Origin of the sequence: Salinarimonas sp. NSM, assembly GCF_052380005.1 — a bacterium.
Taxonomy (GTDB): Bacteria; Pseudomonadota; Alphaproteobacteria; order Rhizobiales; family Beijerinckiaceae; genus Salinarimonas.
In genome coordinates this window covers 1-54,399 of the sequence record NZ_JBQTCJ010000001.1, presented here as the reverse complement: position 1 = coordinate 54,399, position 54,399 = coordinate 1, and the positions used below count along the sequence as shown (strand labels likewise).

Sequence of the window (54,399 nt, the reverse complement as noted above, 5' to 3'; positions counted from 1 at the left end):
CGTCGGGCGGGCACGACGATCACGAGGGCGTCGCTCACGGGAGGCACGACCAGGATCTCGAGCCGGCTCACGCGGCGGCGCACGCGCACGACGACCAAGCGCACGGCGACCATGGGCACGGCCACGCGCCGCACGAGAGCCCGCTCGTCATGACGATCCCGCTCGGCATCCTGGCGGTCGGCGCGCTCGCGGCGGGCTTCCTGTTCAAGGAGAGCTTCGTCGGCCACGATTGGCACCATTTCTGGGAAGGCGCGATCTACACCCGCGAGGGCAACACCATCATGGAGGACTTCCACAACGTCCCCGCCTGGGTCGTGTGGTCGCCCTTCTTCGCCATGGCGATCGGCTTCGTGCTGGCCTTCTGGATGTACATCCGCGACAAGGCCGTGCCGGTGCGCCTCGCCGCCCGCCATCCGGTGCTCTACCGCTTCCTCCTGAACAAGTGGTACGTGGACGAGCTCTACGACATGCTGTTCGTGCGCCCGGCCAAGCGCCTCGGCCGCTTCCTGTGGCGCACCGGCGACGGCAAGGTGATCGACGGCCTCGGCCCCGACGGCGTCTCCGCCCGCGTGCTCGATGCGACCTCCTGGGTCGTGCGGCTGCAGACCGGGTACATCTACCACTACGCGTTCGTCATGATGATCGGCGTCGCCGCGCTGGTCACCTGGTACCTCGTCACGGGAGCCCGCTGATGTTCGGCTTCGGCATACTCTTCGGGCTCCTCGTCATCCCGCTCGTCGGCGCGGCCTTCATCCTGGTCCAGCGCGGCGAGGACGAGGCGACGCTGTCCAACGTGCGCTGGGCCGCCTTGGCGACGACGGTCGTCACCTTCCTGCTCGCGCTCGTCGCCTGGGCGCGCTTCGACACCGCCCTGCCGGGCTTCCAGCTCGTCGAGACGCATGCCTGGATCTCGCCGGAGATCGCCTTCAAGCTCGGCGTCGACGGCTTCTCGATGCCGTTCGTCCTGCTGACCGCCTTCCTGATGCCGTTCTGCATCCTCGCGTCGTTCGAGACGATCACGAAGCGGGTGAAGGAATACATGGTCGCCTTCCTGGTGCTCGAGACGCTGATGATCGGCGTCTTCGTGGCCCTCGACCTGTTCCTGTTCTACATCTTCTTCGAGGCGGTCCTGATCCCGATGTTCCTCATCATCGGCATCTGGGGCGGAAAGCGGCGCATCTACGCCTCGTTCAAGTTCTTCCTCTACACGCTGCTCGGCTCGGTGCTGATGCTCATCGCGATGATCGCGATGTACTGGACGGCGGGCACGTCGGACATCGAGCGCCTGCTCGCCTTCGGCTTCGACCCGTCGCTGCAATGGTGGCTATGGCTCGCCTTCTTCGCCTCCTTCGCGGTGAAGATGCCGATGTGGCCGGTCCACACCTGGCTGCCGGACGCCCACGTCGAGGCGCCGACCGCGGGCTCGGTGATCCTGGCGGGCATCCTCTTGAAGATGGGCGGCTACGGCTTCGTGCGCTTCTCGCTGCCGATGTTCCCGGACGCGTCCGTGGAGTTCGCGCCGCTCGTGTTCACGCTCTCCGTCGTCGCGATCGTCTACACCTCCCTCGTCGCGCTGATGCAGGAGGACATGAAGAAGCTCATCGCCTACTCCTCCGTGGCGCACATGGGCTTCGTCACGATGGGCCTGTTCACGATGACCCCGCAGGGCATCGAGGGCGCCATGTTCCAGATGGTCTCGCACGGGCTGATCTCCGGCGCGCTGTTCCTGTGCGTGGGCGTGATCTACGACCGCATGCACACCCGCGAGATCGCCGCCTTCGGCGGGCTGACGAGCCGCATGCCGCTCTACGCCATCGTCTTCCTGACGCTGACCATGGCGAACGTGGGCCTGCCCGGCACGTCGGGCTTCGTCGGCGAGTTCCTGACCATGATGGGCGCCTTCCAGGCGAATTTCTGGGTCGCGTTCTTCGCCGCCTTCGGCGTCATCCTCTCGGCCGCCTACGCGCTGTGGCTCTACTGGCGGGTGATGAACGGCCCGCTCGAGAAGCCCGCGCTCGCCGCCCTGCCGGACCTGACGCGACGCGAGATCGTGCTGCTCGCCCCGCTCGTCCTGCTCGTCATCTATTACGGCGTCCAGCCGCAGCCGATCCTCGACGCCTTCGCGGCGCCGACGGAAGCGGTGCTGCGAGCTGCCGCGCCCGCGCTCGAGGGGGCGGCCACCGCCCTCGCCGGCGCGCAGTGAGGACCTGACATGCTGCCCGAATCGGCCGTCCCGCTCCCCGTCTTCCCCGTTCCCGCGCTCGGCCCGGCCCTGCCGGAGATCGTTCTGGCGGCGGGCGCGCTGGTGCTCGTGCTCATCGGCGCGATCCGTGGCGAGCGCTCGACGGCGCTCGTTTCGGCGTGCGCCATCGGCCTCATGCTGGTGGCGATGGCGCTCGTCTTCCTCGCGCCGGCCGAGACGCAGGTGACCTTCTTCGGCGCCTTCGTCTCCGACGCCTTCGCGCGCTTCTTCAAGGTGCTCGTGCTGATCGGCTCGATCACGGCGCTGATGATGTCGCACGACCATTTCAGGCGGCTGGGCATCGACCGGTTCGAGTACCCGATCCTGATCGTGCTCGCCACGATCGGCATGATGGTGATGGTCTCCGCGGGGGACCTGATCGCGCTCTACATGGGCCTCGAGCTGCAGTCGCTGGCCGCCTACGTCATCGCCTCGCTCCACCGCGACGACGGGCGCTCCACCGAGGCCGGCCTCAAGTACTTCGTGCTCGGCGCGCTCTCGTCGGGCCTGCTGCTCTACGGCGCCTCGCTGGTCTACGGCTTCACGGGCACCGTCTCCTTCGAGGGCATCCAGCTCGCGCTCGCCGGGGGCGCCTCGACGGGCGCCATCTTCGGCCTCGTCTTCGTCGCCGCCGGTGTCGCCTTCAAGATCTCGGCCGTGCCGTTCCACATGTGGACGCCGGACGTCTACGAGGGCGCGCCCACGCCGGTGACCGCCTTCTTCGCCTCCGCGCCGAAGATGGCGGCGATGGCGCTCGCCGTGCGCCTGTTCATGGACGCCTTCCCGACGATCGTCGACGAGTGGCGCCAGATCGTCATCTTCATCTCGCTCGCCTCGGTGATCCTCGGCTCCTTCGCCGCGATCGGGCAGACGAACCTCAAGCGCCTGATGGCGTATTCCTCCATCGGCAACGTCGGATTCGCGCTGGTCGGCCTCGCCGCCGGGACGGAGGCCGGCGTGCAGGGCGTGCTCATCTACATGGCGATCTACCTCGTGCTGACGCTCGGCGGCTTCGCCTGCATCCTCGGCATGCGCCGCGGCGGCGTCGTGCTCGAGGACATCTCCGACCTCGCCGGCGTCTACAAGAACCACCCCGGCCTGGCCTTCTGCCTCGCGGCCGTGGTGCTCTCGCTCGCGGGCATCCCCCCGCTCGCCGGCTTCTTCGCCAAGCTCTACGTCTTCCTCGCCGCGGTGGAGGCGGGCCTCGCGGTCCTCGCCGTTATCGCCGTGGTGGCGAGCGTGCCGGGCGCGTACTACTACCTGCGCATCGTCAAGGTCATGTATTTCGACGAGCCGGTGGCGCCCTACGACCCGATGCCGGCGCCGCTCGGCGGGGTCATGGTCGTGTCGAGCGTGTTCAACCTGATCTTCTGGCTGGTGCCGGCGCCGCTCTTCGCGGCGGCGCTGATCGCCGCGCAATCGTTGTCCTGAGCGGGTGGAGCTCTCGCCGCACGCCCGCGCGCTCGGATACGCCCTCGACGCGCGCGCCGTTACGGGGTCGACCAACGACGACGCCGCCGCCGCGCTGCGCGCCGGCGCATCGGGGCCGCTGTGGATCGTCGCCGCGCGCCAGGAGGCGGGCCGCGGGCGCCTCGGGCGGAGCTGGGCGTCGCCGGAGGGAAACCTGTACGCCTCCCTGGCTCTCGTCGCGCCCTGCCCGATGCGCGAGGCGCCGCAGCTCGGCTACCTGGCGGGGCTCGCGCTCCTGGACGCCGTGCGCGCCGTCGCGCCGGAGGAGGTCGCCGGCCGCTTCGCCCTGAAGTGGCCCAACGACCTTCTTCTCGACGGCGGCAAGCTCGCTGGTATCCTGCTCGACGGGATGGCGCGCGCCGACGGGCGGGCCGGCCTGGTGATGGGTTTCGGCGTCAACGTCGCTTCCGCGCCCGCGGATGCGCCCTATCCCGTGGCGCGCCTCGCGGACGTCGCCCCGGGGATCGGGCGCGAGCGGCTGTTCCTGGCGCTGTCGGACGCGCTGGCGGAGCGGCTCGCGGCGTTCGCGGGCGCGGACCCGAGCGTGCGCCTCGCGCGTATACGGGAGGCGTGGCTGGCGCAGGCCGCGGGCCGCGAGGGCGGCGCCCGCGTCCGTGTCGCCGATGGATTTCTGCGGGGGAGGGTGGCCGGGCTCGACGGCCAGGGCCGCCTCCTCCTCGAGACCGAGGCCGGCATCGAGACGATCGATGCCGGCGACATGACGATCATCTCCCGTGACGACCGCGAATGACGGGGTTCGCACCCACACGAAGGACGAAGGTGAAACGGACACATGGCTGAGGACAAGAACGAGCTCGTCTTCCTGCCGCTGGGCGGGCTGGGCGAGATCGGCATGAATGCGGCGCTCTACGGCTTCGGGCCGCGGGGCGACCAGCGATTCGTCATGGTGGATTGCGGGCTGAGCTTCGCGGGCGAGGAGGCGCCGGGCGTCGATCTCGTCCTGCCGGACATCGGCTGGATCGAGCAGCGCAGGAAGCAGCTCGCCGCGATCTTCATCACCCACGCGCACGAGGACCACATCGGCGCGCTCATCGACCTGTGGCCGCGGCTGAAGGTGCCGGTCTACATGACGCGATTCGCCGCGAACCTGCTCGAGGCGCGCCGCCTGGGCGAGCCGGGCGCGCCGAAGATCGACATCCGGGTCGTGGAGCCGCGCCGGCGCACGGAGGCCGGCCCGTTCTCGATCGAGTACATCCCGGTGGCGCACTCGATCCCGGAATCGCACGCGCTGGCCATCCGCTCGCCGGCGGGACTCGTCGTGCATACCGGCGACTGGAAGATCGACATGACGCCGACCGCCGGCGACATCACCGACGAGGCCGACTTCCGCAAGCTCGGGGACGAGGGCGTCATCGCCGCGATCTCGGATTCCACCAACGTGATGCGCGAGGGCGTGAGCCCCAGCGAGCAGGCGGTGGCCGAGGGGCTCGCCGAGGTGATCAAGGCCTCGCCCTACCGCGTGGCGGTGACCACCTTCGCCTCGAACGTGGCGCGCCTGCGCGCCGTGGCGATCGCGGCGGAGGAATGCGGCCGCGAGGTCGTGCTGGTGGGCCGCGCGATGGAGCGCGTCGCCAACGTGGCGCGCGAGCTCGGCTACCTCGACGGGGTCAAGCCCTTCCGCTCGGCGGACGCCTACGACCGGCTCCCGCGCGACAAGGTGGTCGTGCTGCTCACCGGCTCGCAGGGCGAGCCGCGCGCGGCGCTCGCGCGCATCGCCCGGGACGACCATCCGGCGATCGCGCTCGCCCCCGGCGACCGGGTCGTGTTCTCCTCGCGCCAGATCCCCGGCAACGAGAAGGCGATCGGCGCGATCATGAACCAGCTCGCCACGGCGGGAATCGGCATCGTCACCGATGCCGACGGGCTCGTCCACGTCTCCGGGCACCCGCGCCGCGGCGAGATGCGCATGATGTACGAGTGGCTGCGTCCCGCCTGCGTCGTGCCCGCCCACGGCGAGGCGGTCCACATCGCCGAGCACGCCCGCTTCGCCCGCGCCTGCGGCGTGCCGCACGCCGTCGTCGCCAAGGACGGTGCGATGGTCCGCCTCGCGCCGGGCAAGCCGGAGGTGGTCGACCACGTCAAGGTCGGGCGGCTCTACAAGGACGGCGACATCGTCGTCGCAGAGGACGACCGCGCGCTACCCGAACGGCGCAAGCTCGCGGCCTCGGGCATCGTCACCGTGGCGATCGCCATCGACGCCCGCGGCGAGATACAGGGCGATCCGGCGGTCGACGTGATGGGCCTGCCGCTGCTCACCAAGGCCGGCGAGGAGATCATCGACATCGTCGCCGACGCCATCGGGCGCACGCTCGACGGCCTGCCGCGGGGCAAGCGCCGCGACAGCGATTTCGTCGAGACGGCGGTCGCCCGCGCGGTGCGCTCCGCGGTGAATGGGCAATGGGGCAAAAAGCCCGCGTGCCACGTCCTCGTCGTCGAGGTATGACGAGGGCGACACCAGGACGGGAGGGACGGGCGCGATGATCGGTCGGCTGAACCACGTGGCGATCGCGGTGCGCGACATCGCCGAGGCGAGCGCCGTCTACCGCGACACGCTCGGCGCGGAGGTCTCCGCGCCGGTCGCGCAGCGGGAGCACGGAGTGACGACCGTGTTCATCACGCTGCCCAACACCAAGATCGAGCTGCTCGAGCCGCTGGGCGCGGACAGCCCGATCGCGAAGTTCCTGGAGCGCAACGCCGACGGCGGCATCCACCACGTCTGCTACGAGGTGGAGGACATCATCGCCGCCCGCGACAAGCTGATCGCGGACGGTGCGCGGGTGCTCGGCGGCGGCGAGCCGAAGATCGGCGCGCACGGCAAGCCGGTGCTGTTCCTCCACCCCAAGGACTTCTGCGGCACCCTCGTCGAGCTGGAGCAGGCCTGAGACCATGCGCTCGCCCGTCGACACCGTGAAGCTGCTGGCGACCTCGCTGCCCGCCGCCGTGACCGTGATCGTGGCGCTGATCGCGCTCTCGGTCGCGCTCGGCATGGTCCTGTTCGGGACCGGCATCGCCGGCGCGCTGGCGTTCTACTTCGTCGTGTGGTGGATCATGCTGTTCGCGGTCCTTCCCTTCGGCGTGCGCAGCCAGCACGAGACGACCGAGATGATCCCCGGCACCGAGCCCGGCGCCCCCGTGGCGCCGGCGCTGGTCGAGAAGGCGATCTGGACGACATTGGTCGCCGGCGTGGTCTTCCTTATCGCGCTGGCGCTCCTGCCCTTCGCGGGGCTCGCCTGATCGGGCCCGCCCCGCCTCGCCTCACAGGATGAACCGGCTCAGGTCCGCGTTCTTCGCCAGGTCCGCCACCCGGGAGCGGACGTAGTCCCCGTCGATCGTCACCGTCTCGCCGCCCTTCTCGGATGCGGAGAACGAGATCTCGTCGAGCGTGCGCTCGATCACCGTCTGGAGGCGGCGCGCGCCGATGTTCTCGACGTTGGAGTTCACCTCCACAGCGATGCGCGCGAGCGCGTCGATGCCGTCCTCGGTGAAGGCGAGGGTGACGCCCTCCGTCGCCAGCAGGGCCACCGACTGCTTGATCAGGCTCGCCTCGGTCTCGGTGAGGATGCGGCGGAAGTCGTCGACGTCGAGCGGGGAGAGCTCGACGCGGATGGGCAGGCGCCCCTGCAGCTCCGGCAGCAGGTCGGAGGGCTTGGAGACGTGGAAGGCGCCCGACGCGATGAACAGGATGTGGTCGGTCTTCACCGGGCCGTGCTTGGTCGCCACCGTGGTGCCCTCGATGAGCGGGAGCAGGTCGCGCTGCACGCCCTCGCGCGACACGTCGGCGCCCGAGCGCCCTTCGCGGGCGCAGACCTTGTCGATCTCGTCCAGGAAGACGATGCCGGCGTTCTCCACCTCGCGGATGGCGTCGGCGACGAGCGCCTCCTGGTCGAGGAGCTTGTCGCTCTCCTCGGCGATGAGCGGCTCGTAGGCGTCCTTCACGGTGAGGCGACGCGGCTTGGTGCGCCCGCCGAAGGCCTTGCCGAACATGTCGCCGAGCGAGATCGCGCCGACCGAGGCGCCCGGCATGCCCGGCAGCTCCAGCATCGGCACGCCGCCTCCGCCCGCCTGCATCTCGAGCTCGATCTCCTTGTCGTCGAGGAGGCCCTCGCGCAGCTTCTTGCGGAAGGAATCCCGCGTCGCCTGGCCCGAGCCGGGGCCGACGAGGGCGTCGAGGACCCGGTCCTCCGCCGCCATCTCCGCCTTGGCCTTGACCGAGCGCCGGCGCTCCTCCTTGACGAGGCCGATGCCGATCTCGACGAGGTCGCGCACGATCTGCTCGACGTCGCGGCCGACGTAACCCACCTCGGTGAACTTCGTCGCCTCGACCTTGAGGAAGGGCGCCTTGGCGAGCTTGGCGAGCCGGCGGGCGATCTCGGTCTTGCCGCAGCCGGTGGGGCCGATCATCAGGATGTTCTTGGGCATCACCTCGTCCCGGATGGAGCCGGTGAGCTGCTGGCGGCGCCAGCGGTTGCGCAGCGCGATGGCGACCGCGCGCTTGGCGTCCGTCTGCCCGACGATGTAACGATCGAGCTCGGAGACGATCTCGCGGGGGGAGAAGGTGGTCATGCCGGATCCTGTGATGATCGGTGCGCGGTGAGGAGGGGAACGCGATGGCTGCGAGACTGTGGCTGATCGCCGGGGCGAACGGGGTGGGGAAGACGACCTACGCCTTCCGGCACATTCGGGCGGTGTCGGGCTCGACGGCGTTCGTCAATCTCGACGAGATCGCCCGCGGCCTGTCGCCGCTCGACGTCGAGGCCGGACGCGTCGCCGCCTCGCGCGTGGCGCTCGCGCGCATCGCCGAGTTCATGGCCGCGCGGCGCACGTTCTCGCTCGAGACGACGCTCGCCGGGCGCACGCACCTGCGCACGATCGACGCCGCGCGTGGCGTCGGAATGGAGGTCGCGATCCTCTATTTCGCGGTGGCGCGCGTCGAGACGAGCCTCGAGCGAATCGCCCGGCGCGTCCGCCAGGGCGGCCACGACGTGCCGGAGGCCGACGCCCGCCGGAGGTTCGTGCGCTCGCTCGCGAGCTTCGAGGCCTATGCGGCGCGCGCCGACCAGTGGAGCGTGTTCGACGCGAACGGCCAGCCGACCATCGTCGCCGAGGGGCGGGCCGGCTGCATCGCCATGCGCGCCGACACGTCCGGCCTCCCGCCCGCGCTCGCGGCGACGCTCGACGCCATGCCCGCCTGCGCCGAGGCGTAGGAGCTGCGCTATCGCCGGCGCGCCCGCCATCAGACGGCGCTCTCCAGGCTCTCGATGACGAGGTTGCCGTTGGTGTAGACGCAGATGTCCGCCGCGATCTGCAGCGAGCGGCGCACGACGGTCTCCGCGTCGAGATCGGTGTCCATCAGCGCGCGGGCGGCGGCGAGCGCGTAGTTGCCGCCGGATCCGATCGCCATCACGCCCGCCTCGGGCTCGAGCACGTCGCCGGCGCCCGAGAGCAGCAGGCCGACGTCCTTGTCGGCGACGAGCATCATCGCCTCGAGCCGGCGCAGGTAGCGGTCCGTGCGCCAGTCCTTGGTCAGCTCGACGCAGGCGCGCACGAGCTGCCCGGGATATTGCTCGAGCTTGGCCTCCAGCCGCTCGAACAGCGTGAACGCGTCGGCGGTGGCGCCGGCGAAGCCGCCGATCACCGCCCCCTTGGCGAGCGTGCGCACCTTGCGGGCGTTGCCCTTCACGATCGTCTGCCCGAGGCTCACCTGCCCGTCCCCGCCGACGACGAGCCTGCCGTCCTTGCGGACCATGAGGATCGTCGTGGCGTGCATGCGCGGGGCGGCGGAATCGTCGTTGGACACTGCGGGCGCTCCGGTTCGTGCGATCGGCGTTGGCTGCTGACTTAAGCAGCGCGAGGACGATTTCCAACCGGGCGCCGCCCTTCCTCCCCGCAGAGGAGGAGTCCGCGCGAAGCGCGGGCGGTGGGGCCGTTCGCCTGTCTTTCGAGCCGGCCCGCCGCCCTCCCCACCCTCCGGCCTCCGGCCGTCGTCCTCCCCTGCGGGGAGGAAGCGGGCGTCATCGGCGGCTGGCCATCCGGCCCGCCGCTTGCTAGAACGCGCGCCCGACCATCACACGGGACGAACCGCCATGCGCGCCGCGCGCGTCGACCGCCGCACCTCCGAGACCGACGTCTCGCTCTCGCTCGCCCTCGACGGGACGGGCGCCGCGAGCATCGCGACGGGAGTCGGTTTCCTCGACCACATGCTCGATCTCCTGGCGCGCCACGCGCTGTTCGACCTCGATGTGACCGCGAAGGGCGACACGCACGTCGACGATCACCATACGGTGGAGGACGTCGGCATCGCGCTCGGCCAGGCGTTCCGCGAGGCGCTGGGCGAGAAGCGCGGCATTTCACGCTATGCGACCGTGCATCTGCCCATGGACGAGACGCTGAGCCGGGTGTCGGTGGACATCTCCGGGCGGCCGTTCCTCGTCTTCCGCACCGCGTTCCCGACGCAGAAGATCGGGACGTTCGACACCGAGCTCGTGCGCGAGTGGTTCCAGGCCTTCGCGACCAACGCCGGCGTGACGCTGCACGTCGAGACGCTCTACGGCGACAACAGCCACCACGTCGCCGAGAGCTGCTTCAAGGGCCTCGCCCGGGCGCTGCGCGCGGCGGTGGCGATCGATCCGCGCGAGGCGGACCGCATCCCCTCGACCAAGGGAGCGCTTTGAGCATGCGCACCTACACGGTCCACCTGCCGCGCGACGCGGCGCCCGGCGATGCGGCCGCCTTCGAGCGCGCGGTCCTGGTGCGTGACGGGTTCAACTGGGCGGCGTTCTTCTTCTCGGTCCTGTGGATGCTCTGGCACCGCCTCTGGCTCGCCGCGCTCGCGACCCTCGTCGCCGTCGTGGCGCTCTCGGTCGCGCTGGACGCCCTGGAGGTCGGGGAGGGCGCGGCGGCGCTGGCGAGCCTGCTGCTCGCGGTGCTGATCGGGCTCGAGGCGTCGAGCCTGCGGCGCTGGACCTACGCCCGCCGCGGCATGCCGATGGTCGACGTCGTCGCTGCGCCGTCCTACGACGAGGCGGACGCGCTCGCCTGCGCGCGGCTCGTGGGAATGCACGGGGAGGGCGAGACGGCCTCGCCCCCGGCCGAAATCCCGCCTGCTCCGCACGAGCCCGCTCGGCCGATCGCCGAGCAGCCCGCGCGGCCGAGCGCCGAGATCGTCCCCTTCGGCCTGCGGCCGGAGGGAACGCAATGAGCGTCGCCATCGTCGACTACGGCTCGGGAAACCTGCACTCCGCCCACAAGGCCTTCGAGCGCGCCGCCCGCGAGGCGGGGCTCGCCATGGCGGTGCGCGTCACCAGCGACCCCGCCGTCGTGCGCGACGCCGAGCGCGTCGTGCTGCCGGGGGTGGGCGCCTTCGCCGATTGCCGGCGCGGGCTCGACGCGGTGCCCGGCATGTTGGAGGCTCTCACCGAGGCGGTGATGGGCCGCGGCCGCCCCTTCCTCGGCATCTGCGTGGGGATGCAGCTGCTCGCCTCGCGCGGCCTCGAGCACGAGACGACGCCGGGGCTCGGCTGGATCCCCGGCGACGTGCGCGCCATCCGCCCGGCGGACCCGGCGCTGAAGATCCCGCACATGGGCTGGAACGTGCTCGACGCGCGCCGCGCCCATCCGCTGCTCGACGGCATCCCCACCGGCGAGAGCGGGCTGCACGCCTACTTCGTGCATTCCTACGCCCTCGACGCCGAGGCCCCCGGCGACGTGGTCGCCACGACCGACTACGGCGGCCCCCTCACCGCCATCGTCGGGCGCGACACCATCGTCGGCACGCAGTTCCACCCCGAGAAGAGCCAGCGGCTCGGGCTCGCCCTCATCGCCAACTTCCTGAGGTGGCGCCCGTGATCCTCTATCCCGCCATCGACCTCAAGGAAGGCCGCTGCGTGCGCCTGATCCAGGGCGACATGGAGCAGGCGACCGTCTTCAACGACGATCCCGCCGCGCAGGCGCGCGCCTTCGCCGCCCAGGGCTTCCCCTGGCTGCACGTGGTCGACCTCGACGGCGCCTTCGCCGGCAAGCCGATGAACGCCGAGGCGGTCGACGGCATCCTCGCGGGCGTGACCATCCCCGTGCAGCTCGGCGGCGGCGTGCGCGACATGCGCACCGTCGAGGGCTGGCTCGCCAAGGGCGTGGCGCGCATCGTCATCGGCACCGCCGCCGTGCGCGACCCGGCCTTCGTGCGCGAGGCGGCGCGGCTCCATCCGGGGAAGATCGCGGTGGGCATCGACGCCAAGGACGGCTACGTCGCCGTCGAGGGCTGGGCGCAGAGCTCGACGCTCACCGCCGAGGAACTCGGCCGGCGCTTCGAGGACGCGGGCGTCGCCGCCATCGTCTACACCGACATCGCCCGCGACGGCATCCTCAAGGGCCTCAACATCGAGATGACGCTCGCGCTCGCGCGGGCGGTGACGATCCCGGTCATCGCGTCCGGCGGCCTCGCCTCGATCGACGACGTCGCGCGCCTGCTCCAGCCCGACTGCGCGGCGCTCGGCGGCGCCATCACCGGCCGCGCGCTCTACGACGGGCGGATCGACCCCGCAGAGGCGCTCGCGATGATCGCGGCGGCCGATGCCGCCGAGGCGAACGCGGGGAAGGCGGAGACCGGGAAGGCCGCCGCCCCGTGATCCTCGCATCCGCCTTCGCCGCGCTGCGTCTCGTCGTCTCGCCGGGCCTGCGCGGCATCCTGCTGCGCTCGATCGGGCTGACGATCCTGCTTCTGGCCGTCGCGTGGGCGGCAGCGACGCGGGGCGTCGACTGGCTGCTCGCGCAGGAGACCTTCACCGACGCCTATCCGTGGGTCGACACGATCGGCGTGGTGCTGGCGGGCGCGGGGCTGCTGGTGGGCGCGCTCTACCTGATCCCCGCCGTCTCCGCCCTCGTCGCCTCGATCTTCGCCGACGAGGCGGCGGCGATCGTGGAGCGCACGGACTTCCCGGCCGATCCGCCGGGAAAGGAGATGCCGCTCCTGCCGTCGATCGGCTACGGCCTGCGCTTCTTCGCCCTGACGCTCGCGGTCAACGTCGCGGCGCTCGCGCTGCTGCTCGTGCCGGTGGTCAACGTCGCCGCCTTCTTCCTGGCCAACGCCTACCTGCTCTCGCGCGAGTATTTCGAGCTCGCCGCGAACCGCCATCACCCGCGGGCGGAGGCGGTAGCGTTGCGCAAGCGCCACGCGGGGCGGGTCTTCCTCGCGGGCGCGGTGATCGCGGGCTTCCTGCTGATCCCGATCGTGAACCTCGCGACGCCGCTCTTCGGCGTGGCGCTGATGACGCACCTGCACAAGCGGATCGTCGGGATCGAGGCGCGTCGCCCGGGCGGCGCGCTCACGCGCTGACGCTCACTCGTCCTCGCCGAAGCGGGCCGCGAGCAGCGTCGCGAGCGCGTCGAGCACGCCCTCGGCCTGCGGGCCCGTCGCCGTGACGTGGACGGAGGTGCCCTGCGCGGCGGCCAGCGTGAGCAGCCCCATGATCGAGCGCCCGCCCACCGTCTCGCCGCAGCGGGTGACGGTCACCTCCGCCTGGTAGCGCTCGACCGTCTGGACGAACTTGGCGGAGGCGCGGGCATGCAGGCCCTTGCGGTTGACGATCGAAAGCTCGCGGGCGAGCGCGCCCTCCGGCACCGGCGGCGGCTCCGGGCAGGGCTCTTCGAGAGCGTCGCGCGCGATCGAGGGCTCGGCCTTCATGTCACTTCCCCGCGAGCACGTGGGAGGCCACGTTGATGTACTTGCGCCCCGCCTCCTGGGCGTGCAGCACGGCGTCGGCCAGGGGCTCGAGATCGCGCACGCTCGCGAGCTTGATCAGCATGGGCAGGTTGATGCCCGCAACGACCTCGACCATGCGCCCGTTCATGCACGAGAGCGCGAGGTTCGAGGGCGTGCCGCCGAACATGTCGGTGAGGACGACGACGCCCGCGCCCGTCTCGACCCGGCGCACGGCGTCGAGGATGTCGCCGCGACGGGCTTCCATGTCGTCCTCGGGGCCGATCGTGATCGTCTCGATCTGCTCCTGCGGGCCGACCACGTGCTCCAGCGCCGCGCGGAACTCCGTCGCCAGCTGGCCGTGGGTGACGAGCACCATTCCGATCATGTGGACCTGCATCCGTCGCTCGGCTGAGCGGAGCCGCTATCTTGTGCACTGCGAAGCCGAACGCAAGAGCATCGAGCCAATCCGTCGGCAGTTCAAGGCGGTGCCCCGACAGATAAGCCTCTCACGGCGTCGAGCGCAATCGTGGCGATCCCGTCGCCCGCCGTCGAGACGAGCCGCGGCAACCTGACGCGGAGGATCTCGGCCTCCAGAGCCTCCGGAACGGGCAGGCGCGGGGGGGACTCGGGAACCAGGTCGACGACGAGGCGCACGACGGCGGCCGGCGCGTGCGGCCGCTCCAGGATGCCGACGCCGCGCCGCTCGACGAGCCCGGCGATCGCCGGATGCGGGCGCGCCACGAGCCGGCCGTGGGCCGCCACGAGCCGGATGCGGTCGTCCCCGACGAGCCGCGCATGCAGCCCACGCGCCCGCGCGGCCTCCACGAGATCGAGCGCGAGCCGCGACTTCCCCGCCCCCGACGCGCCCCGGATCAGCACGCCCGCCTCGCCGACGACGACGCAGGAGGCGTGGATGGTGTCGGTGGTGGGGAGGCTCACGAAGCGTCCCCCGCCAGCTGCGCCGTCGCCGCCTCCCCAAAGGGGAGGACGACCGCCGAAGGCCTAGGGTGGGGAGGGCGGCGGGCCGGCTCGATCGTGCTCCGAACGGCCCCACCGCCCGCGCTTCGCGCGGACTCCTCCCCTCCGGGGAGGATGCGAGGTCGCGAACGGCCGATGCAGCCCGCGGACGGCGGCATCAGCCACGCTCCCGCACGGCGGGGAGCGTCACCACGAAGCGGGCGCCGAGCCGACGTGGCTCGCCGTCCTCGTCCACCGCACCGAGCCGGTTCTCGGCGCGGATGGTGCCGCGGTGGGCCTGGACGATCTGGCGCGAGATCGAGAGGCCGAGCCCCGAGTTCTGGCCGAAGCCCTGCTCCGGGCGGTCGGTGTAGAAGCGCTCGAAGATCCGCTCCAGCGCGTGCTCGGGGATGCCCGGACCCTCGTCCTCGACGACGAGGCGCATCACCTCGCCGTCGCGCTCGAGCAGGACGCGCACGGCGGCGCCGGGGGGCGAGAAGGAGCGGGCGTTGTCGAGGAGGTTGCGCACGACCTGGCCGAGGCGGCTGTCGTGGCCGATGACGACGAAGGTGCGCTCGGCGCGCTCGGCGGTCTCGCGCCCACCCTCGCGCAAGGCGTCCCGCCCGCTCTCGCGCGCCGAGTCGCGTGTCCCGTCCCGGGGCCCGTCGCCCTTTCGTGGCGGCCGGCGGATCTGCAGGTCGATCGGCGCGTCCTCCGGGCGGCGGACGTCGTTGGCGATGGAGACGACCGCGCCGAGGAGCCGCGCCATGTCGACCGGCCCGGCCTCCGAGCGGGCGAGCTCCGCGTCGAGGCGCGAGGCGTCGGAGATGTCCGAGATCAGCCGGTCGAGGCGGCGCACGTCGTGCTGGATGATGTCGAGGAGCCGTCGGCGGCTGTCGTCCGAGCGCGCCAGCGGCAGCGTCTCGACGGCGCTGCGCAGCGAGGTGAGCGGGTTCTTGAGCTCGTGCGCCACGTCCGCGGCGAAGCTCTCGATCGCCTCGATGCGGTCGTAGAGCGCCTCGGTCATCTCGCGCAGCGCGCCCGAGAGATGGCCGATCTCGTCGGAGCGGCCGGTGAAGTCGGGGATCTCCTGGCGGGACTTGATGCCCCGGCGCACCCGCTCGGCCGCCTCGGCGAGGCGCGACACCGGCCCGGCGATGGCGTTGGCGAGGATCAGCGAGAGCACGATCATCACGCCCGCGGCCACCATGAAGACCTGGAGCAGCGCGAAGCGCTCGGAGGCGATGATGGCGTCGATGTCGCCGCCCTGGGTCGAGAGCAGCAGCACGCCGCGCACGGCGCGCTGGCGCTGGATCGGCACCGCGACGGAGACGATGGTCTCGCCGGCGGGGTTGAGCCGCACGACGCTGGCGCGCTCGCCGCGCAGGGCCTGGCGCACCTCGGGGAAGGTGCGCCCGTCGGTGGGGCCGATCGTCTCGAGCGAGGGCGCGCGCGTCGGCGCGAAGAAGTCGCGCAGCGCCCCGAAGGCGCGCTCCAGCGGGCCCGGCGGGCTCGTCTCGATCGGCGGCAGGTCGAGGCGCAGGATGTCGCCGCGCGAGTACAGCGCGCGGGTGTCGAGCAGGAGCGACGCCTCGCGGTCGTAGACCCGCGCGCGGGTGCGCGTCGGCGTCACCAGCCGGCGCAGCAGCGGCGCGACCTGCTCGGGGCTGATCGAGAACTCGAGCGGCGAGAACAGCTCGTCGGTGAGGACCGAGCTCTCCCCGGTCTGCATCTGGAGGAGGCGGTCCGGGTCGATCAGGATCGTGTCGGAATCGACCGTCGCCGAGGCGGCGATGGCGCCGGCGATGATCTCGCCCTGGGTGAGCAGGCTCTGCACCCGGGCCTCGATCAGTCCCTCGCGGAACTGGTTGAGGTAGAGGAAGCCGAAGAAGAGCGCGACGAGGCCCGCGAGGTTGAGCACCACGATGCGGCGCACGAGGCTCGACGAGGCGCGCCCGGCCATCGCCCGCCACAGGCCGCGCAGGCGCACCAGGAGGCCGAGCCGCATGCGCCGCGCCGTGCCGCCCTTCGCCAGCGCCGCGACGGGCGAGCGCCGCGGCGACGGGGGCGCGTCCTCGCCGCCGGCCCCGGCGGAGGCCGGCCCGTCGTCGTCGTGCGCATATCCGTCGGCCCGCCGGCGTGCGTCCACGCGCCCTCCCTCAGGTTTCCTTGAAGCGGTAGCCGACGCCGTAGAGCGTCTCGATCATGTCGAAGCTCTGGTCGACCACCTTGAATTTCTTGCGCAGGCGCTTGATGTGGCTGTCGATGGTACGGTCGTCGACGTAGACTTGGTCGTCGTAGGCGGCGTCCATCAGCGCGTTGCGGGACTTCACCACGCCGGGCCGCTGGGCGAGCGACTGGAGGATGAGGAACTCGGTGACGGTGAGCGTCACCGGCTCGCCCTTCCAGGTGCAGGTGTGGCGCTCCGGATCCATCACCAGCTGGCCGCGCTCGAGCGCCTTGGTGTCCGGCTCGCGCGGGGCCGACACGTCCTTGGGCGCGAAGCGGCGCAGGACGGCCTTGACGCGCTCGACCAGCAGGCGCTGGGAGAACGGCTTCCGGATGAAGTCGTCGGCGCCCATCTTGAGGCCGAACAGCTCGTCGATCTCCTCGTCCTTCGAGGTGAGGAAGATCACCGGCAGGTCGGACTTCTGGCGCAGGCGGCGCAGGAGCTCCATGCCGTCCATGCGCGGCATCTTGATGTCGAAGATCGCGAGGTCCGGCGGGGTCTGTCGCAGGCCGTCCAGCGCCGACGCCCCGTCCGTGTAGGTCTGGATGCGATAGCCTTCGGCCTCGAGGGCGATGGACACCGAGGTGAGGATGTTGCGATCGTCGTCGACGAGGGCGATGGTGGGCATCACGGCTCCCGATGCTCTGGCGGCCTGGCTTTCGTCCCGATACGGTACGGGCGGGAACGCCCGAGGCGGGCGGATGGTGCGACGAAATCGTCGCCCTCCCGCCAAGCCTCGCAATTCGGCCGAATTCATGGCGGTCTACCACGTCTTGCCGCATGTGGGCAAAGACGGGCGCTTTCGGAAGGGGTGCGGGCATGGCGCAGGCGGACGGCGACGGCGTGGGCGGGGGCCGCAATCCCGGCGAGAGCGGCGTCTCGGAGGAGGCGAAGGCGATCCTCGAGCGGGTGGGGCCCGATCCCTCCTACGACGGGCTCGCTGTCGCCAAGGGGCTGCTGCGCGCCGTGCGCGCCGGTGCGCTCGCGACCCTCGACCGCGCGGCGGGCTTTCCCTTCGCCACGCTGGTGACGGTGGCGACGGACGTCGACGGCGCGCCGCTCTTCCTGATGTCGCGCCTGTCCGGCCACACCGCGAACCTCGCCGCCGACCCGCGGGCGAGCGTGCTCCTCGCCGAGCGGGGCAAGGGGCGCAAGGAGGGCGACCCCCTCGCCCATCCGCGGCTCACCGTGATCGGGCGAATCGCGCCCACCGACGACCCCCGCCCCCGCGCCCGCTTCCTCGCCCGCCACCCAAAGGCGAATCTCTACGCCGGCTTCGGGGACTTCGCCGTATTCCGCATGGCGGTCGAGGGTGCCCACCTCAACGGCGGCTTCGCCCGGGCGATGGCGATCGCGCGCGACGACCTCCTGACCCGCGTGGACGACGCGGGAGGCCTCCTCGACCTCGAGGAGAGCGCGATCGCCCACATGAACGCGGATCACCGCGACGCGCTCTCCCTCTACGCCACCCGCCTCGCCAAGGCGCCGATGGCGGATTGGCGCGCCACCGGCCTCGACCCGGAGGGCATCGATCTCGCCGCAGGCGACCTGACGGCACGCGTGCCGTTCCCCGAGCGGGTGAGCGAGGGCGGGCGGCTGCGCGCGGTGCTGAAGCAGCTGGCGGACGAGGCGCGGGAGGCGGCGGGCTGAGCGCGTCCGCGACGACTCACGCGTCCCTGCCTCGGCTCATCCGCGCCAGGACCGCCGCGCGCTCGTCCTCGTCCACCACGTCGATGCCGAGGAGCCGCATCAGCGCGAGGCCCTGGAGGGCGAGGTACGCGATGGTCGCGTCGTCGGGGTCCGCGGTGTTGGCGCGGATCGCGTCGAGGAAGCCGCGCTCGCGCTGGCGAACCGGCTCCAGGATCGCCGGATCCTCGACCAGCGCCGTGAGCATGCCCGCGCTCGGGGGCGTCGCGCACAGCCGCTCGGCGACGAACGTCGCGATATAGGCCGCGATCACGCCATCGTGACGGGAGGCGGCCGCCTCGATCCCGAGCGCCGCCTCGAAGCGCGCGAGCTGCTCCTCGACGAGGCCGCGCAGCAGCGCCGCCTTGCTGGGGAAGTGGTAGAGGAGCCCTCCCTTCGAGACTCCCGCCTTCGCGGCGACGGCCTCCAGCGAGACCGAGCCCGGCCCGGCCTCTTGCGCGATCTCGAGTGCCGCGCGAAGGATGCGGTCGCGTGTGCTTTGCGTGCCGGCCGTCACGGTTCCTCCTTGACAGGGGCGTCCCTACGGTCCAGTTCCCAACCGTCCGGACGGTACAGTACGGGGGACCGTACACGCCCCCGGCTTCCCCGTGCAAGCGCCTCGCCCCGTCGCGCGTTTCCCGGTCCTGCGTTTCCCGACCCCGCGTTTCCCGACCACGAGCCCAGCCATGATCAAGCGCTTCCTGATCGCCATCGTCCTCGTCGCCCTCGTCGGCGGCGGGCTCGTCGGGTTCAACCTGTTCCGCGACCGGATGATCGCGGACTTCTTCGCGAACATGCCCGTCCAGCCGGCGACCGTATCCGCGGTCACGCTCGAGCCCGCCACCTGGCGCCCCACGATCGAGACGATCGGCACCGTCAACGCCGCGCGCGGCGTCGAGCTGACGGTGGAGGCGGCCGGGATCGTGCGCGAGATCGCCTTCGCCTCGAACGAGGAGGTCGAGGCGGGCGCGTTGCTGGTGCGGCTCGACGACGCCGTGCAGCGGGCGGACGTGGACGCCGCGCGCACGCGCCTCGCGCTCGACGAGCAGGACCTCGCCCGCGCCCGGGACCTGCGCTCGCGCGGCGCCGGCACGGAGGTGAACGTCGCCAACGCCGAATCGGCGGCCCGTTCCTCGGAGGCGCAGCTCGCCCGCGCGGTGGCGGTGCTGGAGCAGCGCCGCCTCGTGGCGCCGTTCTCGGGCACGATCGGCCTGCCCCGCGTCGAGCTCGGGCAGTACATCACCCCGGGCACGGTCGTCGCCACGCTCCAGGACCTCGACACGATGCGCGTCGACTTCTCGCTGCCCGAGCAGCGCCTGCCCGACGTGGCCATCGGCCAGCCGATCCGCGTCTCCGGCGAGGGCGTCGCCGGCGAGATCACCGGCGAGATCATCGGCATCGACCCGCGGGTCGACCCGGCGAGCCGGCTCTTCGCGGTACGCGGCGCGGTGTCGAACGAGGGCGGCGTGCTCACGCCGGGCCAGTTCGTGCGCATCGCCATCGAGCAGCCGCGGGAGGAGGGCGTCGTCGCCGTGCCGCAGACCGCGCTGGTGTCGAGCCTCTACGGCGACTTCGTCTACCGCGTCGTGGCGGCCGACGAGGGCGAGGGACTGGTCCTCGACCAGGCCTTCGTCCAGCCCGGCCGTCGCGCCGAGGGGCTGATCGAGATCGTCTCGGGCCTCGAGCCCGGCGACCGCGTCGTCGTCGCCGGCCAGAACCGGCTGTCCAACGCCATGCCCGTCGTCCTCGAGGAGGCGGGCGACGCCTCCGCGGAAGACGTCGCCGGAGAAGACGCCCCCGAAGCCGCGAGCGCCGCCCGATGAGCCCCTCCGACATCTTCATCAAGCGCCCGGTCCTCTCGACGGTGCTGGGCCTCCTGATCCTGCTGCTGGGCTTCCAGGGCCTGTTCGGCCTGCAGACGCGCCAGTACCCGGAGGTGGACGAGACCGTCGTGACGATCACGACGCTCTATCCCGGCGCCTCCGCCGAGCTTATCCAGGGTTTCGTCACCTCGCCGATCGCGCGCGCGGTCGCGACGACGGAGAACGTCGACTACGTCACCACGCAGTCGCGGCCCTCGGCTTCGGTCGTGACCGTCAACATGCGGCTCGGCTCCGATCCCGACGCCGCGCTCACGGAGGTGATGTCGAAGGTCAACGAGGTGCGCTCGAGCCTGCCTCCCGACGCCGAGGATCCGGCGATCGTGAAGGGCACGGGCATGACCTTCGCGACCATGTACTTCGCGGTGCAGAACCCGAACATGACCGCGGAGCAGGTGACGGAGTACATCGAGCGCGTCATCCGCCCGCGCATGTCGACGATTCCCGGCGTGGCGGAGACCGAGGTGCTCGGCGGCGCCAAGTACGCCATGCGGGTCTGGATCGACCCCGTGCGGCTCGCCGCCCGCGGGCTGACGGCGGCCGAGGTGCGCCAGGCGATCGACGCCTCGAACTTCCTCTCCGCGCCCGGGCGCACGCGCAACGAGCTCGTCACCTACCCGATCACCATGCGCTCGACGCTGCAGACGCCGGACGCGTTCGCCCAGCTGCCGCTGTCGGGCCAGGGCGACGACGTGGTGCGCCTGCGCGACGTGGCGCGGATCGAGCTCGCGGCGGAATCGACCGACACGATCGTGAACTTCAACGGCGAGCCGGGCACCTTCATCGGCCTCTATCCGACCCCGGGCGCGAACCCGCTCGACATGGCCGCCGCCGTGCTCGCCGAGGTCCCGGCCATCCAGGCGACGCTGCCGGACGGCATGAGCCTGACGCTCATGTACGACTCGACCGAGCAGATCGGCGCCTCGATCGACGAGGTCTTCCGCACGATCATCGAGGCCACCGTGATCGTGGCGGTGATCACGCTCCTCTTCCTCGGCTCGTTCCGGGCCGTGTCGCTGCCGCTCGTCGCGATCCCGCTCTCGCTCGTCGGCACGCTCTTCATCCTGCTCCTGATGGGCTACTCCATCAACCTGCTCACGCTGCTCGCGATGGTGCTCGCCATCGGCCTCGTGGTCGACGACGCGATCATCGTCGTCGAGAACGTGCAGCGCCATGTCGACGAGGGGATGAACCCCGCGCGCGCCGCCTTCGTCTCCATGAAGGAGCTGTTCACCTCCATCGTCGCGATGATGCTGACGCTGGTGGCCGTGTTCACGCCGCTGTTCTTCACCGGCGGCCTCACCGGTGCGCTGTTTCGCGAGTTCGCGGTGACGCTCGCGGGCGCGGTCTTCATCTCCGGCGTCGTCGCGCTCACCATCTCGCCGATGATGGCGGCGCGCGTGCTCAAGGCCGGCCACAGCCGCTTCCAGGTCGCGCTCGACCGCGGCTTCGGCGGGCTGGAGGGCTGGTACGAACGCCGCGTCGCCGGGTCGCTGCGCTACCGTGCGGTGACGATCTTCGTCGTGGTCGCGCTCGTGGGCGTCACCGGCTTCCTGTTCACCAAGACCTCGAGCGAGCTCGCGCCGGAGGAGGACGTCGGCGCGCTGTTCTCCATCGTCAACGCGCCCGCCTACGCCACATCGGACTACACCCGTATCTACATCGACGAGATGCGCGCGCGCACGCAGGACCTGCCCGAGCTGTCGGCGAACTTCTCCATCGTCGGCTTCGGCGGGCAGACGAACTCGGGCATCGCCCTGTGGGCGTTCGACGACTGGGCCGAGCGCGCACGCAGCCAGGCGGAGATCCAGCAGGACCTCCAGGCGCGCATCGCCGGCATCACCGGCGTCGAGGCCTTCGTCTTCGCGCCGCCGACCCTGCCGGGCGCCGGCGGCGGGCTGCCGATCTCGGTCGTCATCCAGACGACGAGCACGCCGGCGAACGTCTACGAGATCGCCGAGCGTATCCGCCAGGAGGCGCAGGGGTCGGGCCGCTTCATCGTGGTGCAGAACTCGCTGTCCTTCGACACGACGGAGGTCGTGGTAACGATCGACCGCGACCGTGCGGCGGCGCTGAACGTGCCGGCGTCCCAGGTGGGCGCCACGCTCGGCCTCCTCGTCGGCGGCGGCGCGATCTCGCAGTTCGACCGGGATTCGAACAGCTACGACGTGATCATGCAGGTTCCGGCGGAATACCGGAGCAATCCGGAGCGGCTCGGCGACCTCTACGTCCGCTCGACGAGCGGCGACATGGTGCCGCTCTCGGCCATCGCGAACATCGACACCGGAGTCGCCGCGGCGACGATCGAGCAGTTCAACCAGCTCAACTCCGCGACCATATCGGCGCTGCCGCTGCCGGGCGTCTCCACCGGCGACGGCCTCGCGGAGATCGTCGCGATCGCCGAGCGAGTCCTGCCGGACGGCTTCTACATCGACTACGCGGCCCAGTCCCGCCTGGAGGTGGGCGAGGGCAACACGATCGCCATCGCCTTCGCGCTCGCGATCGTGGTGATCTACCTCGTGCTCGCCGCCCAGTTCGAGAGCTTCCGCGACCCGTTCGTCATCCTGATGTCGGTGCCCCTGTCGATCTTCGGCGTCATCGTGCCGCTCAACCTCGGCCTCTCGACGCTCAACATCTACACGCAGGTCGGGCTGATCACCTTGATCGGGCTCATCACCAAGCACGGCATCCTGCTCGTCGAGTTCGCCAACCAGCTGCGCCGCGAAAAGGGCCTGACCCGCGAGGCGGCGATGGTCGCCTCCGCCAAGCTGCGCCTGCGGCCGATCCTGATGACGACGGCGGCGACCGCGCTCGGCGTCGTGCCGCTGATGACGGCGGAGGGCGCCGGCGCGGCGGCGCGCTTCTCGATGGGCCTCGTGATCTTCTCCGGCATCACGGTGGGCACGCTGTTCACGCTCTTCGTCGTGCCGACCTTCTACACGCTCCTGTCGCGCCGGGAGCTCGAGCCCGAGCTGACCGAGACCGGCGAACGCGTCTCGCCCGCTGCGGGGGCGCCGACGCCCGCCGAATAGGCGTCGACGGCGTTGCGCCTCGCCGCCATTACCGGCCCCCAGCGCCGGGCGACGCGGCCCTGCCAGAGCGCGAGCGCCGGGGTGACGCCGAGCTCCATCGCGAGCGCCGCGGTCATCGGCCCGTCCGCCGGGCCGTCGGCCACGACGCCGAGCACGCGGGCGAGGCCACCGATCACGACGATGCCGGCGAGCAGCCGCACGCGGGCGCCGTGCGCCTCGATCCGCGGCACCGCCGCCCAGAAGGCGAGCCCGATGCCGAGGAGCAAGCCCGACAGGTAGCGCACGTGGCTCTCCAGCGGGATGGCGCGCGCGAGAGCGTCGCCGCTCCCGCTCCCGACGAACCCGGTCCCCGTCGTCACGCCGGCGAGCCCGGCGAAGACGGGAACGCAGCCGGCGAGCAGGATCGCCCCCTGCAGCATCCGCCGTTCCGTGTGCGCCGCGATCATGTGCGCTCCCCTTCCTCGTGCCTGGACGGGGAGAGGTACGGTCGAGGGGGCCGGAGGGTTTCAGAGGGGCTTCCGGCGGGCCTCGGGAAGGGTCGTCGCGGGGGGCGTGTTGCGCGAGGGGCGCAGCACGGGCACGCCGTCGATCAGGACCATGCCGATGCCCGGCAGGTCGCCCAGCGCGACGCTGTCGAGCAGCGTGCGCCCCGCCGTGCCCTGCGCCCGGTCCATGATCACGAGATCGGCAGGCCGGTCCGGCGCCAAGATCCCCTGCGGGAGGCCGTGCACGCGCGCCGTGTTGCCGGTCGCGAAGCAGAAGACCTGCTCGGCCGGCAGCTCGCCGAAGCTCGACAGCATGGCGACGAGCCGCAGCATGCCGAGCGCCGGCACGCCCGCGCCGGACGGCGCGTCGGTGCCGAGCACGATCCGCTCGAGCTGCCCCATCTCGGTCGCGGTCCTCAGGGCGTAGAGCGCCGCGAAGGCGTTGCCGTTGTGGACGATCTCGATCGCCCGCGAGCAGCCCTCGCACAGGCAGCGGATCTGCGAATGCGCGAAGGCGGTGTGCCCGCCGTTGATGTGCCCGATCACGTCCGGGTCGATGGCGAGTATCTCCTCCGCCGTCATGAGCCGCGAGCCGGGAATCGAGGGGCCGCCGGTGTGGGTGAGGCAGCGCATCCCGTTCGCGCGCGCCCATCCGACCATCGTGCGCGCGGTCTCGACGTCGGCGACCGAGCCGATCCCGACCTCGCCGACGAGCTCGACACCCGCCTCCGCGAGCTCCCGGAAATCCTCCTCGAGCAACCCCTCCTCGAGCAGCGGCGCGCCGGCGATCATCTTGACGCCGGAGGGGCGCGCCGCCGCGAAGCTGCGCTGCGCGGCGATGGCGAGCGCCTTCACCCCGATTCGATCGGTCGGCCGACCGGCGACGTGCACCTCGCCCGCCGAGATCATCGTGGTCGTGCCGCCGTGCAGGCAATGGTGTATCCAGGAATGGTTGTCCGTGCGTGGACTGTGCTCGCCGAGCGTCGGATGCGTGTGGCCGTCGATCAGGCCGGGGCACACGGTCGTGCCGCGCGCATCGACGACGATGTCCGCCTCCTCGACGTCGCAGTCGGCGCGCCGTCCCACCGCGGTGATCGTGCCGCCGACGGCGACGATCGTGTCGGCGTCGAGGATCGGCTGCTCGAGCCGCCCGGAGAGGAGGAGGCCGATGTTCTCGACGACGAGCTTGCGGCGCCGGGCCGGGGACCGATCGGGGAAGAGATCGATCATCGCGGGGCTCCTCGGTTCGGCGTCGGTCTGCCGGTGGACGCGTACCGGGCCTCACGGCGACGGATCGCGCCGAGCACCCATTGGGCGGCACGCGGGAGGGTGAAGATCGGCAGCTGGCAGGCGGCGAAGTACAGGGCCATGGTCGGGCTGATCTGCGCCCCGAGCGCGGCCCACACGAGCCCGACGTTCTTGTTCCCGAGCGTAAGCCCGGTGACGAGCCGGGTCGCGCCGTCCCCCGGGAAGAGTGCGGCGCCGACCGCCTGGAGACCGAGGTTCGTCGCGTAGGCGAGGGCGATGACGCCCAGAGCGAAGGCCGGCTCCGCCTCGATGCTCGCGCGCACCCCCGCCATCGTCGCGAGCGAGAAGACGAGCAGAGAGACCACGATCGCGGCGTCGATCACGACGCCGTTCCGGGCGAGCGGCCCGGCCGCGAATCGCCGCAGCAGCGCGGCCGTCACTATCGCGCCGCCGACGAGGAGGACGAGCCCCTGCGCGAGGTCGAGCGCGCTGATCCGCGGGCCGCCGAACAGGTCGGCCACGAGGGGAACGGTGAGGGGTGCGGCGAAGGTCGCGACCAGCATCGCGGCGAGCGGGGGAGCGCCGTCCAGCCCGAGCATGCGCGCCACGGCGATCGTCGTCGTCGTCGGGGGAGCGGCGGCGCCGAGGACGATCGCCAGCGCGAGGTCGGCGGGGAGGCCCGCGAGCGAGACGGCGACCGCCGCGAGCGCCGGTGCCAGGAACGCGATCGCGCACGGCAGCGCGAGCGCGATCCTCGGCCGCCGGACCTGCGCCAGGATCGCGGACGGCTCCACCCGCAGCAACGTTCCGAGCACGAAGGCGAATACGGTCGCAGGGAGAGCCGGCCGCGCCAGCTCGGCTAGAGACGGAACGGCGAGGCCCAGGACGATGCCGAAGGCGAGGATCGTCGGCCCGTTGCGGTGCAGGCGAGTGAGCAGGTCGCGCATCGGAGCCCCGATCTAGCGTTCAGAGGTTGCTTTCTAGCAGCGGCGAGCGGCTTTGTGTAGTGGTCTGGCCTCTACGCTGCGGCGGTTGAGCTGGCGACCTCGAAGCGCGGGGCGTAGACCCGCTCCTGTGGCGCGTCCCAGTCGGAGAAGGCGCGCAGATCCTTCGTCACGAACACGCGCTGCACCCACCGTCGGGCGCGCCCTTCCTCGTCGAACGTGGCGCGGAAGGGCGTTCGCGCGTACAGGGTCGTGCGGTTGTCGATGCCGATCAGCTCGCCGGGAGAGACGATCACGTCGTGGGAGACCTCCTCCAAGGCCGCCTCGAAGGCACGCGCGGCGCGCTCGGCCGCGGCATCGACAACGTGCGCGATCATGTCGCCGTAGAAGGCGGCGTGGACGACGAGACCCCGCTCGTCCTCCTCGACGAGCGGCACGAGGCGTGTCGAGAGCGTGTCGTAGCCCGGCCGGTAGCCGCGCCAGCGATAGGGCAGCTTGATGGCGTAGAGCGGTTGCGCCAGCAACTCTCGATCGGCGGAATCGACGAGCGCGAGCGCCGCACGTGCGTCGCTCAGGCGGGTTCGCGGCGGGGTCGGCTCCTGCGCGACACCGAGGAGGAAGAGCGCAGCCGGCGCACAGTCGCGCTCCGTGAGGAAGCGAAGGGCGGCATTCTCGGCGTGGAACCTCAGGTCGGACGAGGCGCCGAGGCCGGTGATCTGCTCCGACGTCGTCCGGGTCGGGATCAGGTTGTTGACGAGGCCGCGCCCCTCGCAGTGCATCGAGTACGGCTCGCCGAACAGGGAGGCGATCGCGGTGAGGAGGTTCTCGGACAGGTAGTCGGGCTTGTCGATGCGCGTGAGCGCCGACGCATCGAGCGGCGGCTTCGGGATTGCGGTGGACAGGGGAAGGTTCGTGATCTTGATCGCGCCGGGCCGCCTGTCGGCCGGCGTCCCCTCGTCCAGGAAGGCGCGGACCGGCGCGAAGACGTCCGTCAGCGGCGCGAACGCCGCGCGTATCGTCTCGACGTAGGCCTCGAATCCCGCGGCCGGATAGACGATGTCGCGCAGGCAGGTCGCGAGGCGATCGCGGGTCCGATCGTCGAGATGAAGGTGGAGCGGCTGCGTCCATGAGGTGTGTGTCATTGAAGCATCCCCGGATTGCGTTCACGGGACCAGGTAGCGGATGAATGATGTCGGCATTATGGCAACTAGAAATAGGTTTATATTATATACAGCAAGCATATCACGTAGATGTGATGGATTACTCTCGGTGATGCTCTTCCTCTGCCGCTGACGGATGCCCTCGCCGCATGTCGCATCCACCCTTCGGTGCGGTTGCCGCTCACCGCGCTAAGGCCTAAACCGATGCGGCTGCGCGCGGCGGGTGAACGTCCGTGCGCATCCGGACGCGCCGCACGGGCGTTTCCGTAGCGTTCGCCGTACGCCCGCCGTCGCGGACCAGCATGCGAGGAGGATGGAGCAAGTGGAGAATCTCGGCGTCTACAACAGCGCCCAGGGCGCGGACACGATCGGCCTGCGCGGGCTCGCGCGCGTGCACTGGAACCTCGAGGCGCCCGCGCTCACCGAGCTGTCCATCGCGCGCGGCGAGGCGCGGCTGGCGGCCGGCGGGGCGCTCCTCGCCGAGACGGGCGTGCACACGGGCCGCTCGCCCAAGGACAAGTTCCTGGTGCGCGACGCGACGACCGAGGATGCCGTGTGGTGGGACGCCAACGGAGCGATCACGCCCGCGCAGTTCGACACCCTGCTCGAGGACTTCCGGGCACATGCGCAGGGCAGGGAGCTGTTCGCGCAGGACCTGTTCGGCGGCGCGGACCCGAACCACCGCGTGCGCACCCGCGTCTACACGGAGCTCGCCTGGCACTCGCTGTTCATCAGGAACCTGCTGCGCCGCCCCGAGCTGGAGACGGTGCGCAGCTTCGTGCCGGAGCTGACCATCATCGACCTGCCGAGCTTCGAGGCCGACCCCGCCCGCCACGGCTGCCGCTCACAGACGGTCATCGCCATGGACCTCACCCGCAAGATCGTGCTGATCGGCGGCACGTCCTACGCGGGCGAGATGAAGAAGTCGGTCTTCACCTACCTGAACTTCGTCCTGCCGGAGAAGGGCGTCATGCCGATGCACTGCTCGGCCAACATGTCGAGCCCGCAGGACGTGGCGCTGTTCTTCGGCCTCTCCGGCACCGGCAAGACCACGCTCTCCAATGATCCCGCCCGCCCGCTCATCGGCGACGACGAGCACGGCTGGGGCCAGCAGGGCGTGTTCAACTTCGAGGGCGGCTGCTACGCCAAGACGATCCGCCTCTCGGCCGACGCCGAGCCGGAGATCTACGCCACCACGCGGCGCTTCGGCACGGTGCTCGAGAACGTCGTCGTCGACCCGCATACCCGCGAGCCGGACTTCGACGACGCGTCCAAGACCGAGAACACGCGCTGCGCCTACCCGCTCGAGTTCATCCCCGGCGCCGTGGAGAGCGGGCGCGCGGGCCAGCCCAAGAACATCGTCATGCTCACCTGCGACGCCTTCGGCGTCCTGCCGCCGATCGCCAAGCTCACGTCGGCCGAGGCGATGTACCATTTCCTCTCCGGCTACACGGCGAAGGTCGCGGGCACGGAGAAGGGCGTGACGGAGCCGCAGGCGACGTTCTCGACCTGCTTCGGCGCGCCGTTCATGCCGCGCCCGCCGTCGGTCTACGGCAACATGCTGCGCGAGCTGATCGCGCGCCACCACGTCGACTGCTGGCTCGTCAACACCGGCTGGACCGGGGGCATGCACGGGGTCGGCCGGCGCATGCCGATCCGCGTGACGCGCCGCCTGCTCTCGGCGGCGCTCGACGGCTCGCTGGCGAAGGCGGACTTCCGGCAGGACCCGTATTTCGGCTTCGCCGTGCCGACCTCGGTCCCGGGCATCGAGCCGCACATCCTCTACCCGGTGAAGACCTGGCAGAACAAGGCGCAGTTCGCGCAGACGGCGGCCAAGCTCGTCGCCATGTTCCGCGAGAACTTCACCCGCTTCGAGGCGGACGTGGACGACGACGTGCGCGCGGCGGCGCCGTCGAGCAGCATGGGGGGTGACGGGGGGCGCGGATGAGCGGTTCGCGACGGGAACGGGAGCGGCACGGCACGCCGTGCCTGCGGGAGGCCGAAGCAGCGCATTCCGGCGTCGGCGCTGGCGGTTTCGCCGAGGAATGCAGGCGTCGATCACTCATCGTGGCAGCCGCGGACGCGGCAGACGACGAGCTCGCCGCCTTCATGGATGCGGCGCTCGCCGACGTGACGGTCGACGACGAATCCGACGCCCGCTCCCGCTGAGCGGGCGTCCCGCCAGCCCTCACCACGGCGAGCGCGGCGCGGGCACCGGCCCTTCCGGCTCCGCCGCCTCGGGCGGCATCCGCCCGCCGGCATTGCGCACCAGCGCCGCGACCCGGTCCTCGATCGAGGGGTGGGTCGACAGAAGCGCGGTGAAGCCGCGCCGGGGGTTCTCGACGCACATCTCCATGACGCTCGCGGGCGCCCGCGCGAGATCCGCGTTGCCCTTGATCTTCAGGAGCGCGGAGATCATCGCGTCGGGGTTCTTGGTCAGCTCTACGGCGCCGGCGTCCGCCATGTACTCGCGCGCCCGCGAGAGCGCGAAGCGGATCGCGAGGGAGGCGACCCAGGCGACGAGGATGATCACGACGGCGATCGCGATCGCGATCACCGCGCCCCGCCCGCCACCGCCACCGCCTCCGCTGCCGCCGCTCCCGCGCGAGCGGCTCGACCCCCGCCGCCACATCCCGAATCGCAGCGAGCGGAAGACGATCTCGCCCACGAGCCCGATCACCCCGGCGATCACCACGGCGACGACCATGAGCCTCACGTCCTCGTTGCGGATGTGGGTGAGCTCGTGCGCCATCACCGCCTCGAGCTCCGCGTCGTCGAGCCGCTCGACGAGCCCGCGGGTGAGCGTGACCGCATATTGCTTCTCGGTGAGGCCCGACGCGTAGGCGTTGAGCGCGTCGCTCTCCACGATCTCGAGCCGCGGCGTCGTCATGCCGCGCGAGATGCACAGCGTCTCCAGCATCCCGTAGAGCCGGGGATCGTCCTCGCGTGCCAGCGTGCGTGCGCCGGTGGTGGCCGCAACGATGCGGGTGTTGAGCGCGACCGAGATCCCGACCCAGGCCAGCGTGCCGAGCACGAGCCAGGGGGTCCAGAGCACGTAGGTGTCGAAGGCCCCCGCCGCGATCGCCTCCGGCGGCGCGCCCGACGCGTCCCCGGCCGCGACGAGAGCGAGCGCGACCGCCCAGCCGACGAGGAGCACGAGCGCGAACAGGCCCGCCACGAGCAGGACCGAGCGGATGCGGTTCGCGCGAATGTGGGTGTAGAGCCCGAAGACGGGCGTCATGGCCGCCTCCTCGGCGCACCGGCCTCGTCACGCCGTCGTCAGAACTTCACCTGCGGCGCGACGCTCATCTCCGCGCGGCGATCCTCGCCGACGTCGAAGAACTCGCGCTCGGAGAAGCCGAGCTGGCGGGCGAACAGCACCGCGGGGAAGGACTGGATCGCCGCGTTGAACTCGCTCACCGCGTTGTTGAAGAAGCGCCGCGCCGCAGCGAGCTTGTCCTCGACGCTGGAGAGCTCGCCCTGCAGCGAGAGGAAGTTCTGGTTCGCCTTGAGGTCCGGGTAGGCCTCGGCGAGCGCGAACAGCCGCCCCAGCGCGCCGGTGAGCATCCCCTCCGCGGCGGCCTGATCGGCGGGCCCGCTCGCGCTCGTGGCGCGGTTGCGCGCGGTGATCACCGCGTCGAGCGTCTCGCGCTCGTGCGCGGCGTAGCCCTTCACCGTCTCGACCAGGTTGGGCACGAGGTCGTGGCGCTGATGCAGCTGCACGTCGATGTCCGCATAGGCCTGGTCGACCCGCTGGCGCATGGCCACGAGCCCGTTGTAGGTGACGATGCCGTAGACGACGATCACGGCGACGACGCCGAGGATGATCCATTCCATGGTCTTCGCGCTCCCCCGCTGGCGACGGCGGGAGCCTAGCGGGAAACGCGCGAAAGGGAAGGGGAATGGCGCGGGAGACGCCCCCTTCACCGCCGCCCGAACAGCTTCTCGATGTCCGCGAGGCTGAGCGAGACGAAGGTGGGGCGGCCATGGTTGCATTGGCCGGAGAGCGGGGTCGCCTCCATTTCGCGCAGGAGCGCGTCCATCTCCTCGGGCTTGAGGCGGCGCCCCGCGCGGATCGAGCCGTGGCAGGCCATGCGCGACAGGAGCGCGTCGCGGCGGCGCGCCAGGAGGTCCGAGCCGGCCCGGCCGTCGCCCGCCTGGTCGTTCTCGGCGAGCGCATCGGCGAGGTCGCGCACGAGCGCACGGACGTCCGGGCGCCCGAGGGCGGCCGGGGTCTCGCGCACGCACACGGCGCCCGTGCCGAAGCCCTCGACGACGAGGCCCAGCGTCTCCAGCGCCGGCGCCGCGTCCGCGACGCGCGCGGCGTCGTCGGGGTCGAGCTCGACGATTTCGGGGACGAGCAGCATCTGGCGCGCGACGCCCGCGCCGCCGGTCTCGCCCGCCCGCTCGCGCTTGAGCCGCTCGTAGACGAGCCGCTCGTGGGCGGCGTGCATGTCGACCAGCACGATGCCGTCGCGGGTCTGGGCGAGGATGTAGGTCTCGTGCAGCTGCGCGCGGGCTGCGCCGAGCGGGTGGTCCTCGGGCGCGGGCGCCCCCTCGAGAAAGCCGGGGGCCTCCCCGTGCGACGACGCCGCGGCGCGGGCGTCCGCCGAGGGCGCGAAGCCGAAGCCCGGCTGGGTCGCAGCGCCATAGGCCGCCTGGCCGCCTTCCTCGAACCCTCCGTCGCCCACCGCGTGCGGCGCCTGCCAGGAGCGCCCGATCGGCTGCGGACGCACCGGGGCCGGCGCATGGCGGGCGAAGGCGCTCGCGCCGGTGTGGGTGCGCAGGGCGGCGAGCGCGTCGCCCCCGAGCGTGGTCGAGGCGCGGTGGCCCGCACGCGCCAGAGCCTCGCGGATCGCGGAGACGACGAGCGCGCGCACGAGGCCGGGGTCGCGGAAGCGCACCTCGGTCTTGGCCGGATGGACGTTGACGTCGACCATGCGCGGATCGCAGGCGATGAACAGCGCGAGCGCCGGGTGGCGGTCCGACGCCATCACGTCGGCATAGGCGCCGCGTACCGCGCCGAGCAGGAGCTTGTCGCGGACCGGACGGCCGTTGACGACGAAGTGGATCGCCCCGCCGGTGCCGCGGTGATAGGTCGGAAGCCCGACGTGGCCCGAGAGCGCGAAGCCCTCGCGGGCGGCGTCGACGGGGGCGGCGTTCTCGGGAAAGTCGCGCCCGAGCACCCGCGCGAGCCGGCGCGCGAGGCCCTCGGGACCGGGCTCCTCGGGCGGGCAGGAGAGCGCGCCGACGCCGTCTCCCGAGAGCGCGAAGCGGATCTGCGGATGCGCCACGGCGAGGCGCTTGACCACCTCGGAGACCGCGAGCGCCTCGGCGCGGTCGGACTTGAGGAACTTCAGCCGGGCCGGCGTCGCGTGGAACAGGTCCGCGACCTCGACCCGCGTGCCCGGCCGCGCCGGCGCGGGGCGGATCTCGCCCTTGGCGCCGGCGTCGACGACGAGGGCGAGGCCGGTCTCGGCGTCGCGGGTGCGGGTCGTGATGCCGAGCCGGCTCACCGCGCCGATCGAGGGCAGCGCCTCGCCGCGGAAGCCCAGCGTGCCGATGGCGGAGAGGTCGCCGTCCGGCAGCTTCGAGGTGGCGTGGCGCTCGACCGCGAGGGCGAGGTCCTCGGCGGTCATGCCGCGCCCATCGTCGACGACGCGGATCAGCCGGCGCCCGCCCCCTTCGATCTCGACCGCGATCGCCGTCGCGCCGGCGTCGATGGCGTTCTCGACGAGCTCCTTCACCGCCGCGGCCGGCCGCTCCACCACCTCCCCCGCGGCGATGCGGTCGACGAGCACCGGATCGAGCCGCCGCACCGCGCCCGCGCGCGGGTGCGGGCTGGACGGGTCGGCGGGGCGGGCGTCGGCGAGGGGCATCGGCCGGGAGGGGTGCGGGGTGATTCGGGTGAGGCGGCAGTGTAGCCGGATGGAGCCGCGGCGCGACAGCACGCGTGCCCGCGTCCGAAGCGATCGTCTGCTCAGGCTGCCTCATCGAGCATCGCACGCTCGGCCGCCTGGAGCAGGAATCCCGATCGCGTCAGCCCGCGCTCGGCCGCGTAGCGATCGATCGTCTCGAGAACGTCCTCCGGAAGGGTGACGTTCACCCGCACCGCCTTCTTCGCGCGGGTCGGCGCACGGACCAGGACGGCAACGGCCGCACGGTTCTCGGCGATCTCCATGATCTGCGTGAGGGAGGATGGCTCGGGTGGCGCCTCGCCATCCTCCTCCATGCCCTCCAGATGCAATGCGAGCGCTTCCTCCGCCATGGCGCGGGCCTCGTCCAGGGTCCGCCCAGCCGTGATGCAGCCGGGTAGATCGGGGAACGAAACGCCGTAGTCGCTCGCTTCTTCCTTGTGGATCAGCCCGATGTACTGGCGCATGGCTACCTCAATTGCAGACCCGATTGGCGCTCGATGCTCTTCAGCGTGCCGATCGGGATATCCCGCTTGGGATGGGGAACGGTAACGCGGCCGGGCCGATCCGGATGCTTCAGCTGCACGTGGCTGCCCTTCTGCTCGACCTCCCGCCACCCGGCCGCCCTCAAGGCATCGAGAACCTCGCCGCTGCGCATCCGATCAGACCTCGCCGCCGACATATACACACTTTCGTGTGTAGTCGCCAGACCCTTGTGGCATCCCCCGCCCCTACCACGCCGCCCGGTAGATCGCGAGCGCGTCCGCGCGGCCCACCTCCCGCGGGTTGTTGACGAGGAGGCGCGTCTGCCCCATCGCGTCCTCCGCCAGCATCTCCAGCGCGTCCTCCGGCACGCCGACGTCGCGCAGGCGCCGGGCGAGGCCGATCTCGACGCACAGCGCCTCGAGCCGGCCGATGAAGGCCTCCGCGTCGGGCGGGCAGTCGGGGAAGGTGCAGGGGCCCAGTGTCGCGTAGGCGTCGCCCGCGGCGGGGAGGTTGAAGCGCATCACCTGCGTGAGCACGAGCGCGTTGGAGAGCCCGTGGGGGATGCCGAAGCGCCCGCCGAGGGGGTAGGCCAGCGCGTGCACCGCGGCGACGGGGGAATTGGCGAAGGCCTGGCCCGCGAGCATCGAGCCGAGCAGCATCGCCCCGCGCGCCGCGCCGTCGGCGCCGTCGCGGCAGGCCTGCGCGATCGCCCCGCCCAGCAGCCGCAGCGCCTCCCGCGCCAGCGCCTGCGAGACCGGGTTGGCGTTGACGGAGGCCGACGTGAAGGCCTCGATGGCGTGGACCATGGCGTCGACCCCGGTCGCCGCGGTGACGGCGGAGGGGAGCCCGCGCGTCAGGTCCGGGTCGAGCAGCGCGACGTCGGGCAGGAGGACGGGGGAGACGACGCCCATCTTGGTGTGGGCGCCGGTGGTGACGATGGAGATCGGCGTCACTTCCGAGCCCGTGCCGGCGGTGGTGGGCGCGAGCAGCAGCGGAAGCCGCGGGCCCTTCGCGTTGCCCACGCCGTAGGCCGCCGCGAGCGGCTCGCCGGAGCCGGCGAGCAGCGCCGCGAGCTTGGCGACGTCGAGCGACGAGCCGCCGCCGAGCCCCACGATCCCGGTCGCGCCGTGGACCCTCGCGGCTGCGGCTGCGGCCTCGACCACGCCTTCCGGCGGGTCGGCGACCACGTCCGTGAACAGCGCGACGGCGCTTCCCGCCGCCTCCAACGCCGCGATCGCCGGCGCGACGAGGCCGGTCGCGACGAGCCCCGCGTCGCTGACGACGAGCACGCGCGGCCCCAGCCGCCCGGCGGCGAGCGCGCCGATCCGGGCGATCGCGCCCGCGCCGAAGACGATCGACGGGGTGGTGGCGAAGGTGAAGGGCGTGATGGCGGGCGTCATGGCGGGGCTCTCGGGATCGTGCGCGTCCGCCCCGGAGCGTGCCCGCGGCGAAGGCCGCGCGCAAGCCTGCGGTCGGGGGCGCCGATACCGCTCACGCATCCGTCGCGCGGCCCCACCGCCCGTGCTGCGCACGGACTCCTCCCCTGCGGGGAGGATCCGGGGTGGCGCCCTGGAGCGACGTCGATGCAGGCCGCCGACCGCCACCTCGCCGCAGGGGAGGACGGAGGCCGAAGGCCGGAGGGTGGGGAGGGCGGCGGGGCGGCTCGCCGCCCTCAGGAGCGGCCTCAGCCGAGCTTGCTCGCCACGAGCGCGCGCAGCGATCGCACGTCGGCGACGAAGCCGCGGATGCCTTCCGCGAGCTTCTCCGTGGCCATCGCGTCCTCGTTCAAGGCGAAGCGGAAGGCGCGCTCGTCGAGAGCCATGCGGGCGGGCGCGTCCGCGGCGGTGTCCGGCGCGAGCCGGCGGGGGAGGTCGCCCTCGTCGGCGGCGAGCGCCTCGAGCAGGGCGGGGGAGATGGTCAGGCGGTCGCAGCCGGCGAGCGCCTCGATCTCGCCGGCGTTGCGGAAGGAGGCGCCCATCACGACCGTGCCGATGCCGTGCGCCTTGTAGTAGGCGTAGATCCGCCGCACGGAGAGCACGCCGGGGTCGGTCTCGGCGTCGTAGGGTCCGCCGCCGGCCTTGACGTGCCAGTCGAGGATGCGCCCGACGAAGGGCGAGATCAGGAACACGCCCGCGTCGGCGGACGCCGCCGCCTGGACGAGCGAGAACAGGAGCGTGAGGTTGCAGTCGATCCCCTCGCCCTGGAGGGTCTCGGCCGCGCGGATGCCCTCCCAGGTCGCGGCGAGCTTGATCAGGACCTTCTCGCGGGAGACGCCGCGCGCCGCGTAGTCCGCGATCAGCGCGCGGGCCTTCTCGACGCTCGCCTGCGTGTCGAAGGAGAGGTCGGCGTCCACTTCCGTCGAGACGCGGCCCGGCACGATGCCGGCGAGCTCGGTGCCGAAGGAGACCGCGAGCCGGTCGCAGACGGCGGCGACCACCGCCTCCCGGGCGCCGCCCTGCGCCCGGCCCCACCCGAGCGCCTCCTCGACGATGTGGGCGTAGGCCGGATCCTTCACAGCCTTGAAGAGCAGGGTCGGGTTCGTCGTGCAGTCCTGCGGGGCGAGGCGACGTACCGCCTCGATGTCGCCGGTATCGGCGACGACCACCGTCATGTCGCGCAGCCGCGCGAGCTTCGAGGTCATGATCTCACTCCGGGTCGCGCCGTATCGGGCGGGCATTGTCGTTCGCTCGCGCGCTTGTAGCGCCTCGCACCGTGCGCGCGCAACGGCCTCCGCGGGACGTCAGGGGCGGACCTCGGGCGCACGCCAGGGCTCGGCCCGCAGCCACGGCCCGCCGATCGGCGTCTCCACGACGACGTGGACGGCCTCCCCCGCCGCCCAGTCGGGCAGGACGAGGACGTGGGAGAGGACGCCCGTGGCGTCGATCTGCGTGCGGGCGAAGAGCAGGGGCGCGTCGGGGCGCGGGCCGGCGCCGATCAGCGCCGACGCGCCCGGCGGCAGGCCTCGCGCGAACAGGCGCACGCGCGCGTCGAGCGGCCCGGCGACGGGCAGGATGCGCAGGGGGGCGACGCCCTGCATCTCGCCCGCGGGCGCGGCCGGCGCCCGCGCCGGATCGGCGTCCGCCTCGGCCGCGGCCGTGCCGCCGGGGATCGCGATCGCCGTGCCGAGCGGCAGGATGTCCGGGTCGCGGATCTGCGGGTTCGCCTCGAGCAGCGCCTCGGGCGTCACGCCGCAGCGCTGGGCGACGTTGGTGAGCGTGTCGCCGACGGCGACGACGCGCTCGGCCCCGCAGCCGCCGCCCGCCGCCTCACGGGGCGGGACCTGGGCCGATGCGGGCGCGAGCCAGGCGCAGACGACGAGCGTCAGAGGCGCGAGCGCGCGGGCGAGGGGTAGACGGTGAGAAACGCCGGCCATGCGCGCAAACGGCGCACGTGCGCCGAGCGTTCCGGCATCCGCGCGCTTGCGCGGCGTCGACGGCTGCGCTTGAACGAGCGTCCTGGAAAGGAGCCCCATGGACATCCTCGTCATCGGCGCCGGCGTCGTCGGCCTGGCCATCGCCCGTTCCCTCTCCCGCCGCGGCCACGCCGTCGTCGTCGCCGAGCGCACGGCCGGCATCGGCGGCGGCATCTCCTCGCGCAACAGCGAGGTCGTCCACGCCGGCTTGTACTATCCCACAGGCTCGCTCAAGGCACGCCATTGCGTCGCAGGCCGGCGGATGCTGTACGCCTATTGCGCCGAGCGGGGCGTACCGGCGCGCCGGCTCGGCAAGCTCGTCGTCGCCACGAGCGAGGCGGAGATCGCGAAGCTCGAGGCGATCCGCGCGCAGGGCGAGGCGAACGACGTCGAGGAGCTCGCGCTGATCGGGGGGGAGGCGGCCCGCGCCATGGAGCCGGCGCTCGCCTGCACGGCGGCGCTCCATTCGCCGCAGACGGGGATCGTCGACAGCCACGCGCTGATGCTCGCCCTCCAGGGCGAGATCGAGGACAACGGCGGCGCGCTCGCGCTGATGACCCCGATCGAGCGGCTCGCGTTCCGGGACGGCGCCTGGCGTGTGACGGTGGCGGGTGAGACGCTCGCCTTCGGCGCCGTCGTCAACGCCGCTGCGCTCGGCGCGCAGGCGATCGCGCGGGCGACCGAGGGGTTTCCCGAGGCGGCGATCCCGCCCCTGCGCCTCGCCAAGGGCACCTACTTCGCCTGCGCCGGCCGCCCCGCCTTCTCGCGGCTGATCTACCCCGCCCCCGTCGACGGCGGGCTCGGCGTGCACCTGACCCTCGACCTCGCCGGGCGCATGCGCTTCGGCCCGGACGTCGAGTGGATCGAGGCGGAGGACTACGACGTCGACCCGGCGCGGGCGCAGAGCTTCTATGCCGCGATCCGCCGCTACTGGCCCGCCCTGCCGGACGGTGCCCTCACCGCCGATTATTGCGGCATCCGCCCCAAGCTCTCGGGCCCCGGCCAGCCGGCGGCGGACTTCGTGATCGCGGGCGAGGACGCCCACGGCCTGGCGCGGCACGTGGCGCTGTTCGGTATCGAGAGCCCCGGGCTCACCTCGGCGCTGTCGCTCGGCGAGGCGGTGGCGGAGCGGCTCGCGGCGGGATGAAGCGGACGATTCGCGCCGTTCCGGTAACGCCGCATTAACGCTGAGCGCGTTCCCTCGACGAGAGCACCCTCGAACGGGGGAAGAGGTGACCGACGCGCCCGATCGCTGGCGACTGACGGGGCTCGCATTGCGCGAAGCCGGGCGCGCGCTGCGTGCCGAGACCGCGAGCCTCATGGGGCTCGGCGGCCTGCGCGCGCGCACGCCCCGGCGGCTGGTGATCGTGCCGCCGGACATGCGCACCTGCGACGCCACGATCGCCGACGACATCTACGCCGGCTACTTCGTCTTCGGCGGGCGCACGCTGGCGACCGGCGGACGCTCGCCCTTCGCGCTGGAGCCGCCGTCGGAGGGCTGGGCGGACATCCTGCACGGCTTCTCCTGGCTCAGGCACCTGCGCGCCGCCGATACGGCGCTCGCCCGCGCCAATGCCCGCGCGCTCGTCGACGAGTACCTGCGCGAGGCGCACGGGCCGGCTCTGCGCAAGCCGTCGGTGGCGGCGCGGCGGGCGATCTCCTTCCTGTGCCAGTCGCCGCTGATCGTCGAGGGCGCCGATCACGCCTTCTACCAGCGCTTCCTGCGCGGCCTCGCCCGCGATCTCGCCATCTGCGCCCGGGCCGCCCGGGCCGCGCCGCGCCCGATCGTGCGGCTGCAGGCGGCGATCGCGCTCGCCTATGCGGGGCTGTGCTGCGAGGGATGCGAGACGCTCGGGCGTGGCGCGACCAAGGTGCTCGCCCGCGAGCTCGACCGGCAGGTCCTCGCCGACGGCGGCCATGTCGGGCGCAACCCGCGGGCCGTGCTCGACCTTCTGCTCGATCTCCTTCCGCTCAAGCAGGTCTACCTCGCCCGCGGCGTCGATCCGCCCGAGGCGCTGATCCGCGCGATCGACCGGATGCCGCCGATGCTGCGGCTCCTGCGACACGGCGACGGGACGCTGAGCCACTTCAACGGCACCGGCTCGACGCCGGTCGACCATCTCACCACGTTGCTGTTCTACGACGAGGGCCGTGCGAGCCCGCTGCAGCGCGGGCTGATCTCCGGCTACGAGCGGCTGCAGGCGGGGGGGCTCGTCCTCGTCGCGGACGTCGGCGCACCCCCGCCGCCCTTCGCGGCGAACGAGGCGGCGGCGGGCCGCCTCTCCTTCGAGCTGACGTCCGGCGAGGCGCGTCTCGTCGTCAACCTCGGCGCCCCGCGCGAGCGTACCGACCCCCTGGCGCGGGCGGCGCGGGACACGGCCGCGCATTCGACGATCACCCTCGACCGGGCGTCCTGCGGACGCTTCACCAGCGACGCGCGGGGCCTCGCGCGGCTGCCCGCGGCCTTCCTGGAGCGGCGCTTCGGGACGCTCCTCGTCGATGGTGTGGGCGAGGTCCAGGCGAAGCGGCCGGAGCCGCTCGTGCTCGAGGCCCGCCACGACGGCTGGGCCGCCGCATTCGGGCTCGTGCACGAGCGCCGTCTCGCGCTCTCGCCGGCGGGCGACCGGCTCGGGGGCGAGGATCGGCTCGTGCCGGTGAGCGGGGCGGCCCCGGGTGCTCCGGCAGCATTGCGGTTCCATCTGCATCCGAGCGTGCGCGCTCGCCGCACCCAGGGCGGGCGGGTGGTGCTGCTCGGGCTGTCGAACGGCGAGACCTGGGAGTTCGTGCTCGAGACCGGCGGCGCGGACGCCGCGGCGGACGGCAACGGCCGGCTGGAGGCCCGGCTCGAGGAGAGCCTCTACCTCTCCGCAACGGATGGCGCCCGCAAGTCCTGCCAGATCGTGGTGGCGTTCGACACCGGCGCGGTGCGCACGCTCGCCTGGCGCTTCGAGCGCCTCACCCGCGCCTGAGGCCGCTCACTCCGCCGCCGCCGCCGTGCTGCGCCGGGGCTTGAGCAGGTCGAGCGGGCTGATCCGCAGCAGCGTGATGCGGTTGCGCGTCTTGCGCAGCACCTGGAAGCGGAAGCCGTGGAAGGTGAAGGCCTGGCCGGTCTCGGGGATGAGCTGCGCCTCGTGGATGACGAGGCCGGCGATGGTGGTCGCCTCCTCGTCGGGCAGCGTCCAGTCCATCACCCGGTTGAGGTCGCGGATCGGCACGGAGCCGTCGACGTTCACCGAGCCGTCGACCTGGACGCGCACGCCCGAGACCGCGATGTCGTGCTCGTCCTTGATGTCGCCGACGATCTCCTCGATGATGTCCTCGAGGGTCACGAGCCCCTGCACCTCGCCGTACTCGTCGACGACGAGGGCGAAGTGGGTCTTCTTCGAGAGGAAGGCGCGCAGCTGGTCGCGCAGCGAGGTGCGGTCGGGCACGAACCAGGGCTCGAGCGCGATCGCGTCGATGTCGAGCCGCGCCGCCTCGCCGCCCACCGCGTCGAGTGCGCGCAGGAGGTCCTTGGCGTGCAGGATGCCGACGATGTCCTCGTGGCGCCCGCGCCAGAGCGGCAGGCGGGTATGCGGCGAGGTCAAGACCTCGCGCACGATGGCGTCCGGCGGCAGGTCCGCGTCGATCATGCGCATGCGCGTGCGGTGGACCATGACGTCCTCGACCGCCAGCTCGCGCAGGTCGAGCAGGCCGCCGAGCATGTCGCGCTCGGCCTTGGCGACGCCGCCCTCCTTGTGCAGCAGGTCGACCTGGCCGCGCAGCTCGTCGGTGGCGGAGAGGACGTTGGTGTTCTCGCCGAGCTTGAGCCCGAACAGGCTCACGAGCCCGCGGATGAACGCTTCCGTCGCCATGGTCAGCGGCCCGAACAGGGCGACGATCCAGGAGATGGGCTTGGCCACGATCAGCGCGACACGGTCGGGATAGTTGATCGCCACCGTCTTCGGCAGGATCTCCGAGAACACGATCACGAACACCGACACCACGATCGTGGCGTAGACGATGCCGACCTCGCCGAAGATCGAGAGCAGCACGCCCGTGGTCAGCGAGGCGGCGAGCGTGTTGACCACGTTGTTGCCGATGAGGATGCCGCCGATCAGCCGCTCGCGGGCCGTGAGAAGGCGGTTGACCAGCGTGGCGCGCTTGTCGCCGCCCTTCTCGAGCGCGTGCATGCGCGCGCGCGAGGATGCGGTGAGCGCCGTCTCCGATCCGGAGAAGAAGCCCGAGAAGACGAAGCAGGCGAGTACCGCCAGGATCGAGACCCAGATCGAGCCGTCCATGTTTCTCCTCGTGAGATGGCCCGCGCGCTCAGGCCGACGCGGGCGCCTCGCCCGCGCATTCGCGTGCGAGGAAGGTGCGCACCGCCGCGACGTCGACGCCTTTCGCGACGAAGCTCGCGCCGATGCCGCGCGCCAGGATGAAGGTCAGCTGCCCGGCGACGACCTTCTTGTCCTGCGCCATCGCGTCGAGCAGGCGCTCGGGGTCGGGCGCGAGGCCCGCGAACGCTCCTAATGTGGTCGGCAGGCCGCTCGCGGCAAGATGGCGCGCGACCCGCTCGGCGTCGGCGGGCGCGCACAGGCCGAGATACGCCGAGAATCGGAAGGCGAGCGCCAGCCCCGCGGCCACCGCCTCGCCGTGGACGAGGATCGCGGGGTCGTAGCGCGCGAGCCGCTCCAGCGCGTGCCCGAACGTGTGGCCGAGGTTGAGCAGCGCCCGGTCCCCCTCCTCTCGCTCATCGCGGGCGACGATCGCCGCCTTGGAGCGGCAGGAATGGGCGACGGCTCGTTCGCGCTCCGGCCCGCCGGCGAGGACGGCGGCGCCGTTCGCCTCGCACCAGGCGAAGAAGGCGGCGTCGTCGATGAGGCCGTACTTCACCACCTCCGCATAGCCGGCCCGCAGCTCGCGCGCGGGCAGCGTGTCGAGCAGGGCGGTGTCGGCCAGGACGAGGCTCGGCTGGTGGAAGGCGCCGACCAGGTTCTTGCCGTGGGCGGAGTTGATGCCGGTCTTGCCGCCCACCGAGGAATCGACCTGGGCCAGCAGCGTCGTCGGCACCTGCACGAAGCGCACGCCGCGCCGCACGATCGCGGCGGCGAAGCCCGCGAGGTCTCCCACCACGCCGCCGCCCAGCGCCAGGACGAGGTCGCCACGCTCGATCCGCGAGGCGAGGATCGCGTCGCAGACCCGCGCCAGCGTGGCGTAGCCCTTCGAGCCCTCGCCCGCGGGCACGGTGATCGTCTCGCAGCGCAGCCCCGCCTCCTCGAGCCGCGCGCGCACCGCCTCTCCGTGGAGGTCGGCGACGGTGTCGTCGGTGACGAGCGCCACGGCGCGCGCGCCGAGCGCCGCGGCGCGCGCGCCCGCCTCGACGGACACGCCGCGGCCGATGAGGATGTCGTAGGACCGCTCTCCCAGCACGACGCGCACGGTCTCGCGGGCGGGGCCGGAGGTACGGGCGTCGGCGGGCGGTGCGATGGTTGCGCTCACGGCGCGTCTCCCGGATGTATCGCGAGGTGCGCCTCGAGCGCCGCGACGACGGCCTCGACCACCTCCTCGTGGGCGCCGTCGTGGCTCTCCACCACGACGTCCGCCGTGGCGTAGACCGGATAGCGCCGCTCCATCAAGGCGCGCATCGTGCCTTCCGGATCGGGATTCTGAAGGAGGGGCCGGGTCGTACGCTTGCGCACGCGGCGCATGAGCGTGTCGAGGTCGGCCTTCAGCCAGACGGAGACGCCGCTCTCGGCCACGGCGCGCCGCGTCGCGTCGTCCATGAAGGCGCCGCCGCCGGTGGCGAGCACGATCGCGCCCTCGCGCAGCAGGCGATCGATGACCCGCCGCTCGCCGTCACGAAAATGCGCCTCGCCGTAGATCTCGAAGATGTCGGGGATCGACATGCCGGCGGCTTCCTCGATCTCCGTGTCGGCGTCGCGGAAGGGCAGGCCGAGCCGCATGGCGAGGCGGCGCCCGACCGTGCTCTTGCCGGCGCCCATCAGGCCGACGAGGACGAGCGGCCGGCCCGCCAGCGCCGCGCGCGCGCGCTCCTCGCGCGCCGTCGCCGCGGTCGCGCGCAGCGCGACGGCCTCCGCCGCGGGAGCGACCCCGCCCCCCGCCGCCTCCCCCTCGTCCTGGTCACGCCGCGCAGCCATGCCAGATGGATAGCATCGCGGGGGGCGGCTGTCATGATGGCGGATGGGAGGGGCGAGGTCTCGATCGCTACTATGGCTCCAGCGTAGCCAGAGCGCGTGCGAGCAGCTCACGCAAGAAGACTTCCGTCGGGACGCCACGCTTGGCGGCTTCGACGCGCAGCCGTTCCAGCTGAGGACGAGGCAGCGGCAGCTCGATCGTCGGATCGCGCGCAGAGAGCTCGTGCGAGACGGGCTCCATCCGGCTCCAGTCGTACTCGGTCAGGTCCGCCGCGGCGACGAACCGCTCGGCCGCCGCGTCGCTCGGGAGGGAGGGCCAGGGCTTTCTCCGCTCGTTCGTCGGCATGCTCACCGCCCCACCAGCCCCCGCGCCACGATCACCCGCATGATCTCGTTCGTCCCCTCCAGGATCTGGTGCACCCTGAGGTCCCGCACGATCTTTTCGATGCCGTAGTCGGCGAGGTAGCCGTAGCCGCCGTGGATCTGGAGCGCCTCGTTGGCGATCTCGAAGCCGCGGTCGGTGGCGACGCGCTTGGCCATGGCGCACAGCTTCGTCGCGTCGGGCGCGCCCGCGTCGAGGGCGGCGGCGGCGCGCCAGAGGAAGCTGCGGGAGGCCTCCAATTCGGTCGCCATGTCGGCGAGCTTGAACTGCAGCGCCTGGAAGTCGGACAGAGCCTTGCCGAAGGCGCGGCGCTCGCGGGCGTAGGCGAGCGACTTCTCCAGCGCCGCGTCGGCGCCGCCGAGCGAGCAGGCGCCGATGTTGAGCCGCCCGCCGTCGAGGCCTGCCATGGCGATCCTGAAGCCCATGCCTTCGTCCGAGAGCCGGTTCTCCACCGGGACCCGCGCGCCCTCGAGGATCACCTGGCGGGTCGGCTGGGCGTTCCAGCCCATCTTGCGCTCGTTCGCGCCGAAGGAGAGGCCGGGCGTGTCCTTCTCGATCACGAGCGTGGAGATGCCCCCCGCCCCCTCGTCCCCGGTACGCACCATCGTCACGTAGAGGTCCGACACGCCGGCGCCGGAGATGAACTGCTTGACGCCGTCGACCACGTAGTGGTCGCCCTCGCGGCGGGCGCGGGTCTTCAGCGCGGCGGCGTCGGAGCCGGCCCCGGGCTCGGTGAGGCAGTAGCTGGCGAGGCTCTCCATCATCACGAGCCCGGGCAGCCAGCGCCGGCGCTGGGCGTCCGAGCCGAAGCGGTCGATCATCCAGGCGGCCATGTTGTGGATCGAGACGTAGGCCGACACGGTCGGGCAGCCGGTGGCGAGCGCCTCGAAGATCAGCGCCGCCTCGAGACGCCCCAGCCCCGAGCCGCCGACGTCCTCCGAAATGTACACGCCGCCCATGCCGAGCTCGGCCGCCTCGCGCATCACGTCGACGGGGAAGTGCTTCTCCTCGTCCCAGCGCACGGCGTGCGGCGCCAGCTTCTCGGCGGCGAAGGCGCGGGCCATGTCGCGGATGGCGACGTGGTCCTCGGAGAGGGCGAAGGGGGTCATGACCGGACCTCGACGACACGTTCGGAGGCGCGGAGGCTATCAGCTCGCGCGCCCGCGCGCGAGCCGCCGGGAGCGCGCGTCAGCGGTGGATGCCGAGCATGGCCGAGAGACCGCCGTCGATCGGGATCGTCGCGCCGGTGACGTAGGCCGCCGGCGGCGTCATCAGGAAGGCGGCGAGGCCCGCGACCTCCTCGGGCTTGCAGAAGCGCCCGGCGGGGATCTGCTTCTCCATGCTCTCGCGATAGGGCGCGTAGGGTGCGAGCATGTCGGTGTCGACGAAGCCCGGCGCGATGACGTTGACCGTCACGCCGCGCTTGGCGGTCTCCATGGCGAGCGTGCGGGCATAGGCCGCGAGCGCGCCCTTGGTGGCGGCATAGGCGGCGTTGCCCGCGTTCGCCTGGGTCGCGGCGACCGAGCCGATGGCGACGATGCGCCCGGCGCGGGCGCGCAGCATCGGGCGCATGAGCGCCTTGCACAGCCGCGCGAAGGCGAAGAAGTTCACCTGCATCGCGGCTTCCGCCTTGTCCTGCGCCATCATCGCGGCGAGCGCGTCGTAGCTCTGGCCGGCATTGTGGACGAAGCCGAGCCAGCTCTCGCCCTCCACTGCCTCGCAGAAGGCCTCGACCGCCTCCTTGTCGGCGAGGTCGAGGGGGCGCGGCTCGATGGTGGCGCCGGGATTGGCCGCAGCCACGTCCTCGGCGAGCGCCCGCGCCTGATCGGCGGAGGTGCGATAGGTGAACACGACGTCGTGCCCGCCCGCCGCCATGGCGCGCACGATCGCTTCGCCCACGCCCTTGGCGCCACCGGTGACGAGGATGCGGGTCCGGTCGGTCATGGCGGGCTCCGTGCGGGTCACGCGGGATCGGCCGAGAGGACGAGGCAGGTGTTCTGGCCGCCGAAGCCGAAGGAGTTCGACAGGACGCAGCCCACCTTCGCCTCCCGCGCGACGTTCGGCACCACGTCGAGGGGGATCGCCGGGTCCGGGACGTGGTAGTTGATGGTGGGCGGGATCACGCCCTCGCGGATCGTCATCAGCGAGACCACGGCCTCCACCGCGCCGGCCGCCGTGAGCGTGTGGCCGATCATCGACTTGTTCGACGAGATCGGCACGGTCTTCATCCGCTCGCCGATCACCGCGAGGAGACCCATCGCCTCCATCTTGTCGTTCTCGGGCGTGCCGGTGCCGTGGGCGTTCACGTAGTCGACGGCCTCGGGGCCGATGCCCGCGTCCTCCAGCGCCGCGGCGATGGCGGCGACGATGGGCGCGCCGTCGGGCGAGGAGCGGGTGCGGTGGAAGCCGTCGCCCTTCTCGCCCGCGCCGATGACGTATCCCAGGATTTCCGCCCCGCGCGCATGCGCGTGCTCCGCGCTCTCGAGCACGAGGGCGGCGGCGCCCTCGCCCATGACGAAGCCGTCGCGGTTCTTCGAGAAGGGCCTGGCCGCCTCCTCCGGCACGGCGTTCTGGGTCGACAGCGCCGAGAGCAGCGAGAATCGGATCAGCGCCTCGGCGTGGACCGACCCGTCGGTGCCGATGCAGAGCGCCGCGGGTGCCTCGCCGCGGCGGATCGCCTCGACGCCGAGCTGGATCGCGGTCGCACCCGACGAGCACGCCGTCGAGAGCGAGATCGGGGAGCCTCGGGTGCCGAAGCGCTCCGCCAGATGATCGGCCACGGTGCCGAACAGGAAGAGGTCGTGCCACTCCGCGAAGGCGCCGCTCTCGGTCGCCTTCAGGAGGTCGGCGTAGGTCACGTCCCCCGCCTGCCCGGACGCCTCCGCCAGCGCGCGGCGATGCGGCCACTCGATCTCGACCGGGGGCACGGCGACGAAGAGCGCGCCCGGGAAGTCGCCCACGGGCAGGCCCGACTGCTCCACGGCCTCGGTCGCGGCGGTGGTGGCGAGGCGCTCGGAGAGCTTTGGCGCGCAGAAGTCCTCCGCCCCCTCGAAATCGACGGTCCCGGCGATCGTGGTGCGCAGGCCCTCGACGGGGAAGCGCGTGATGCGGTGGATGCCCGAGCGCCCGGCGGTGAGCGCGGCCCAGTTCGCGGCCTTGCCCTCGCCCAGCGAGGTGATCACCCCCATGCCGGTGACGGCGACGAGGGGTCGCCCGAAACGGTCCGTGAAGCGCGGCTCGGCCATGGCTCGTTCCCCGGGTTCTTGCTCAGGCCCGGCCGGCGACGAGCCGGACGAGGCCCGCGCCGCGCTGGTGGCCGATGCTGGTGACGGCGGCCTCGCGCGCCTCGCCGGCGGCGATCAGGCCGGCGGCGAGGGCGACGCCCGCGGGGGCGTGGGCCTCCATCAGGTGGCCGACGAGATCCTGCGTGACGATCGGTGCCGCGCCGGGCGCGCGCGCCGCGAGCACGCTCCGCTCCTGCGCGTCGTGGGCCGGGAGCCCGAGCGCGCCGGAGACGATGCGGGCGTCCGTGCCCGTGCCGGTCTCGTCGAAGAGCCGGCCGAGCGTCTCGGCGAGCGCGCCCGCGCCGCGCCCGGTGCGCGCCGAGCCCACCGCGGCGATCTCGGCGAGGACCCGCGCGCCGCGCGCCCGCGCATGCGCCCGCGCCTCGAGCACGAGGAAGGCGCCGCCGGAGCCGAGAACGAAGCCGGCCGTCTCGCGCTGCGCCACCATCGCCGGCGCACCCCTGTAGGCGAGCCTGCCCATGGCGTAGGCGAGGATGGAATCGGCGCGCTCGGCGTTGAACGAGCCGCCGACCAGGAATACGTCGTTCTGCCCCGACGCGATGCGGGCGTGGGCGATGCGGATCGCGTCGACGCCCGCCTGCTCCTCGCCCATGAAGGTGCGCGAGGCGCCGGTGACGCCGTGGACGATGGCGATGTTGCCGGCGAGCAGGTTCGACAGCTGGGCGAGGAACAGCGTCGGGCGCACGTCCGACATCAGCCGCTCGTTCAGCAGGACTTCGGGCGCCGGGTGCGTGCGCATGGCGGTGAGGACCTGCCCGTCGACGTCGTAGTCGCGCTCGCCGCCACCGGCGGCGACGATGACGTGGGTGCGCGCCTTGAGCTGCGCATCGTCCTTCATGCCCGCCGATTCGAGCGCGGCGCCGGCGGCGTAGACGCCGAGCCGCTGCCAGGGCTCCATCTGGCGCTGGTCGGACTTCTTGGGGATCTGCGTCGAGAGGTCGAGCGCGGGCGCCGGGCGCACGGGGTAGGGCGCGAAGCGCTCCGTCTCCCAGGGTCCCGGCTCGGAGATGCCGGCCAGCGCCGCGAGATGCGCCTCCACGCCCTCGCCGACGCAGGAGACGAGGCCGATGCCGGTGACGACGACGTCGCGGTCGTCGCGATCCTGGCGATCCTCGGAAATCGCGCTCATGCGGCGTGCTCCGTCAGGCCGATGCGGGCGGCCTGGGCGCGCATCTGGTCGTCGAGGCCGGGCGGGAAGGGCATGATCCGGAAGCGCAGCTCGGCGTCGCAGATCGGCTTGCCGCAGACCGCGATCCTCGCCTTCGTGCCGACGTAGCCCGAGCCCTCGTGGACGAGCGCGGCCTCGATGTCGAGGACGGCGTCGGGCTCGACGAAGGTGCGGAAACGCGCCTTGTCCACCGCCATGAGGAAGGGCATGTGCGTGTAGCCCATCAGCGCCAGCACGAGGTAGCCCGAAGCCTGCGCCATCGTCTCGGTGAGGAGCACGCCCGGGACGAGCGGATGGCCGGGGAAGTGGCCCTCGAAGACCGGGCTCTCGCGCGGCACGACCGAGCGCACGACGATGCGCTTCGCCTCGCGGTCGAGCGACTCGACCCTGTCGATCATCTCGAAATACTCGAGCCGCATGCGCTCGCCGATCCCTCGTGCCGATCCCTCTTGCCGATCCCTCGTGGGGCGCGCCGCGCGGGCGTCTGCGGTCAGGCCGCGCCCTTGGCGGCGACGAGCTCGTCGATGCGCGCCACGAGGTTCTTCATGACGAAGTACTCCTCCGCCGGCGCCTTGCCCTCGTTGACCTCCTGCGTCCACTGCTCCAGCGGCAGCTTGATGCCGAAAGCCTTGTCGATGGCGAAGGCGATGTCGAGGAAGGCCAGCGAATCGATGCCCAGATCGTCGATGGCGTGGCTCTCCGGCGTGATCTCCTCGCGCGGGATGTCGGCCGTATCGGCGATGATGTCGGCGACTTTGTCGAAGGTGGTGGACATCGCGACGCTTCTGCTCCTGGCGACGCTCCGGGAGGGAGCGTCCGTTTCGTGTCGTGCACGGGTCTCGGCCTTGGTCTCTCGGCGCGCACGCGCGCCTCGGCCGGCCTCGCGCGCGAGGGGCTCCTCGAAGCGCCTCCCATACACGCAAGGTGCGCGCCCGGCAACACTGCGCGGGCGGCCGGGCACGCCGCCGCGGCGGCGCCCGCGTCCCGCGGCGATGCGTCCCGGCTTCCCCCCGGCGCGCCGGGTCGTTATCTGCGGGGACTGGGTCAGCGGGGACTCGGTCAGCGGGGACTTGGAGGAGGCGCCGATGAGCGATGTCGTGTTCGACCGCGGGCTCGCCCGCACCCGTCTCGCCCGCGCGCGGACGGCAGGCGGCCGTGCCGATCTCGATGCCGACTTCCTCGTCGCGCGGGTGGCGCAGGACATGGAGGAGCGGCTCGCGGCCGTGCTGCGGGAGTTCCCCGTCGCCGTCGATCTCGGCACGCCGGCGCCGCACGTCGCGCGGATGCTCGCCCGACGCCCGGGCACCGCGCACGTCCTGCGGCTGGCGCCGCTCCCCGAGCCTGGCGCCGTCGTCGCCGACGAGGAGGCTCTGCCGCTCGCGCCGGCGTCGGTGAACCTCGTCGCCTCCGCGCTGTCGCTCCAGGGCGTCAACGATCTCCCCGGCACGCTGATCCAGGCGCGCCGCGCGCTCGCGCCGGACGGCCTGCTCCTCGCCTGCCTGCTCGGCGGAGCGACGCTCCACGAGCTGCGCCAGAGCTTCGCCGCGGCGGAGGCCGAGACCACCGGCGGCGTCTCGCCTCGGGTGGCCCCCTTCGCGGACGTGCGCGATCTCGGGTCGCTGCTCCAGCGCGCCGGCTTCGCGCTGCCGGTCGTCGACGCCGATCCGCTCGTGGTGCGCTACGACCACGTCTTCGCGCTGATGCGCGACCTGCGTGCCATGGGGCTGACCAACGTCCTCGCGGAGCGCCGTCGCGCGCCGCTGACCCGCGCCACGCTCGGGCGACTCGCCGAGATCTATGCTGCGCGCTACGCCGATCCCGACGGGCGGGTGCGGGCGACCTTCGAGCTCGTCTGGCTCACCGGCTGGGCGCCCCACGAGAGCCAGCAGAAGCCGCTGCGCCCGGGCTCGGCCGCGATGCGGCTCGCGGACGCGCTCGGCACGAAGGAGATCTCGGCGGGGGAGAAGGCGCGGCCGCGCTGAGGGTGGCTTCCGCTCGGCGCGCGGTTTTTCCCCTACGTGCGTGGTCCCGGCGGCGCGGGTAGTCTCGCGGGCGAATCCCCCGAGCGTGCGGCGTGGAGCCGCCAGAGGAGACCCCGATGAAGGAGCCCGGCCCGGACCATCCGATCGCCATCGTGCCGCATCCCAAGCGCGTGCGCGTCGTCCTCGGCGGCGCCATCGTCGCGGAGACGGACGCGGCGCTGCGGCTCGAGGAGAGCGTCTACCCGCCGGTCTTCTACGTGCCCCGCACGGACGTGGCGATGGACCTGCTCGCGCCATCGCCCAGGCGCACGCACTGCCCCTACAAGGGCGAGGCGACCTATTTCGGCGTCTCCGGCCACGGCAAGGAGATGAAGGACGCCGCCTGGTCCTACGAGACCCCGTTCCCCGCCGTCGCGCCCATCGCCGGCCACATCGCCTTCGACCGCGCCAAGATGGACGCGATCGAGGAGCTGAGCTGAGGGCGCGAGGGCGCTTTCGTCCAAGACAGGGGGAGGCGGGGCGCGCTAGCATCCTGGGTATGTGCGCCGCGTCACCGCTCTCGTCCCTCGATCCCGCGCTCGCCGCCGCCGGCGACGTCGCGCGGTTCTGGCGCGTGCCGCGCTATTCCGATCTCGACTGCCTCGCCGCGCGTTTCCGCCGCCATGCCTACGCCCGCCATACCCACGAGACCTACGCGATCGCCGCCGTCGTCGAGGGCTGCGAGACGTTCTGGCGGCGGGGCACGCAGAACTACGCCTTCGCCGGCTCGCTGTGCCTCGTCTCCCCCGACGAGGCGCACGACGGCGAGCCCTACGGCGGGCACTTCGTCTATCGCACGCTCTATCCGTCGCCGGCGCTGATGCGGGAGGTGGCGGAGGATCTGCTCGGCCGGCCGGTCTCGCGCGCGCCCTGGTTCGCGCCCTCCGTCGTCGACGATCCCGGCCTCGTCGCCGAGCTCGCCGCCCTGCACGACGTGCTCGCGACCGACAGTGGCGCCGGGACGCTCGAGACCGACGAGCGGCTCCTCGCCTTCCTCGCACGGCTCGTGTCGCGCCACGGTGACCTCGGCGGCGCGCCGGCGGCGATGCGGGAGAGCCGCGCGGTCGCCCGCGTGCGCGAGGCGATCGACGCGCACTTTCCCGAGGATCTCGGCCTCGAGACGCTGGCGCGCGAGGCGGGGCTGTCGCGCACGCACCTGATCCGCGCCTTCAAGCGCGAGACCGGTCTCACGCCCCACGCCTATCAGGTCGACCGGCGCTTTCGCGCCGCCTGCCGGCTCCTCGTCGCGGGTGAGCCGCCCGCCACCGCCGCCATCGAGGTCGGCTTCTACGACCAGAGCCATCTCAACCGCGCCTTCAAGGCGCGCATGGGCATCACGCCCGGCGCCTACGCCGCGCGGGCGGCCGCCTGAAACGCACTTTCGTGCAAGACCGTGCGGGCCGCCTCGGGCGATCCCGGTTTCGACGATCCTCCGCCTCGAGGCCCTTCCGTGCACGCATCCGCTCCCGCCACGACCCGCTCCGACGAGATCCGCGCGGCGGTCGCCGACATCGCGGCGCCGACGCTCGCGCTCCTGCCGATCGGCCTCCTGTTCGGGGCGCTCGCCACCGCGAGCGGCCTCTCGCCGGGGGAGACGGTGCTGATGTCCGCCCTCGTCTTCGCGGGCGGCTCGCAGTTCGCCGCGCTCGAGCTGTGGGCCGATCCCGTGCCGATCGTGGCGATCGTGTTCTCGACGCTTCTGATCAATGCACGCCACGTGCTGATGAGCGCCTCGCTCGCCCCGCGCACGCAGGCTTTCGCGCCGTGGCAGCGGCTCGTCGGCTTCCACTTCCTGGCCGACGAGCTCTGGGCGCTCGGCGAGCGCCGGGCGGCGGCGGCGCGGCTGACGCCGACCTACTGGTTCGCGATGGTGGCGGTGTTCTTCACCACCTGGATGGCGACGATCGCGGCCGGCGCCGCGCTCGGCGCGCGGCTCGGCGATCCCGCCCGCTTCGGGGCGGATTTCGCCTTCCCGGCCTTGTTCATCGCCCTCGTCGCCGCGCTGTGGAAGGGGCCGGCGACGGGGATCGCGGTCGGCGCCAGCGCGGCGGCGGCGGCGGGCGCGGCCTTCGCCGTCGGCCCGCCCTGGCACGTTCCCGCGGGGGCGATCGCCGGCATCGCGGCGGCGGCGCTCGCCTGGCGGCCGGGGCCGATGGACGAGGGGAGGACGCGATGACGGATGCGCTCGCCGTCGACCCCGCGACTCTGGCCACCATCCTCGGCATGGCGGGCGTGACCTACGCGACCCGCGTCGCGGGCCTCGCCCTCGCCGGGCGCGTTGCGCTGCGGGGGCGCGCGAAGGCGGCCTTCGACGCGATCCCGCCCGCCGTGCTCACGGCGGTGATCGCGCCGGCGGTGCTGCTGGCGGGCTGGCCCGAGGCGATCGCCGGCGCGCTCGTGGCGCTCGCGGCGATCCGGCTCCCGCTGGTCGCCTGCGTCGCGGTCGGTGTCGGCGCCGTCGTCGCGCTGCGCGCGCTCGCCGGCGCCTGAGAGGGTCAGCGCGCGGCGATCACCGCGATCTCGACCTTCAGAGGCGCCGCGGCGAGCTTCGCCTCGACGGTGGCGCGGGCGGGCGCGCAGCCGGGCGCGAGCCAGGCGTCCCAGACGCCGTTCATCTCGGCGAAGGTGGCGATGTCGGTGAGCCAGATCGAGGCGGAGAGGAGCTTCGTCTTGTCCGTGCCGGCCTCGGCCAGGAGCGCGTCGATCATCCCCAGGATCTCCCGGGTCTGCTCGGCCACCGAGCCGCCGGCGGTCTCCTTGGCCACCTGGCCCGCGGTGTAGACGGTGTCGCCGTGGACGACGGCCATGGACATGCGCGGGCCGGGCTTGATGCGGGTGATCTCGGTCATGGGATGGATCCTCTCGTGTGGGACGCCTCTCATGGCCGAGCGCCGCGCCGGGAGCAAGGGCGAGCGGTACCCGATGTCACCCCGGCTGCGCGGCGAGGCGAGCGACCGGTTTCTCGACGATGGGCAGGTTGATCAGCGCGGACGCGATGCCGAGCGCCACCGAGAACCACCAGACGATGGCGTAGCCGCCGGTCGCCTCGTAGAGCACCCCGCCGAGCAGGACGCCGAAGAAGCCACCGAGCTGGTGGGAGAAGAAGGCGAAGCCGTAGAGCATCGCCATGTAGCGCGTGCCGAACATCACCATGACGAGCGCCGAGGTCGGCGGCACGGTGGAGAGCCACAGGAGCCCGATGGTGATGCCGAAGACGATGGCCGAGGCGGGGGAGGCCGGCACCAGCACGAAGGCGGCGATGGCGATCGCCCGTCCGAGATAGATCCAGGCCAGCAGGTAACGCTTGGGCATGCGCGTCGAGAGCCAGCCCGCGCCGAGCGAGCCCACCGCGTTGGCGAGCCCGATCACCGCGAGTGTCCAGCCGCCGACCGCCGCCGAGAGGCCGGCGTCCTTCAGGTAGGCCGGCAGGTGGGCGGTGATGAAGGCGAGCTGGAAGCCGCAGGTGAAGAAGCCGGTGACGAGGAGCACGTAGGAGCGGTGCCGGAAGGCCTCCGCCAGCGCCTGCGCGATCGACTGGCTCGGGCCGGCATCGGCCTTGGCCGACGCGCCGCCCGAGCCGCGGGCGGCGAGCATCACCGAGAGCGGCAGCACGACGAGCATGATCGCGGCGAACCAGAGGAGCGCGTCCTGCCAGCCCACCGCCTCGATCAGCGCGTTGCCGATCGGCGGGAACAGGAACTGCCCGAAGGAGCCGGCGGCGACGCCCATGCCGAAGGCCATCGGACGCCACTCCTCCGGCAGCAGCTTGCCGAAGGCGCCGAGCACGAGGTTGAACGAGGCGCCGGCCAGCCCGATGCCGATCAGCACGCCCGCACCCAGGTGCAGCATCATCGGCGTCGAGGCCCAGGCCATGAGGACGAGGCCCGCCGCGTAGAGCAGCGCACCGACGATCAGCACGCGCACCGTCCCGTACCGGTCCGCCACCGCACCCGCGAACGGCTGGCCGATGCCCCACACCAGGTTCTGGATGGCGATGGCCAGCCCGAACGTGTCGCGGCCCCAGCCGTAGTCCGTCGTCATCGGCACCTGGAACAGGCCCGCCGAGGCGCGGGGCCCGAAGGTGACGAGCGCGATCAGGCAGCCGGCGGCGATGACGATCTCGGGGGCGACGCGCGACGGGCGCTCCGCGGCAGCGGGGGAGGGCATCGGGTTCGGGCTCCGTCGAGGGCGCGTGCGGCGGCATCGCGTCGGTGGCCGCAGCATAGCTCGCGGGCGGGGCGGGGGAAGCGAATTGGCTGCATGGCGCCCATCACGCATGGTGATGCCTCCCGTGCCCGCTTCGGCCTCGGACGATGCCGCGGCGGCGCGGAACCGGTGCGCGACGGCACCCGTTTCCCGCGGGACCCTCTCGACCTCTCGACGACCCTGCCGATCGCACACCCGAGGAGCCCCGCGATGACCCCACGCCTGAAGCCGCTCGCGCATCAGATCGTCGTCGTCACCGGTGCCGCCGGCGGCGTGGGCCGCGCCGTCGCGCGTGCGGCGGCCGCGCGCGGCGCC

The 54,399-nt window shown here is 72.4% G+C and carries 57 protein-coding genes (1 of these 57 only partly in view); 25 read left to right on the top strand and 32 right to left on the bottom strand.

All coding sequences use genetic code 11. The features are described from left to right. The 7 genes in view from nuoL to ACTZWW_RS00255 are tightly spaced (at most 42 nt apart) and all read left to right on the top strand, a layout consistent with a single transcriptional unit that may run on beyond the window. Positions 1–692, top strand: the 3' end of a protein-coding gene (gene nuoL / locus ACTZWW_RS00285) for an NADH-quinone oxidoreductase subunit L (RefSeq protein WP_444778921.1). It extends 1,387 nt beyond the left edge of the window; only the last 692 of its 2,079 coding nucleotides appear in the window; the start codon falls outside the window, past its left edge; it ends in the stop codon at positions 690–692. Beyond that, positions 692–2,203 (top strand): NADH-quinone oxidoreductase subunit M, encoded by a 1,512-nt coding sequence (locus tag ACTZWW_RS00280; RefSeq protein WP_444778920.1) that lies wholly within the window; start codon positions 692–694, stop codon positions 2,201–2,203. Before nuoL ends, ACTZWW_RS00280 begins: the two co-directional genes overlap by 1 nt. Before the next feature lie 9 nt (positions 2,204–2,212). Then, positions 2,213–3,673, top strand: coding sequence for an NADH-quinone oxidoreductase subunit NuoN (gene nuoN, locus ACTZWW_RS00275; RefSeq protein WP_444778919.1), 1,461 nt, complete (start codon positions 2,213–2,215; stop codon positions 3,671–3,673). Between the two features lie 4 nt (positions 3,674–3,677). Beyond that, on the top strand, positions 3,678–4,463 hold the full coding sequence (locus ACTZWW_RS00270) for a biotin--[acetyl-CoA-carboxylase] ligase (protein WP_444778918.1): 786 nt from the start codon (positions 3,678–3,680) through the stop codon (positions 4,461–4,463). 42 nt (positions 4,464–4,505) lie between these two features. Continuing rightward, on the top strand, positions 4,506–6,176 hold the full coding sequence (locus tag ACTZWW_RS00265) for a ribonuclease J (protein WP_444778917.1): 1,671 nt from the start codon (positions 4,506–4,508) through the stop codon (positions 6,174–6,176). A gap of 34 nt (positions 6,177–6,210) precedes the next feature. Beyond that, the gene (gene mce, locus ACTZWW_RS00260) at positions 6,211–6,615 is read left to right on the top strand and encodes a methylmalonyl-CoA epimerase (RefSeq protein WP_444778916.1); all 405 of its coding nucleotides are present in this window, start codon (positions 6,211–6,213) and stop codon (positions 6,613–6,615) included. Between the two features lie 4 nt (positions 6,616–6,619). Then, on the top strand, positions 6,620–6,967 hold the full coding sequence (locus ACTZWW_RS00255) for a DUF1467 family protein (protein WP_444778915.1): 348 nt from the start codon (positions 6,620–6,622) through the stop codon (positions 6,965–6,967). Between the two features lie 21 nt (positions 6,968–6,988). On the opposite strand, the gene hslU is transcribed toward ACTZWW_RS00255, so the two are convergent. After that, positions 6,989–8,296 (bottom strand): ATP-dependent protease ATPase subunit HslU, encoded by a 1,308-nt coding sequence (hslU, locus tag ACTZWW_RS00250; protein ID WP_444778914.1) that lies wholly within the window; start codon positions 8,294–8,296, stop codon positions 6,989–6,991. A gap of 44 nt (positions 8,297–8,340) precedes the next feature. Between hslU and ACTZWW_RS00245 the strand changes: the two genes are divergently transcribed. After that, positions 8,341–8,937 (top strand): AAA family ATPase, encoded by a 597-nt coding sequence (locus ACTZWW_RS00245; RefSeq protein WP_444778913.1) that lies wholly within the window; start codon positions 8,341–8,343, stop codon positions 8,935–8,937. Between the two features lie 29 nt (positions 8,938–8,966). Here ACTZWW_RS00245 and hslV read toward each other — a convergent pair whose 3' ends face one another. Continuing rightward, positions 8,967–9,500, bottom strand: coding sequence for an ATP-dependent protease subunit HslV (gene hslV, locus ACTZWW_RS00240; RefSeq protein ID WP_444779120.1), 534 nt, complete (start codon positions 9,498–9,500; stop codon positions 8,967–8,969). 316 nt (positions 9,501–9,816) lie between these two features. Between hslV and hisB the strand changes: the two genes are divergently transcribed. Genes hisB through ACTZWW_RS00215 form a run of 5 tightly spaced genes read left to right on the top strand, consistent with a single transcriptional unit; the run spans position 9,817 to position 13,064 of the window. After that, a complete protein-coding gene (gene hisB / locus ACTZWW_RS00235; RefSeq protein WP_444778912.1) occupies positions 9,817–10,404 on the top strand; it encodes an imidazoleglycerol-phosphate dehydratase HisB in 588 nt (195 codons plus the stop codon). A gap of 2 nt (positions 10,405–10,406) precedes the next feature. Next, positions 10,407–10,931: a DUF2628 domain-containing protein gene (locus ACTZWW_RS00230; protein ID WP_444778911.1), complete on the top strand. Its 525-nt coding sequence runs from the start codon at positions 10,407–10,409 to the stop codon at positions 10,929–10,931. Further along, positions 10,928–11,578, top strand: a complete 651-nt coding sequence (gene hisH, locus ACTZWW_RS00225) for an imidazole glycerol phosphate synthase subunit HisH (RefSeq protein ID WP_444778910.1) — start codon at positions 10,928–10,930, stop codon at positions 11,576–11,578. The genes ACTZWW_RS00230 and hisH overlap by 4 nt, the downstream gene beginning before the upstream one ends. Then, positions 11,566–12,357, top strand: a complete 792-nt coding sequence (gene hisA, locus ACTZWW_RS00220; protein ID WP_444778909.1) for a 1-(5-phosphoribosyl)-5-[(5-phosphoribosylamino)methylideneamino]imidazole-4-carboxamide isomerase — start codon at positions 11,566–11,568, stop codon at positions 12,355–12,357. Before hisH ends, hisA begins: the two co-directional genes overlap by 13 nt. After that, positions 12,354–13,064 (top strand): sulfate transporter family protein, encoded by a 711-nt coding sequence (locus ACTZWW_RS00215; protein WP_444778908.1) that lies wholly within the window; start codon positions 12,354–12,356, stop codon positions 13,062–13,064. Before hisA ends, ACTZWW_RS00215 begins: the two co-directional genes overlap by 4 nt. A gap of 3 nt (positions 13,065–13,067) precedes the next feature. On the opposite strand, the gene ACTZWW_RS00210 is transcribed toward ACTZWW_RS00215, so the two are convergent. The 5 genes from ACTZWW_RS00210 to ACTZWW_RS00190 form a co-directional block, all read right to left on the bottom strand. After that, the gene (locus ACTZWW_RS00210) at positions 13,068–13,412 is read right to left on the bottom strand and encodes an HPr family phosphocarrier protein (RefSeq protein WP_444778907.1); all 345 of its coding nucleotides are present in this window, start codon (positions 13,410–13,412) and stop codon (positions 13,068–13,070) included. 1 nt (position 13,413) lies between these two features. After that, positions 13,414–13,815 carry a PTS sugar transporter subunit IIA gene (locus ACTZWW_RS00205; protein WP_444779119.1) on the bottom strand — a complete coding sequence of 134 codons (402 nt, stop codon included), beginning with the start codon at positions 13,813–13,815 and terminating at the stop codon, positions 13,414–13,416. A gap of 92 nt (positions 13,816–13,907) precedes the next feature. Next, positions 13,908–14,369 (bottom strand): HPr kinase/phosphorylase, encoded by a 462-nt coding sequence (locus ACTZWW_RS00200; protein WP_444778906.1) that lies wholly within the window; start codon positions 14,367–14,369, stop codon positions 13,908–13,910. A gap of 196 nt (positions 14,370–14,565) precedes the next feature. Further along, the gene (locus tag ACTZWW_RS00195) at positions 14,566–16,395 is read right to left on the bottom strand and encodes a stimulus-sensing domain-containing protein (RefSeq protein WP_444779118.1); all 1,830 of its coding nucleotides are present in this window, start codon (positions 16,393–16,395) and stop codon (positions 14,566–14,568) included. Positions 16,396–16,546: 151 nt separating this feature from the next. Beyond that, complete coding sequence (locus ACTZWW_RS00190) at positions 16,547–17,245, bottom strand: response regulator (RefSeq protein ID WP_444778905.1); 699 nt, start codon at positions 17,243–17,245, stop codon at positions 16,547–16,549. 191 nt (positions 17,246–17,436) lie between these two features. Here ACTZWW_RS00190 and ACTZWW_RS00185 point away from each other — a divergent pair, with 191 nt between their 5' ends. Continuing rightward, positions 17,437–18,267 carry a HugZ family pyridoxamine 5'-phosphate oxidase gene (locus ACTZWW_RS00185; protein ID WP_444778904.1) on the top strand — a complete coding sequence of 277 codons (831 nt, stop codon included), beginning with the start codon at positions 17,437–17,439 and terminating at the stop codon, positions 18,265–18,267. A 16-nt stretch (positions 18,268–18,283) separates the two neighbouring features. On the opposite strand, the gene ACTZWW_RS00180 is transcribed toward ACTZWW_RS00185, so the two are convergent. After that, on the bottom strand, positions 18,284–18,820 hold the full coding sequence (locus ACTZWW_RS00180; RefSeq protein WP_444778903.1) for a TetR family transcriptional regulator: 537 nt from the start codon (positions 18,818–18,820) through the stop codon (positions 18,284–18,286). Positions 18,821–18,989: 169 nt separating this feature from the next. On the opposite strand from ACTZWW_RS00180, the gene ACTZWW_RS00175 reads away from it, so the two are divergent. Together ACTZWW_RS00175 and ACTZWW_RS00170 are read left to right on the top strand one after the other, a co-directional pair. Beyond that, entirely contained in the window at positions 18,990–20,126 is a 1,137-nt protein-coding gene (locus ACTZWW_RS00175) for an efflux RND transporter periplasmic adaptor subunit (protein ID WP_444778902.1), read from the top strand. After that, entirely contained in the window at positions 20,123–23,215 is a 3,093-nt protein-coding gene (locus ACTZWW_RS00170) for an efflux RND transporter permease subunit (protein ID WP_444778901.1), read from the top strand. The genes ACTZWW_RS00175 and ACTZWW_RS00170 overlap by 4 nt, the downstream gene beginning before the upstream one ends. Here the strand turns inward: ACTZWW_RS00170 and ACTZWW_RS00165 are convergent. The 4 genes from ACTZWW_RS00165 to ACTZWW_RS00150 all read right to left on the bottom strand — a co-directional run bounded on the left by ACTZWW_RS00165 (position 23,119) and on the right by ACTZWW_RS00150 (position 27,034). Continuing rightward, positions 23,119–23,661: a DUF4345 domain-containing protein gene (locus ACTZWW_RS00165; RefSeq protein ID WP_444778900.1), complete on the bottom strand. Its 543-nt coding sequence runs from the start codon at positions 23,659–23,661 to the stop codon at positions 23,119–23,121. The two genes, ACTZWW_RS00170 and ACTZWW_RS00165, sit on opposite strands and share 97 nt — an antisense overlap. A gap of 60 nt (positions 23,662–23,721) precedes the next feature. Continuing rightward, positions 23,722–24,930 carry an amidohydrolase family protein gene (locus ACTZWW_RS00160; RefSeq protein ID WP_444778899.1) on the bottom strand — a complete coding sequence of 403 codons (1,209 nt, stop codon included), beginning with the start codon at positions 24,928–24,930 and terminating at the stop codon, positions 23,722–23,724. Further along, positions 24,927–25,895, bottom strand: a complete 969-nt coding sequence (locus tag ACTZWW_RS00155) for a hypothetical protein (RefSeq protein WP_444778898.1) — start codon at positions 25,893–25,895, stop codon at positions 24,927–24,929. Before ACTZWW_RS00155 ends, ACTZWW_RS00160 begins: the two co-directional genes overlap by 4 nt. A gap of 71 nt (positions 25,896–25,966) precedes the next feature. Beyond that, the gene (locus tag ACTZWW_RS00150) at positions 25,967–27,034 is read right to left on the bottom strand and encodes a TauD/TfdA family dioxygenase (RefSeq protein ID WP_444778897.1); all 1,068 of its coding nucleotides are present in this window, start codon (positions 27,032–27,034) and stop codon (positions 25,967–25,969) included. Positions 27,035–27,365: 331 nt separating this feature from the next. Between ACTZWW_RS00150 and ACTZWW_RS00145 the strand changes: the two genes are divergently transcribed. Together ACTZWW_RS00145 and ACTZWW_RS00140 are read left to right on the top strand one after the other, a co-directional pair. Beyond that, entirely contained in the window at positions 27,366–29,000 is a 1,635-nt protein-coding gene (locus ACTZWW_RS00145) for a phosphoenolpyruvate carboxykinase (protein WP_444778896.1), read from the top strand. Further along, positions 28,997–29,221 (top strand): antitoxin MazE-like protein, encoded by a 225-nt coding sequence (locus tag ACTZWW_RS00140; protein ID WP_444778895.1) that lies wholly within the window; start codon positions 28,997–28,999, stop codon positions 29,219–29,221. Before ACTZWW_RS00145 ends, ACTZWW_RS00140 begins: the two co-directional genes overlap by 4 nt. A 19-nt stretch (positions 29,222–29,240) precedes the next feature. Here the strand turns inward: ACTZWW_RS00140 and ACTZWW_RS00135 are convergent, their stop codons facing one another. The 8 genes from ACTZWW_RS00135 to ACTZWW_RS00100 form a co-directional block, all read right to left on the bottom strand. Beyond that, positions 29,241–30,293: a M48 family metalloprotease gene (locus ACTZWW_RS00135; RefSeq protein WP_444778894.1), complete on the bottom strand. Its 1,053-nt coding sequence runs from the start codon at positions 30,291–30,293 to the stop codon at positions 29,241–29,243. Between the two features lie 38 nt (positions 30,294–30,331). Next, the gene (locus ACTZWW_RS00130; protein WP_444778893.1) at positions 30,332–30,889 is read right to left on the bottom strand and encodes a LemA family protein; all 558 of its coding nucleotides are present in this window, start codon (positions 30,887–30,889) and stop codon (positions 30,332–30,334) included. Between the two features lie 86 nt (positions 30,890–30,975). Further along, on the bottom strand, positions 30,976–32,931 hold the full coding sequence (gene mutL / locus ACTZWW_RS00125) for a DNA mismatch repair endonuclease MutL (protein WP_444779117.1): 1,956 nt from the start codon (positions 32,929–32,931) through the stop codon (positions 30,976–30,978). A gap of 101 nt (positions 32,932–33,032) precedes the next feature. Next, positions 33,033–33,434 (bottom strand): type II toxin-antitoxin system HicB family antitoxin, encoded by a 402-nt coding sequence (locus ACTZWW_RS00120; RefSeq protein WP_444778892.1) that lies wholly within the window; start codon positions 33,432–33,434, stop codon positions 33,033–33,035. A gap of 2 nt (positions 33,435–33,436) precedes the next feature. After that, a complete protein-coding gene (locus ACTZWW_RS00115; RefSeq protein ID WP_444778891.1) occupies positions 33,437–33,625 on the bottom strand; it encodes a type II toxin-antitoxin system HicA family toxin in 189 nt (62 codons plus the stop codon). A 73-nt stretch (positions 33,626–33,698) separates the two neighbouring features. After that, positions 33,699–34,841 (bottom strand): iron-containing alcohol dehydrogenase, encoded by a 1,143-nt coding sequence (locus tag ACTZWW_RS00110; protein ID WP_444779116.1) that lies wholly within the window; start codon positions 34,839–34,841, stop codon positions 33,699–33,701. 296 nt (positions 34,842–35,137) lie between these two features. Further along, on the bottom strand, positions 35,138–36,094 hold the full coding sequence (gene tal / locus ACTZWW_RS00105) for a transaldolase (protein ID WP_444778890.1): 957 nt from the start codon (positions 36,092–36,094) through the stop codon (positions 35,138–35,140). Positions 36,095–36,193: 99 nt separating this feature from the next. Then, positions 36,194–36,826 carry a LysM peptidoglycan-binding domain-containing protein gene (locus ACTZWW_RS00100; protein ID WP_444778889.1) on the bottom strand — a complete coding sequence of 211 codons (633 nt, stop codon included), beginning with the start codon at positions 36,824–36,826 and terminating at the stop codon, positions 36,194–36,196. Between the two features lie 97 nt (positions 36,827–36,923). Here ACTZWW_RS00100 and ACTZWW_RS00095 point away from each other — a divergent pair, with 97 nt between their 5' ends. Continuing rightward, positions 36,924–38,012: an NAD(P)/FAD-dependent oxidoreductase gene (locus ACTZWW_RS00095; RefSeq protein WP_444778888.1), complete on the top strand. Its 1,089-nt coding sequence runs from the start codon at positions 36,924–36,926 to the stop codon at positions 38,010–38,012. Positions 38,013–38,097: 85 nt separating this feature from the next. Continuing rightward, positions 38,098–39,834: a heparinase II/III family protein gene (locus tag ACTZWW_RS00090; protein ID WP_444778887.1), complete on the top strand. Its 1,737-nt coding sequence runs from the start codon at positions 38,098–38,100 to the stop codon at positions 39,832–39,834. A 6-nt stretch (positions 39,835–39,840) separates the two neighbouring features. Here the strand turns inward: ACTZWW_RS00090 and ACTZWW_RS00085 are convergent, their stop codons facing one another. The 10 genes from ACTZWW_RS00085 to ACTZWW_RS00040 form a co-directional block, all read right to left on the bottom strand. Next, the gene (locus ACTZWW_RS00085) at positions 39,841–41,145 is read right to left on the bottom strand and encodes an HlyC/CorC family transporter (protein WP_444778886.1); all 1,305 of its coding nucleotides are present in this window, start codon (positions 41,143–41,145) and stop codon (positions 39,841–39,843) included. Positions 41,146–41,173: 28 nt separating this feature from the next. After that, positions 41,174–42,346 (bottom strand): 3-dehydroquinate synthase, encoded by a 1,173-nt coding sequence (aroB, locus tag ACTZWW_RS00080; protein ID WP_444778885.1) that lies wholly within the window; start codon positions 42,344–42,346, stop codon positions 41,174–41,176. After that, entirely contained in the window at positions 42,343–43,005 is a 663-nt protein-coding gene (locus ACTZWW_RS00075) for a shikimate kinase (protein ID WP_444778884.1), read from the bottom strand. Before ACTZWW_RS00075 ends, aroB begins: the two co-directional genes overlap by 4 nt. A 70-nt stretch (positions 43,006–43,075) precedes the next feature. Beyond that, positions 43,076–43,348 (bottom strand): CopG family antitoxin, encoded by a 273-nt coding sequence (locus tag ACTZWW_RS00070; RefSeq protein WP_444778883.1) that lies wholly within the window; start codon positions 43,346–43,348, stop codon positions 43,076–43,078. A gap of 2 nt (positions 43,349–43,350) precedes the next feature. Then, positions 43,351–44,493: an acyl-CoA dehydrogenase family protein gene (locus ACTZWW_RS00065; RefSeq protein ID WP_444778882.1), complete on the bottom strand. Its 1,143-nt coding sequence runs from the start codon at positions 44,491–44,493 to the stop codon at positions 43,351–43,353. A gap of 79 nt (positions 44,494–44,572) precedes the next feature. Then, complete coding sequence (locus ACTZWW_RS00060; protein ID WP_444778881.1) at positions 44,573–45,328, bottom strand: SDR family NAD(P)-dependent oxidoreductase; 756 nt, start codon at positions 45,326–45,328, stop codon at positions 44,573–44,575. A 17-nt stretch (positions 45,329–45,345) separates the two neighbouring features. Beyond that, positions 45,346–46,629, bottom strand: a complete 1,284-nt coding sequence (locus ACTZWW_RS00055; protein ID WP_444778880.1) for a beta-ketoacyl-ACP synthase — start codon at positions 46,627–46,629, stop codon at positions 45,346–45,348. Between the two features lie 22 nt (positions 46,630–46,651). Next, entirely contained in the window at positions 46,652–47,818 is a 1,167-nt protein-coding gene (locus ACTZWW_RS00050; RefSeq protein ID WP_444778879.1) for a beta-ketoacyl-ACP synthase, read from the bottom strand. Then, positions 47,815–48,276 (bottom strand): 3-hydroxyacyl-ACP dehydratase FabZ family protein, encoded by a 462-nt coding sequence (locus ACTZWW_RS00045; RefSeq protein ID WP_444778878.1) that lies wholly within the window; start codon positions 48,274–48,276, stop codon positions 47,815–47,817. Before ACTZWW_RS00045 ends, ACTZWW_RS00050 begins: the two co-directional genes overlap by 4 nt. A 71-nt stretch (positions 48,277–48,347) precedes the next feature. Beyond that, positions 48,348–48,632, bottom strand: a complete 285-nt coding sequence (locus ACTZWW_RS00040) for an acyl carrier protein (RefSeq protein WP_029030163.1) — start codon at positions 48,630–48,632, stop codon at positions 48,348–48,350. 310 nt (positions 48,633–48,942) lie between these two features. Between ACTZWW_RS00040 and ACTZWW_RS00035 the strand changes: the two genes are divergently transcribed. The 5 genes from ACTZWW_RS00035 to ACTZWW_RS00015 all read left to right on the top strand — a co-directional run bounded on the left by ACTZWW_RS00035 (position 48,943) and on the right by ACTZWW_RS00015 (position 52,368). Next, positions 48,943–49,839 carry a methyltransferase domain-containing protein gene (locus ACTZWW_RS00035; RefSeq protein WP_444778877.1) on the top strand — a complete coding sequence of 299 codons (897 nt, stop codon included), beginning with the start codon at positions 48,943–48,945 and terminating at the stop codon, positions 49,837–49,839. 116 nt (positions 49,840–49,955) lie between these two features. Then, on the top strand, positions 49,956–50,318 hold the full coding sequence (locus ACTZWW_RS00030) for a DUF427 domain-containing protein (RefSeq protein ID WP_444778876.1): 363 nt from the start codon (positions 49,956–49,958) through the stop codon (positions 50,316–50,318). Positions 50,319–50,377: 59 nt separating this feature from the next. Then, on the top strand, positions 50,378–51,250 hold the full coding sequence (locus ACTZWW_RS00025; RefSeq protein ID WP_444778875.1) for a helix-turn-helix domain-containing protein: 873 nt from the start codon (positions 50,378–50,380) through the stop codon (positions 51,248–51,250). Positions 51,251–51,328: 78 nt separating this feature from the next. Beyond that, a complete protein-coding gene (locus ACTZWW_RS00020; protein WP_444778874.1) occupies positions 51,329–52,054 on the top strand; it encodes an AzlC family ABC transporter permease in 726 nt (241 codons plus the stop codon). Then, positions 52,051–52,368, top strand: a complete 318-nt coding sequence (locus ACTZWW_RS00015; protein WP_444778873.1) for an AzlD family protein — start codon at positions 52,051–52,053, stop codon at positions 52,366–52,368. The genes ACTZWW_RS00020 and ACTZWW_RS00015 overlap by 4 nt, the downstream gene beginning before the upstream one ends. Before the next feature lie 5 nt (positions 52,369–52,373). Here ACTZWW_RS00015 and ACTZWW_RS00010 read toward each other — a convergent pair whose 3' ends face one another. Together ACTZWW_RS00010 and ACTZWW_RS00005 are read right to left on the bottom strand one after the other, a co-directional pair. Further along, on the bottom strand, positions 52,374–52,727 hold the full coding sequence (locus ACTZWW_RS00010; RefSeq protein ID WP_444778872.1) for a RidA family protein: 354 nt from the start codon (positions 52,725–52,727) through the stop codon (positions 52,374–52,376). Between the two features lie 76 nt (positions 52,728–52,803). After that, positions 52,804–54,045: an MFS transporter gene (locus ACTZWW_RS00005; RefSeq protein WP_444778871.1), complete on the bottom strand. Its 1,242-nt coding sequence runs from the start codon at positions 54,043–54,045 to the stop codon at positions 52,804–52,806. Positions 54,046–54,399 lie beyond the last annotated feature (354 nt).

Coding starts and splice junctions, on each gene's coding strand:
- ACTZWW_RS00205 (WP_444779119.1), bottom strand. CDS start 13,815: ATGATCGGAATGGTGCTCGTCACCCACGGCCAGCTGGCGACGGAGTTC.
- ACTZWW_RS00095 (WP_444778888.1), top strand. CDS start 36,924: ATGGACATCCTCGTCATCGGCGCCGGCGTCGTCGGCCTGGCCATCGCC.
- ACTZWW_RS00150 (WP_444778897.1), bottom strand. CDS start 27,034: ATGACACACACCTCATGGACGCAGCCGCTCCACCTTCATCTCGACGAT.
- ACTZWW_RS00160 (WP_444778899.1), bottom strand. CDS start 24,930: ATGATCGATCTCTTCCCCGATCGGTCCCCGGCCCGGCGCCGCAAGCTC.
- hisB (WP_444778912.1), top strand. CDS start 9,817: ATGCGCGCCGCGCGCGTCGACCGCCGCACCTCCGAGACCGACGTCTCG.
- ACTZWW_RS00075 (WP_444778884.1), bottom strand. CDS start 43,005: ATGGCTGCGCGGCGTGACCAGGACGAGGGGGAGGCGGCGGGGGGCGGG.
- ACTZWW_RS00210 (WP_444778907.1), bottom strand. CDS start 13,412: ATGAAGGCCGAGCCCTCGATCGCGCGCGACGCTCTCGAAGAGCCCTGC.
- ACTZWW_RS00035 (WP_444778877.1), top strand. CDS start 48,943: ATGAGCGATGTCGTGTTCGACCGCGGGCTCGCCCGCACCCGTCTCGCC.
- ACTZWW_RS00100 (WP_444778889.1), bottom strand. CDS start 36,826: ATGGCCGGCGTTTCTCACCGTCTACCCCTCGCCCGCGCGCTCGCGCCT.
- ACTZWW_RS00025 (WP_444778875.1), top strand. CDS start 50,378: ATGTGCGCCGCGTCACCGCTCTCGTCCCTCGATCCCGCGCTCGCCGCC.
- nuoN (WP_444778919.1), top strand. CDS start 2,213: ATGCTGCCCGAATCGGCCGTCCCGCTCCCCGTCTTCCCCGTTCCCGCG.
- ACTZWW_RS00130 (WP_444778893.1), bottom strand. CDS start 30,889: ATGGAATGGATCATCCTCGGCGTCGTCGCCGTGATCGTCGTCTACGGC.
- ACTZWW_RS00195 (WP_444779118.1), bottom strand. CDS start 16,395: ATGCGGCTCGGCCTCCTGGTGCGCCTGCGCGGCCTGTGGCGGGCGATG.
- ACTZWW_RS00170 (WP_444778901.1), top strand. CDS start 20,123: ATGAGCCCCTCCGACATCTTCATCAAGCGCCCGGTCCTCTCGACGGTG.
- ACTZWW_RS00055 (WP_444778880.1), bottom strand. CDS start 46,629: ATGGCCGAGCCGCGCTTCACGGACCGTTTCGGGCGACCCCTCGTCGCC.
- ACTZWW_RS00140 (WP_444778895.1), top strand. CDS start 28,997: ATGAGCGGTTCGCGACGGGAACGGGAGCGGCACGGCACGCCGTGCCTG.
- ACTZWW_RS00145 (WP_444778896.1), top strand. CDS start 27,366: ATGGAGCAAGTGGAGAATCTCGGCGTCTACAACAGCGCCCAGGGCGCG.
- ACTZWW_RS00045 (WP_444778878.1), bottom strand. CDS start 48,276: ATGCGGCTCGAGTATTTCGAGATGATCGACAGGGTCGAGTCGCTCGAC.
- ACTZWW_RS00155 (WP_444778898.1), bottom strand. CDS start 25,895: ATGCGCGACCTGCTCACTCGCCTGCACCGCAACGGGCCGACGATCCTC.
- ACTZWW_RS00015 (WP_444778873.1), top strand. CDS start 52,051: ATGACGGATGCGCTCGCCGTCGACCCCGCGACTCTGGCCACCATCCTC.
- hslV (WP_444779120.1), bottom strand. CDS start 9,500: ATGCACGCCACGACGATCCTCATGGTCCGCAAGGACGGCAGGCTCGTC.
- mce (WP_444778916.1), top strand. CDS start 6,211: ATGATCGGTCGGCTGAACCACGTGGCGATCGCGGTGCGCGACATCGCC.
- ACTZWW_RS00050 (WP_444778879.1), bottom strand. CDS start 47,818: ATGAGCGCGATTTCCGAGGATCGCCAGGATCGCGACGACCGCGACGTC.
- ACTZWW_RS00010 (WP_444778872.1), bottom strand. CDS start 52,727: ATGACCGAGATCACCCGCATCAAGCCCGGCCCGCGCATGTCCATGGCC.
- ACTZWW_RS00165 (WP_444778900.1), bottom strand. CDS start 23,661: ATGATCGCGGCGCACACGGAACGGCGGATGCTGCAGGGGGCGATCCTG.
- ACTZWW_RS00175 (WP_444778902.1), top strand. CDS start 18,990: ATGATCAAGCGCTTCCTGATCGCCATCGTCCTCGTCGCCCTCGTCGGC.
- ACTZWW_RS00135 (WP_444778894.1), bottom strand. CDS start 30,293: ATGACGCCCGTCTTCGGGCTCTACACCCACATTCGCGCGAACCGCATC.
- ACTZWW_RS00120 (WP_444778892.1), bottom strand. CDS start 33,434: ATGCGCCAGTACATCGGGCTGATCCACAAGGAAGAAGCGAGCGACTAC.
- hslU (WP_444778914.1), bottom strand. CDS start 8,296: ATGACCACCTTCTCCCCCCGCGAGATCGTCTCCGAGCTCGATCGTTAC.
- ACTZWW_RS00070 (WP_444778883.1), bottom strand. CDS start 43,348: ATGCCGACGAACGAGCGGAGAAAGCCCTGGCCCTCCCTCCCGAGCGAC.
- hisH (WP_444778910.1), top strand. CDS start 10,928: ATGAGCGTCGCCATCGTCGACTACGGCTCGGGAAACCTGCACTCCGCC.
- ACTZWW_RS00040 (WP_029030163.1), bottom strand. CDS start 48,632: ATGTCCACCACCTTCGACAAAGTCGCCGACATCATCGCCGATACGGCC.
- ACTZWW_RS00065 (WP_444778882.1), bottom strand. CDS start 44,493: ATGACCCCCTTCGCCCTCTCCGAGGACCACGTCGCCATCCGCGACATG.
- mutL (WP_444779117.1), bottom strand. CDS start 32,931: ATGCCCCTCGCCGACGCCCGCCCCGCCGACCCGTCCAGCCCGCACCCG.
- ACTZWW_RS00190 (WP_444778905.1), bottom strand. CDS start 17,245: ATGCCCACCATCGCCCTCGTCGACGACGATCGCAACATCCTCACCTCG.
- ACTZWW_RS00005 (WP_444778871.1), bottom strand. CDS start 54,045: ATGCCCTCCCCCGCTGCCGCGGAGCGCCCGTCGCGCGTCGCCCCCGAG.
- ACTZWW_RS00265 (WP_444778917.1), top strand. CDS start 4,506: ATGGCTGAGGACAAGAACGAGCTCGTCTTCCTGCCGCTGGGCGGGCTG.
- ACTZWW_RS00115 (WP_444778891.1), bottom strand. CDS start 33,625: ATGCGCAGCGGCGAGGTTCTCGATGCCTTGAGGGCGGCCGGGTGGCGG.
- ACTZWW_RS00280 (WP_444778920.1), top strand. CDS start 692: ATGTTCGGCTTCGGCATACTCTTCGGGCTCCTCGTCATCCCGCTCGTC.
- ACTZWW_RS00245 (WP_444778913.1), top strand. CDS start 8,341: ATGGCTGCGAGACTGTGGCTGATCGCCGGGGCGAACGGGGTGGGGAAG.
- ACTZWW_RS00060 (WP_444778881.1), bottom strand. CDS start 45,328: ATGACCGACCGGACCCGCATCCTCGTCACCGGTGGCGCCAAGGGCGTG.
- ACTZWW_RS00085 (WP_444778886.1), bottom strand. CDS start 41,145: ATGGACGGCTCGATCTGGGTCTCGATCCTGGCGGTACTCGCCTGCTTC.
- ACTZWW_RS00255 (WP_444778915.1), top strand. CDS start 6,620: ATGCGCTCGCCCGTCGACACCGTGAAGCTGCTGGCGACCTCGCTGCCC.
- tal (WP_444778890.1), bottom strand. CDS start 36,094: ATGACCTCGAAGCTCGCGCGGCTGCGCGACATGACGGTGGTCGTCGCC.
- ACTZWW_RS00030 (WP_444778876.1), top strand. CDS start 49,956: ATGAAGGAGCCCGGCCCGGACCATCCGATCGCCATCGTGCCGCATCCC.
- ACTZWW_RS00230 (WP_444778911.1), top strand. CDS start 10,407: ATGCGCACCTACACGGTCCACCTGCCGCGCGACGCGGCGCCCGGCGAT.
- ACTZWW_RS00185 (WP_444778904.1), top strand. CDS start 17,437: ATGGCGCAGGCGGACGGCGACGGCGTGGGCGGGGGCCGCAATCCCGGC.